This is a genomic window from Hydrogenophaga sp. (assembly GCF_041913525.1).
GTDB lineage: Bacteria > Pseudomonadota > Gammaproteobacteria > Burkholderiales > Burkholderiaceae_C > Hydrogenophaga.
Genome location: NZ_JAYSFD010000002.1, coordinates 76442 through 131172, shown reverse-complemented (window position 1 = coordinate 131172; position 54731 = coordinate 76442). Strand labels below are relative to the sequence as shown.

The window sequence follows — 54731 nt, the reverse complement described above, 5'->3', positions numbered from 1 at the left end:
TGGGCATTGGCACCGGTGCCGGTCACGCGCAGGGCGTCAATGGCGTTCTGCACCACCTTGAACAAATCGGTGGAGGCCGACACCGGGTTGATGTCCACCGTGTCGCCGGCCGCCGGGCCGTCTTTGAGGGTAAGCGAAAGGCCGTCAAAGGCGATCATCTGGCCCGACTGGTAAGGCATGCCCGTCTGGCCAGCCACTGGCAGGCCGGTGGTGGTGTTGGTGATGCTGTACTGCATCTGCCCACCCACGTCAGCGAAGGCGATCTGGTACGCGTCGCCCGTGACGGCAGACAGGTTGCTCACCTCGCCCATGTCGGTTCGCACAGAGCCGGTGTTGCCGGCCCCCAGGCTCACGGTAAAGGTGCCGTTGCCTTGCGGCACGCGCATCCAGATGGCGTCGCCATCCAGGGTGGAGGGCAGCGAGGTGTTGCCCGCCGCGGCCTGCCCGCGCTGGCCCTGGAACACCACGGTGGCGCCCGAGGCGGTGTAGGTGTCCACAAAGGGCGTGCTTGACCCGCCCAGGCCGCCGAACAAGGTGCGGCCATTGGTGTCGGTGCGGTTGGCCACGGCGACGAGGCGCTCGCGCAGGCTCTCCAGTTGGCGGGCCACGTCTTCGCGCTCGCTGTCGGTGAAGGCGCCGTTGCCCGCGGTCACGAACAGCTCGCGCACCTGCTGGATGAGGTCGCTGGACTCGCCCAGGCCGCTTTCCACCTGTTCCAGGCTGGTGCGGGAGGCCTTCAGGGCGCGCAGGTCGGCCTCGTTGCGGGCCAGCTTGTTCTTGGCGGTCTCGGCCAGCGTGGCCGCCACCGGGTCATCGCTGGGCTTGAGCACCTGCTTGCCGCTGGACAGCCGCTCTTGCTGCTTGGCCAGGTCGGCCTGGCGGCGGGTGAGTTGGGCGATGGTGTTGTCAAAGGCGTTGGCGGTGGCGATGCGCATGGCGATGTCTCCGGTCTCGATCAGCGGCCCACGGTCTGCAGCAGGCTGTCGAAGGTGCTTTGGGCGATCTGCAGGAACTTGGCCGAGGCCTGGTAGGCCTGCTGAAACTGCAGCAGGCGCGCGGCTTCCTCGTCCAGGTTCACGCCGGCTTCATTGGAGCGGGCGGTCTCGGCCGTCTGGGCCACGCTGGCGGAAAAATCGGACGCGAACTTCGCGCTCTGCACGCGGGTGCCCACGTTGGAGAACAGGCCCACGTAGCCGTCGGCCAGGGCCACGCCCTCAAAGGTGGGGCGCTCACGCAAATCCAGAATGGCCTTGGCGTTGCCCGCGTTCTGGCCGATGCCGGTGGTGCTGGACGCGCCCACGGTGAAGGTGTCGCCCGCCGTGGGCGTGCCACGCAAGGTGAGACTCCAGCCGTTGGCCTCGATCGGCACGCCGGGCTTGAAGGGCGTGCCCGGCAGCGCGCCGTTGATGGTGTAGGTGCCATCGGCCTGAAAGGCGACCGTCGCCCCGGTGGCGGGCAAAGAGATGGCGTAGAGGCTCTCCACGCTCAGACCGCCGGCGTTGCCGGTGCCCGGGGTGACTTGCACCGGGCTGGCCGCGGCCAGCCGCTCGGGCGAGCCCAGCGCCACCTGCAAGTCGCGCGCGGCGGCCTCGAAAGGCTTGAGGCGGTAGCTGTCGTTGGTGGCCAGGCTACCGCTGGCCAGGGTGAAGGTCAGGCCATCCACCACCGGCGCGGGCGTGAGGCTGGAGAAGGTCTGGGTGTTGCCGTCGCTCAGGCGCACGATGGCGTAGTTGCTGCCATCGAAGCGCACGTCGTAGTCAGAGGCCACCAGCGCCGTGGGGTCGCTGACCGTGGCGGTGATGCTGGCGGTGCCCGTGTTGGAGGCGGCGGCAATGCCCCGCGCAGAAGCGGGCGGCACGAAGAAGTCTTGCCCCGGGTTGCCCTTGAGGTCAACGCCCAGCTTGTGCTGCTCGTTGAGGGTGGTGGCAATGCCAACGGCCAGACGGCCAAGCTGGTTGCGCACATCGGTGAGGTCTTCGTTGATGAAGGTCATCAGACCCGACAACTCGCCGCCGCCCAGCAAGCCGGTCTCCACCCGGGTGGATTGACCTCCCTGCACGAACGACAGGGCGATGCGCGAGGTGTCGGCCGGGTCTCGCGTGACCTCCAGCCGGTTGGCCTGCAGGCCCAGCACCAGCGGCTGGCTGCCGGCCACGAACACGTTGACCATGCCGTTGTCGGCCTCCACCGTGCTGATCTGCACCTGCTGGCTCAACTGGGCCAGGATCTTGTCGCGCGTGTCCAGCAGGTCATTGGGGGTGTGCTTGGTGCCACCGGCTTCCTGCAATTGCTTATTCACCGTGGCCAGGTCCTGGGCCAGTTTGTTGACGTCGCCCACGATGCCTTCGGCCTGCTGCTGCGAGTTCAGCGCCATCAGGTCCAGCTGCCCCGCCGTGTTGCGCAAGCGGGCGGCAAAGTCTTCGGCCTCGGAGAGCACCACCACGCGCGCGGTGAGGTTGCCCGGGGATGACGACACGTCGCCCCAGGCATTGAGCATGTCGTTGATGGCGGTGCCCAGGCCGCTGTCGCCAGTGGGAAAGAGCGACTCCAGCTGGGTCAGGCGGTCGAGCCGGGCCGAGTCGGCCGCCGCCACGGACGAGGTGGATCGGGCTTCGCGCGTGAGGTAGGCGTTGTAGCTGCGCTCCACCGTGGCGATCTCCACGCCCTTGCCGTAGAAGCCGTTGCCAAACTGCTGGTAGCCCGAGGTGGACAGTTGCACCGACTGGCGCGAATAGCCCTCGGTGTTGACGTTGGCGATGTTGTGACCAATGACCTGCAAGGCGGCCAGGTTGGTCGTCAGGGCTCGGGCGCCGATGGTCAGGGCAGATGACATGGTGAAAGCGTGGTCAGACCTGGGCCCGCTGCAGGCTCAGGGTGGTGTTGATGGCGCGGCTGAGCTTGGCGGCGTACTGAGGGTCGGTGGCGTAGCCGGCCTTTTGCAGGCCGGTGGCAAAGCCCTGCACCGAGTCCAGGCGCGCCATGACTTTCTCGTAGCGCGGGCTGTTGCCGATGAGGCGGGCGTAGTCGCGGAAGGCGTCTTCGTAGCTGTCGTAGGCGCGGAACTTGGCCTTGACCTTGCGCGCTTCGCCGTTGATGTATTCGGTGGTGGTGACCTCGGCCACCTTGCCCTTCCAGCCACCGGTGGCCTTGATGCCAAACAGGTTGAACGAGGGCGAACCGTCGGCGTGGCGAATCTCGCTCTTGCCCCAGCCGGTCTCGTGGCCGGCCTGGCCAATCATGTAGCTGGCGGGAATGCCCGACTCCACCGCCACCGCGTTGGCGGCGGCCGTGTGCTTGGCCACGAAGCCCGCCTGACGCGAGCCGCCGCTGACCTTGTCCAGGGTGGTGGGCACGGCCGAGGCATTGGCGGCGTTCGCGCCGCCCATCTGCCGCGCCAGCTGGCGCTCGATGGCCTCGGACAAGCCGCCCGGCAGGCCCGAGAGCTGCACCGCAAACTGCTGGTCCAGCAGGTCGGTGCCCATGGCCTCGCCCTCGCTGTCGGTCAGGCCCGACTTCTGCGTGGCCTCGCGCATGCTCTTGAGCAGCTCGCGCATGAAGAGGGACTCAAACTGCTTCGCCGCCTCTTTCAGGGCGGCGCGTTCGTTGCCGGTGGCCGCCTGCTGCCGCAGCGCGCTCAGGGCGCTGGGGTCAGCGGCCAGGCCGCTGGGCATGAGCGGGTTGGTGTTCATCGTCAGATCACCTCAAGCTCGGCATTGAGCGCACCCGATGCCTTGATGGCCTGGAGAATGGCCAGCAGGTCTTGCGGGGTGGCGCCCAGCGCGTTGAGCGCCTTCACCACGTCGGCCAGTTTGGGCGCGGTGTTGAGCTGAACGAGCGCGCCCTTGTCCTGGCTGATCTGGATGCTGGCCTTCTCGGCCACCACCGTCTCGCCACGCGAAAGCGCATTGGGCTGGCTGATGACCGGCGTGGAACTGATGCTCACCGACAGGTTGCCGTGCGCCACGGCGCAGGCGCCAATGGTGACGGCCTGGTTCATCACCACCGAGCCGGTGCGCGAGTTGATGACCACCTTGGCGCTGGGCACGGCGGCCTCCAGGCGCACGTCTTCCACGCGGGCCAGGAAGGCCACGCGGGCGTTCGGGTCGGCCGGGGCGCGCAGGCGCACCACACGGCCATCCACGGCGCTGGCGGTGCCCGCGCCCAGGGTGCGGTTGATGGCGTCCGTCACGCGGCTGGCGGTCTGGAAATCGTTGCTTTGCAGACCCAGGTCAATGGTGTCGCCCAGCGCAAAGGGCGTGGCCACCGTGCGCTCCACCTGCGCCCCTGCGGGAATGCGGCCTGCGCTCAGGTGGTTGATCTGCACCTTGCTGCCACCGGCGGCAGCGCCCGCGCCACCCACCAGCAGGTTGCCTTGGGCCAGCGCGTAAATCTCGCCGTCGGCCCCACGCAGCGGCGTGGCAATGAGCGTGCCGCCGCGCAGCGACTTGGCGTTGCCCATGGACGAGACGGTCACGTCAATGGCCTGGCCGGGCTGCGCGAAGGCGGGCAACTGGGCGGTGACCAGCACCGCCGCCACGTTCTTCATTTGCGGGTTCACGCCCGCGGGCAGGGTCAGGCCGAACTGCTGCAGGTAGTTGGCCATGCTCTGCGTGGTGTAGGGCATCTGGGTGGTCTGATCGCCCGTGCCGTCCAGGCCCACCACCAGGCCGTAGCCAGTGAGCTGGTTGCTGCGCACACCCTGCACCGACGCGATCTCTTTCACGCGAATGGATTGCGCGCCGGCGGTCTGGCACAGGCCGGCCGCCAGGGCGATGAGGAGAACGGACAGGGCTTTCACGATATGCATCCTGGGTTGAGCCATGAGGCCATTGTGGGCAGGCTTCAGAACGGCAGAACGCTCAAAAAGAACCGTGCCAACCAGCCAATTGACATCGCTTCACCCTGTGCACCGCGGCTGACCGACTCGATGCGCGCGTTGGCCACCTGGGTAGAGGCCACCACGTTGCCGGGGCGAATCTGGCGCGGATCGATGGTGCCGGAGAAGCGCATCACGTCCACGTTGGCGTTCACGCCGGTCTGCTTCTCGCCCACCACCAGCAGGTGGCCGTTGGGCAAGACCTCTTGCACGGTGGCGGTGATGGTGCCGGAGAAGGTGTTGTTGGCCGCGTTCTTGCCGTCGCCCGCGAACGAGTTGCTCGACTGCGCGCCCACGTCCAGCTTGCCCAGCGTGCCGCTCTTGAGCAGGGGGAAGGCCGCGATGCCGGCCGACACGTCGGCGCTGCGGTCAATGCTGGCCGAGGTGCTCTGGCTGGCGGTCACGCGCTCGGTGATCTGAATGGTGACCAGGTCGCCCGGCAAGCGCGCGCGCGGGTCTTCAAAGCCGGGGCGGTAGGCGGCGGGGCGGAACAGGCCGCCCGTGGGCACGGCCGCCGGGGCCTCGGCCTGCACGTAGCGAACAGGCTGGGCCGGCGCGACCTCGACCTTGGGCTGCATGGTTTCGCAACCGGCCAGCAAGGCCCCCAGCGACAACAGGCAACACAGAAGCGGCAGACGGGAGAACATGGCGGTCTTTCGGCTTGAGAAGGGAAACCAGGCAACGGTCAGAGCTGGCTCAGGCGCTGCAGCATCTGGTCGGAGGTCTGGATGGCCTTGGAATTCATCTCGTAGGCGCGCTGCGTCTGGATCATGCTCACCAGCTCTTGCACCACGTTCACGTTGGACGCCTCGGTGTAACCCTGCATCACCGTGCCCATGCCCTGCGTGCCCGGCGTGCCGGTGATCGGGTTGCCCGAGGCCACGCTCTCGCGGAAGAGGTTTTGGCCCAGCGGCTCCAGGCCCGGGGCGTTGATGAAGTTGGCCAGTTCCAGCACACCCACCTGCTGCAGCTGGGTGGTGCCGGGCAGCTTGGCGCTCACCACGCCGCTGCTGGAGACGGTGATGCTGGTGGTCTCGGGCGGCAGGGTGATGCCCGCGCTCAGCGGGAAACCGCTGCTGGTGACCATGCGGCCCTGCGCGTCGAGCTGGAAACTGCCGTCGCGGGTGTAGGCGGTGGTGCCGTCGGGCATTTCCACCTGGAAGAAGCCGGCGCCGTTGACGGCCAGGTCCAGCGCGTTGCCCGACTGCTGCAGGCTGCCCTGGGTGAACTGGCGCGAGGTGGCCACGGTGCGCACGCCCAGGCCCACTTGCAGGCCGGTGGGCAACTCGGCCTGCTCGGCCGCGTTGGCGCCCACCTGGCGCAGGTTCTGGTACATCAGGTCTTCAAACACCGCGTTGGAGCGCTTGAAACCGTTGGTGGAGACGTTGGCCAGGTTGTTCGAGATGACGTCGAGCTGGGTTTGCTGCGCCGTCATGCCGGTCTTGGCGATCATCAGGGAATTCATCATGGCGTGTTCTCCGGTTAACCGTTGACGTTCAACAGCTGGCTGGCCGAGCGGTCGTTCTGCTCGCCGTTTTGCAGCATGCGCATCTGCACTTCAAATTGCCGGGCTACGGCGATCATGCTGACCATGGCCTCCACGGGATTGACGTTGGAGCCCTCCAGGGCGCCGTCTTGCAGGCGGGCCACGTCGCTGGCGGGCAGCGGGTCGCCACCGGGGCCGCGAAAGAGGCCGTCGTCGCCGCGGCGCAGCGGGTTGTCGGCGTCGGGTTCCACCATCTTCAGGCGGCCCACCACCTGCCCCGGCTCGTTGCCCACGCGCGCGCTCACGGTGCCGTCAGACGCAATGTCCACCCGCGCGTTCTGCGGCACGGTGATCGGCCCGCCGTCGCCCAGCATCGCCAGGCCCGCCGCGTTGACCAGCGTGCCCTCGGTGTTCACCTCCAGCGCACCGGCGCGGGTGTAGGCCTCGGTGCCATCCAGCGCCTGCACCGCGAAGTAGGCATTGCCCTTGGCCGCCACGTCCAGGTTGCGCCCGGTCTGCGTGACGGCGCCCGGCGCGTCGGAGTGGCCGGCGGTGGCCTCGGCGGCGAACACGCGGGTGCTGGCCCCATCGCCCCGAATGGGCACGGCGCGAAAGGTGGACAGCTCGGCGCGAAAGCCGGGCGTGGACAGGTTGGCCAGGTTGTTCGACAGCACCTGCTGGCGCTGCTGCGCCGCGTTGGCGCCGGTCATCGCGGTGTAGATCAGGCGGTCCATGGGGTGGCTCCGGTGTCAGGTGTTGGCGATCAGCGATCAGCGCATGTTCAGCAAGGTGCTGAGCACTTGGTCCTGCGTCTTGATGGTTTGTGCGTTGGCCTGGTAGGCGCGCTGCGCGGTCATCATGTCCACCAGCTCGGCGGTCAGGTCAACGTTGGAGTCTTCCAGCGCGCCCGACTGCAGGGCACCAAAGTTGCCCGAGCCAGGCTCGCCACGCAGCGGATCGCCAGAGGCGTAGGTGGCCTGCCAGGAGCCGTTTCCGGTGGGCACCAGGCCCTGACTGTTGCGAAAGTTCACCAGCGCGATCTGGCCCGCCGCGCGGGTCTGGCCGTTGGAGTACTGGCCGGTGATCACGCCGTTCTCGGCGATCTTCAGGCTGGTGAGCTCGCCAGGCGGGTAGCCGTTCTGGCTAAGCTTATTGACCGCAAAGCTGGTGCCGAACTGGGTCACGTCGTCGAAGTTCATCGAGGCCGTGAAGGTCAGCGCCGGGTTGTTCGGCGAGGTCAGCGTCAGGGTGGGGATGGTGGTGGTGGTCGTGTTCAGCGTGCCGTCGTTGTTGAAGTTCAACGTGAAGGGCGTGGAGGTGGCCGGGTCGGCACCGTTCACGCCGGTGTACACCTCCCACTGGTTGTTGGCCACCTTGCGGAAGGCCAGCGACACCGGCACTTCGATGCCCTGCGGGTCGTAGGCCACCAGCGAGGTGCCGTAGGTGGACAGCGGCGGCAAGCCGGTGGTGGCGTTGTAGATGGGCGCGCGCGCATCCAGGTTGAACTCGGCAGAGATGCTGCCCGTCTGCTGCGCCGGGATCGGGCCACCCGTGGGCAGGCTCAAGGGCTGGGTCTCGAAGCTCAGGCGGTTGCCGGCAGCGTCGGTGGGGTAGCCCATGAGGCGGCTGCCGTCATTGGTGACCACATTTCCCTCGCGGTCGAGCTTGAACATGCCCGCGCGGCTGTACACGGTGGCGCCGTTGGGCATGGTCAGCTCGTAGAAGCCGTTGCCGTTGATGGCCACGTCCATCTCGTTGCCGGTGGCGGTGATGTTGCCCTGGGTGAACTGCTGGGTGACGGCGGCCACCGTCACGCCGATGCCGCTGGCGGTGCCACCCGCGGCGTTGACCGAGCTGGCGTACAGCTCGGAGAACTCGGCGCGCGAGCTTTTCATGCCCACGGTGTTGGCGTTGGCGATGTTGTGCCCGATCACGTCGAGGTTTTTGCTCGCGGTGTTCAGGCCGGAGAGTCCTTGCTGGAATGCCATGGCAATGTCCTTGAAGTCCTGGAGGGGTGGGGTGTCAGAGGAAGGTGCTGACCTTGTCGTAGGCCAGGCTGGTGCCGTTCTGCAGTTGCAGCTTCACGGCACCGTCGGCGAAGCTGGTGCCAGTGACGGTGAGGCGGCTGAAAGTGGTGGCGCTCACCGGCGTGCCACCGTTGGCCGCGCGCACCCGGAAGCTGCCCACGGTGGCGGGGTCCACCCCGGTGCCGTCCCAGTTGAAGGCGTGCTGGCCGGCGGTGAGGGCGCCGAAGTTGATGGTGTCGATCACTGTGCCGTTCTTGTCGAGCACGTCCACGTCCACCTGCGCGGCGTCGCCCGCCAGCTGGAAGGCGGCCTTGCCGGTGCTGCCGTCAAAGCCCATGGTGGTGCCGGCCACCAGCGCCTCGCGCCCGATGAGCGCAGTGCCCTGCAATTGCTGGAACACGCCAAACTGGCTGGCGATGGTCTTGAGCGTGTCGTTGACCGTCTCGATGCCGCTGACCATGTTGATCTGGGACATCTGCGTGGTCATCTGCGCGTTGTCCATCGGGTTCAGCGGGTCCTGGTTGTTGATCTGCGCCACCAGCAGCTTGAGGAAGCGGTCTTGCGACTGCGAACTGCCGGTGGACGTGGTCGTGGTGGCCGTGGTGCTGCCCGGCTTGGTGCTGAAGGTGGAGAGATCAAGTGCGGAGGTGTACATGGTGTGGTCCTCAGTTGCCCATCTGCAGCGTCTTGAGCAGCAGGCTCTTGGCCGTGTTCATGACCTCGACGTTGTTCTGGTACGAACGCGAGGCGGAGATCATGTTGACCATCTCCTCCACCGGGTTCACGTTGGAATGGGTCACGTAGCCCTCGCCGTCGGCGCTGGGGTGGTTGGGCTGAAAGACACGTCGGCCAGGCTGGTCGCTCTCGGTGACGTTCTGCACCTTCACCCCGGCGCTGCCCGGGCCACCCATGGGCACGGTCTGGAACTGCACCTGGCGGGCCTTGTAGCTTTGGCCATCGGGGCCGGCCACGGCATCGGCGTTGGCCAGGTTGCTGGCCACCACGTTCAGGCGCTGGGCCTGCGCGCTCACGGCGCTGCCGGCGACATTGAAGATGGAAAACATGGACATGGCGTTCTCCCCGATCACTGACCCGTGATCGCGCTGAGCATGGTCTTCACATGCCCGTTGATGAATCGCAGCGTGGACTCGTAGCGCACGGTGTTGTCCACGAAGTTGGCGCGCTCACGGTCCAGATCGACCGTGTTGCGGTCTTGGCTGGGCTGGGTTTGCACGGTGTAGGCCAGGTCGGTCTTGGGTGAGCCGGGCCCGCCCTGCAGGCTCAGGTGGCGCGCATCGGTCATGGCCACGCCCTCGGTGGCACGGGCACCCGTGGCCCCGGCCGCCTTCTGCAGCGCCTGCGCGAAATCGAAATCGCGCGCCACAAAGCCCGGGGTGTCGGCGTTGGCGATGTTGCTGGCCAGCACCTGCTGACGCTGCGAGCGCAGCATGAGCGCTTTGCCGTGGAAGTCCAGCCGGGCGGTCATCTGTTCGAGCATGGGCACCTCGCGTGGTGAAGAAAGCCGCCAGGCATGAGGCCACGGCGGGAGTTCAGAGGATTGTGGGAATTCTTGAGTCGGGCAAAGCCAGGAGAAACGCAGGCGAAAGCGGGCATTTCCCGGCTTAGCCCTGCCCCGGCTCGCCCTAGAGTGATGCCTCGATCTCCATCCACTCACCCACCAAGCCATGCCTCGCCATCCCATCACCCTGAGCCTTCGGCGCCTGCTGATCGGCGGTCTGCTGATGCTGGGCGCGTGGGCCAACGCCGCCCCGCCCGCCGGGCTGGAGCAACTGGCCCGCGACTGGCTGCAACCCGCCATTGACCAGGCCATGGCCCAGGATGGCGGCATGCCCCTGCGCGCCGAGGTGGTGATGGGCAACCTGGACAGCCGCCTGCGCCTGGCCCCCTGCCAAGCCATCGAGCCTTATCTGCCACCGGGCACCAAGCTCTGGGGGCGCAGCCGCATCGGCCTGCGCTGCACCGATGGCGTGGCCCGCTGGAACGTGTACGTGCCGGTCACCATCAAGGCCTTCGGCCCGGCCTGGGTGCTCAAGGCGCCCGTGGCGGCCGGGGAAACCCTCACTCAAGACCAGGCCGAGTTGACCGAAGTCGATTGGGCGTCCCACCCCTCGCCGGTGCTGGCCACGCCCGAGCGCTGGGTGGGCCAGACCACGGCCTACGCCCTGTCGCCCGGCCAGACGCTGCGCGAGAACATGGTGCGCGCCCAAACCGCCTTCGAGGCCGGCTCGCCGGTGAAAGTGGTCAGCGGCGGCAGCGGTTTTGCTGTCTCGGTGATGGGCCAGGCAATCAGCGAGGGCCGCGTGGGCGAAAGCGCCCGGGTGCGATTGCCCAGCGGCAAAGTGGTCAACGGGGTGGTTCGCCCCGACCAGACGGTGGAGTTGGCGATGTAGCACCGGCGCGCACCCCACCAGACAGCAGGCAAGAAAGTCGAAAAGTCGGGCTAAAGTTCACCGTTCAGGGGTCGATAGTCATTCCACATCGCCCCACCTTTGGGGAATGGAGCGTGACATGAAAGTCGATTCTTCACCGGATTCCTACATCGGTTCGGTCGCCAGCGGCCCGCAGCGGGCGGCCGCCGCACCCCCTGCGCCCCCCACCGGGGCAGCGCCGACCACGCCTGCGCCTGGCGCGCCCGCCAGCGGCGTGCAGGTCACGCTGTCGTCCACCACACAGGCACTGTCGGGGTCCGGCAACGGCAACGACGTGTTCAACGCCGACAAGGTCGAGGCCATGAAACAGGCCATCGCCAACGGCACCTTCCAGGTCAACGCCGAGGCCATCGCCGACAAGATGCTGGCCAACGCGGCGGAAATGCTCAACGCCAGTCGCCAGTAACCCACCCAGGAGCGCGCCATGAAGTCCATCGCATCCACCCCCACCGACGCTCAGGCGTGGATGACCCGACTCAACGGCGAACTCGACCAGCTCGAACTGCAACTGCTGCAGGGCGATGCCCTGGCGGTGCAAACCGCCTGCGCCCGCGTGCAAACCACGCTGCAGGCCAGCCCGGGCGCCGCCCAGTGGCAGGCAGCCAGTGCCGATCTGGTGCACCAGGCCCAGCAAGCCGCCCTGCGCTTTGGCCGCCTGCGCCAAGGCGTGTTGCGCGCCGTGGCCCAGAACCAGCGTGCCCTCCAAGCCCTCATGCCCGAGGCCCTGCAAGCCCCCACCTACGAACGCCAAGGCGGCATTCGCGGACCGGGCAGGGCCTACCTCTTGGCCTGATGCCGCCGGATTGGCCCGAACGGGCCAATCGCCGGAACTGAGCCGGCAGCCCCCTTCTCTTTGGCGATTTGGCTCGCCACCCCGCTGATTAAATGGACGCCGTTGCCGACATGGGCCCCTAGGGTGCGCCATGGCCGGTTCCTCGGTTTCATCAGCGGGTACGCCATGTCCATCCAACTGTTTGCCAACCAGCTCGACGATTTGCTGGATCGCCTGCCCAAGCAGACCCAGGTGCTGTCCCTGGATTGCTTTGACACCATCTGGTGGCGCCGGGTGGTCGCCCCGCGAGACGTGTTCTATGCCCTGCCCCACCACGAGGTACTGAAGCGCGCCGGGGTCACCGCCTCGCTGCGCGGCAAGGCCGAGACCGAGGCCCGCGCCAAGCAGCGCCTGCTCAAGGGCCACACCGAGGTCACCCTGCACGAGATCTACCGCCAGCTGCTCGGCCCGCAAGTCGATGCCCAGCTGGTGGAGCAGTGCGTTCAAGCCGAGATCGACTGCGAGGCAGCGCACGGCTTTGTGTTCGAGCCGGTGCTGCGCCTCATCCGCAAGGCGCGCCGGCGTGGCCTGCGCGTGATCGTGGTGAGCGACACCTACCTCACCGCCGGCCAGTTGCGCGGTCTGTTGAAGAATCGCCTGGGCGACGATGCCCAGGCGATTGCCCAGATCTACTGCTCTTGCGACCACGGCACCTCCAAGACCGGCCAGATCTGGCAACACGTGCTGGCGCGCGAAAAGCTGCGCCCCAAGGCCCTGGTGCACCTGGGCGACAACGTGCACGCCGACCACGAAGGCCCGGCGCGCCACCAGATCACCGGGTATTGGCTGCGCCACCACGACGAGGCCACCCTGAACGAGCTGGACGGGCGCGCCACCACCGCGGTGCAGTTGCTGCCCGAGATTCACCACCAGCAAGGCAACCCCAGCCTGTTCCATGGCGTGCTGGCGGCCCACAACGACCGGCAGGCCCAGGTGACCCAGCAGATCGGCTACCGCAGCCTGGGCCCCATCGTCTTCGCCTTTGGCCAGTTCGTGGCCCGCCAGGTGGCGCGCCTGCAGGCTCAGGGGCGCCCGGTGAAGCTAGGCTTCCTGCTGCGCGACGGCTACCTGCCGGCGCGGGTGTGCGAGGCCATCCTGGGCCAGGACGCCGTGGCCGAGATCAACGTCTCGCGCCTGACCGCCATTGCCGCCTCGCTGTGCTCGCGCGAGGACGTGGTGCGGGTGCTGGCGGCCGGCGTGTCGGTCTCGGCCATGCCGGCCATCCTCAAGCAACTGCTGCTGCCCGCCGAACAGGCGCAGGCCATCCTGGCCGAAGCCAGCGCAAGCGCCACGCCCGAAGACACCTTCTCGCAGCTCCTGCTGCGCAAGGAGACCCTGGCCTTGATCATCGAGCGCTCGGCCGCCCTGCGCGCGCGCCTGTGGCGCCACCTGCAGACCCACGCCGGGGTGCAGCGCGGCGACCGCCTGGTGCTGGTGGACCTGGGCTACAGCGGCACGGTGCAAAACCGGCTGGCCGCGGTGATGAGGGCCGAGTACGACGTGGAGCTGCACGGGCTCTACCTGATCGCCAGCCGCGTCAAGGCCGACCAGGCCGATCGCCAGGGCCTGATCGACACCCGCTGGGCCGATGACCGCCTGATCCACGCGCTGACTGCCTACATCGGTGTGTTCGAGATGATGTGCACCAAGGACGACGGCACCACCCTCGACTACGAGGAGGACGGCCGCCCCGTTCGCGCCGACGTGGGCGTGGGCCCGGCCCAGGCCGCGCTGGTGGCCCAGATGCAGGCCGCCGCCCTGCGCTTCGTGCGCGACGCCCTGGCCATGCCGGCCCACTGCCGCCCCAGCGACCACGACGACCACGACGACCTGGTGCTGGCGCACCAGGCCACCATTGACCTGGGCCGCCTGATCTACTTCCCCACGGCAGACGAGATTCAGTGCCTCAGCGCCCTGCGCTTTGACTTCAACCTGGGCACCGACCTGATCCTGGCCACCGCCGACCTGGAACGTGGCCTGGCCGAGTACCGCCGCGAAGGCTTTGCGCTGATGAACCGCGACTTCACCGCGCTGCGCGTGAGCTACCCCATGGAGCTGCGCCACATCGACGTGTCGCTCTCCACCCTGCTGCTGTCGCTGCAGCGCTTTGGCTACGGCGTCACCCCCTCGCAGGCCAGCTACCGCAGCGAGACCATTCACACCCTGGCGGCCAATGCCCAACAGCACGCCGCCGGCAGCTCGCGCGCCTTTGCCACGCACGACGGCTTCTACTGCCTGCACCTGCCCATGACGGCCCGCTTTGACCTGAGCGTGCTCTGGGGCCAGACGCACGAGTGGCTGCAACTGGACTCCATCGAAAAAGTGCCGATGCACGGCGAGGGCGAACGCGCCGACCTGGTGCTGGGCGAGCAGGTGCTGCTCGATGGGGTGGAGCAGATCGAAGGCAACATGGTGAAGTTCACCGAGGCCGGCATGATGATCTTCCCCGCTTGCAGCGAGGCCGACCAGCGCCGCTGCATGATTCGCGTGGTGTACCGCCCGCTGCTGGCGCGCCAGGCGGCCACCCCTTCCACTGAGCCGGTGGCAGCGCAATTGGAGGCCGAGTCCGCATGAGCATGCCAAGCCACTCCCGCATCGTCATCACTGGCGACCTGCTGCGCCCCTTTCTCGTCGACGATGGCTGGGAAGGCGCCACCTGGAAAAACATTCGCTGGCTCAGCGCCCTGCTGCGCCCGCTGCTGCCCGACAACGCTCCCGCTCCCACCACCCTCGCATGGGATGCGCTGATGCCCGCTGGTGCCGGTGTGTTTTTCGACACACCGGCTCTATATGACGCCCTGGGGGAGTCCCTCAACCTCCGGAGTTGGGCCACGCTAGCCCAGCGCCAGACCGCCCCCGATGCCTTGGTGGAGGCCCTTCGCGAACCGCTGCAAGACGCCCTGGTCATCGGCTACGAACTGCCGCCGGTGCTGCTCGATGCAATGCGGCAACTGCAACTGCCGGTGATCGACCTCATCCTGCACCCCTTACGCTTTTTGCCCGACCTGGTGTTTGCCATGCGAACTAACGTACCGGCCTTCCACGAGGTGTTGCTGCGCCATGCGCTGGCGCCGTCAGAAGTGGCCCGCCAGGTAGGGCTCATCCAGGCGAAAGCCGCCTGGATGCCACCACCCGAGCCCATGCCGTCGGGCACCGCGCTGCTGCTCGGGCAGGTGGCCAGCGACCGCGCCATGGTGCTTGCAGACGGACGCCTCGCCCGGCTGGACGATCACCTGGGTGAGTTGCACCGCCTATGCACCGAGCACCCGCTGGTGCTCTACAAGCCACACCCCTACGCCGCCTACGATCCCGCCGCACAGACGGTATTGCAGCAGCTGCCATGCATCGTGCGCACCAGCGCCAACTTCTACCACCTGCTGGCCCAGCCCGAACTCGATACCGTGGTGGCCTTGAATTCCAGCGGCCTGATCGAAGCACGGGCATTCGGGCGACGCGCACACCAACTGGTGCCGTTCTTGTACGACTTCGACTCGCCTCGGGCGCCCGCTGGCGGCCACCCGGGCAGCCCCGTGGCCCTGTCACCGGCCTGGAATGAGCCCGGTTTCTGGCGCTCGATGCTGGCGGGCGACGCATCCACGCCAACTACCCCTGCCTGGGTGCCCAACCGCCTGCGGCGCTCCATGAACGCCGACTGGGGTTATCAATTCATGGAACAGGTGTGCGCATGAGCCTTGACCCGATGACTGCCGACGCACTGGTAAACGCTGCCTTCCAAGCCTTGTCCGAGGGCGACCTGGGCGGCGCCGAAACGCCCGTGGCCCAAGGCTTGGCCCAGTTCCCGACCGACAGCCGCCTGCACCTCCTGGCTGGCGTCATGGCCAATGCACAAGCCCAGCCCACCGCGGCCCTGGCGCACTTCTGGCACGGACTGGCCGGTGACCCGTCGTCGGCCTTGATTCGTCAGGAGATCCGCCACCTGGTGGTTCAGGACCAGCCCTCCATCGAACACATCGAGAAAGACTTTTCCCTGCAAAGCGGTGAGCGGCAGACGGCCGACCAGATCCCCCTCATTCGAGCCGATCACCGGGCGCGCTATGCCTTCGCGGCCCAGTGGGTGCGACGCTTCCTCGTGCCCTCGCACCAAACCATGGGCCTGGACGTGTTCTGCGGCAATGGCTACGGCAGCCGCATGGTGGCCAATATCGCTGGCGCTCGCATGGTGGGCCTAGACGGATCGAGTGAAGCCGTGGGGCTGGCCGAGTGCGCCTACGGCACCCACCGAGTGGTGTTCGGCCATGCGGTCTTTCCCTTCACGCTTCAAGCCGGGCTGTTCGATTTCGCGATCAGTTTCGAGTCCATTGAACACGTGGACGACGCACCAGGCCTGCTTGACCAGATGGTGCGCGCCACCGATGGCCCCCTGCTGATCTCGGTGCCCCACGAGGGCGGCCTGCCCTTTGCACGTTTTGGCCATCGCTTTGAGCACCACGTTCGCCACTTCACACTGGACGAAACCGTGGCGATGCTGGCGCGCGTGGGCCGAGCGCGCATTCGCGCCATGCATGGCCAGCAGGTCTACTGCACAGAGAACGGCGAGATCACCGGCCTGCTGCCCACCGACCAGATGGGCCTGGGGCCAATGAAGGCCGACAGCCAGTTCTGCGTTCTGGTGGCCGATCGGCCCGAGTGAGCGCCGCGACGGCGCATTTCCCCGGTCACGTCCCTGCTCTCTGGTGTGATTTTTTGTGATTTAAAGGAAAACTTAAGTAAACTTTATTGGCACAAGAGCCCGCCGACATGAGCGGCTCAGCCACAGGAGGATTCATGAGCACCGACCATGTCGAGGACGTCAGCGTCCCGGGCCAGCCCCCACTCGCCGCTCCAACGGAAGGCACTCAGTGGTCTCAGCAGTGGTCACCGGCTATGTCACGCCCGGACAACCTTCCCCGCATTACCCAGCGACTCACCATGCCGCCCGGCGTAGCCGTGCGCATCCGCCACCTCGTCGAAGACGTCATCGTGCGCTGAGCAGGCCCTCGGCATGCGTCCGGCTCACGGCTACCTGCGCGACTCGGTGGAAGTGCGCACCACCACAAAAGGCGTCGAGCTTCGCTTCTCCGTCTGGAGCGTCGACGTTCCCGCTGATACCCTTCAGGCGCAACCCCGCCTGGCGGCCTTCCTTCGCCGGGAGATCGATGCCCAGGCCCTGGCAGCCGATTCGGTAGAAGCAGCCAATCTGGTCACCGTTCTCGACCAGCAAGGCTGCCTGGTGCCGGCCAACGAGAAGCCGAACTACACGCAAGAAGAGGTTCTGCGATTTGCCATCGGATTCTGCAACGAGGCCTATGGACGCTACTACGGCCACCCCTTGTGGACCGCCATGCGACACCAGCAGATTCCCTATCCGCTCATCCGGCATTGGGCGGCACGGGCCTATTTCCGCTCTCGCTTCGCGGGCGTCACGGCCGCCGTGGCCTGCCTGCAAGCCCCCGATCGCGTGGTGCGCAACACCTTTCTCAAGAGCACGCTGGAGGAATACGCCCACTGCGAGGTGTTCTACCGCCCGCCCCCGCCTCTGTTTCCCCATCCCCTGGGCTACACAGACGGCGTGGCGCCGACCGGCTCGGACCTGGCCTTCGACCAACAGATGCAGTACCTGGCACGACACCATTGGCTGGGGCACCTGCTGGTGGCGCTGTGCCAGGAGCGCACATCGGCCTTTCAAGAAGGTGCCTGCCAACTCTATGAACGGATCGAGCAGCGACTGGCGATGCCAGATGTGCTGCAAGGCTGGCGCCAACACATTGAGTTGGACAGGCACTGTGACCACGAAGCTGACCTTTGCGCGCTGCTGCAGCGCCCGGTGCAGACCGATCATGCCCAATTGCGCAGCGCTCTGGACGAGGCCAGCTTCACGATCGACCTGCTCATCGATGGCCTGACCGACACCCTCACGCAAGGCATGTCGGGACGCAACCCGCGCGCCCGGGTCACTGGCGCACACCTGCTGGCACAGCATGTCACCGGCCTCACGGCCTTGTCATCGGTGGTCGGACACGTGATCCGTGCCGAGAGACCGTGTGGGCTGATCGCCGAGCTGATCGAACTGATCACAGGCCACCCCACCGGGGCCTCCTGGCTGGCCGACACCACGCCATTGCTGGAGTCGCTAATCGAGCACTCGCTGGTGCGCCTCAGCCTGGAGACCCTCACCCAGGCCAGTGGGCACGCAGAAATCCTGTGCTCGGGGTCAATGGTGGACGCGGCATCCCAGGACGGGCTGACCCTGCACGAGGACGCCAGCTTGGCCGAGCGGCCCCAACGCGTGCTGCACAGCCACTTGAAACACCAGGCACGCCAGCCAGGCGAATTCGCGTTTCACGCCTTGCTGTGCCTGAGCCTGGCGGAAACAGGACGGGCGTCACACCACCTGGGTGCGGCTTCCGCCAAGCGGCCAAGCCTTCGCTCTGCCTTGACACTGACGGTAGAGACACTGGGTGACCGCATGCCCCTCACGCACTGGGTCAATGGCGCGCTCGACACCCTGGCGGTGCTGGAGTACGCGCAGCAAATGCAGGTGCTGGACTACCCCGCCACCCAGTTCTCGTTGGGGCATCGCGCCGGTGTGGTGGCCTGACAGCCCATTGGCCTTCGGCGCGAGCGTTCAATGCTCGCGCAGCTTGGCCCGCAGGCGCGCAATCGACTGGCTGTGCAGCTGGCAGATTCGCGACTCGGTCACGCCCAGCACGGCCGCGATCTCCTTGAGGTTCATGTCGTGCTCGTAGTACATGCTCATGATCTGCTGTTCGCGGTCGGGCAGGCCCTTGATGGCCGCCACCAGCGCCATGCGCATGCGCTGGTCTTGCAGCACGGCAGAGGGGTCGGCCTCGTGGTCGCCCATGTGGCGATCAAGAAAGCTGTCTTCGTCTTCGCCACCGCTGATGTCTTCCAGGTACACGAGCTGGGTGCCTCGCACCTTGGCCAGCAGGTGCTGGTAGTCGGCCAGGGCCATGCCGAGTTCCTTGGCGATCTCGCTCTCCATCGGGGCGCGGTGCAGCTTCTGCTGCAGGCGGTGCACGGCCTGCTCGATGTCTTTCTGGCTCTTGCGCGAGCCGCGCGACATCCAGTCGCCGTCGCGCAACTCGTCGATCATGGCGCCGCGAATGCGCTGGCTGGCGAAGGTTTCGAACTGCACGCCCTGCGAGGGCTCGTAACGTGAGATGGCCTCGGTCAGGCCGATCATGCCCACCTGGATCAGGTCGTCCAGCTCCACGCTGGGGGGCAGCTTGGCGATCATGTGGTGGGCCAGCCGGCGCACCAGCGGGCTGTACTTGCGCAACTGCTCGTCCCGGTTGAGCGTGCCTTTGGCGGTGTACATCTTCAGCTCCAGAGGGAATGGGTGGCGCAGGCGTGGGCGCCGCGCAGCCTAGGCGTCGTGGTGTCGCCAGCCGGAATCAGGGCACTTTCCTGGGCGCGCAGAGCCCAGGTGGCCGACGGCCAGACCGACAGGGAATGGTTCAGGTAACGGGCGGCGCAATCGACCACGTTGCCCACCAGCTGGGGCGGGGCCTCGATGGCGGGCGCCAGCACCGGGTTCAGGCCGGCTTGCTGCAGCAGCTTGACGGCGCCGTAGGCGTAGATGCTGGCCTGTGCCTGCGGCAGCACGGGCACCAGCACGCGGCCACCACAGCCGCCCAGCAGGGCACTCAGGGCCTGGGGCGGTGCGAACAGCAGCACCAGGGCGCCACCCGCAAAGGGGGCCAGCAAGCGGGCCAGCGCGCGCTTCGGCCCGGCGTGGCGGGCGGTGTCAAGCAGCAGCTCCAGGCCCAGGGCGCCGGGCATCACCCGCCACTCACCCGCGTCGCCCACGGCGCCGAGCTGGGCCATGGAGGGGTCTTGCAGGGCCTGGTGCAGACCGAGCGATGCGTCGTCGGTGTCGCGCAGAGCGGCGGTTTCGTGCGCCGTGGCGTCCACCACGATCACCTCGCGGTCTTGGGCGGCCAGTTCGGCCGCCAGGTGGCACAGCCACTCAAAGGCGCGCGAGGGCTGGGCCGGGCTGGCCAGCGGCACCAGGGCCGCGTGGGCACCGGGCAGGCTGGCGCGCAGGCCGGCGGCCTGATCGAAACCGGGCTCAAACATGGGTGGCCCCAAGGTGAACGGCCTGGCTGGACTGGGCGAAGTAGAAGCCCAGGTCGTTGACCATGGGGTCGTGCACCGACTTGCCCTGGCTGCCCATGGACAGGCGCACCAGCGAGGCGGCGTCGGGGGTCTGCCAGTCTTCGGGCACGCGCTGGCCGTTGGCCACGCCGCGCAGCACCACCTGGTGGCGCACCAGCGCGTCAATGGCCGGGCCGAGCTTCACGGCCTCGTCCACCTTGGACAGCACCACGCCGTGCAACTGGGCGGCCTTGAACGAGGTGAGCACCTCGTCCAGCGTGTCGCCTTGCGAGCCGGCATTGAGCACCAGCATCTTCTTCACCGAGGGCATGGCCAGCACATCGAGCATCTCTTGAATGCGCTGGTCGCGCTGGCCCAGGCCAGCGGTGTCGATGATGACCATGCGCTTGCCTTGCAGCAGGTTGAGCAGGTCCACCAGGGCGGCGCGGTCGTGGGCCAGATGGGCCACCACGCCGAGCATGCGGCCGTAGGTGCGCAACTGCTCGTAGCCGGAGACGCGATAAGTATCGAGGGTGATCATGCCCACGCTGCCGGCACCGTGTTGCTTGACGCACTGGGCGGCCAGCTTGGCGGCGGTGGTGGTCTTGCCCACGCCGGTGGCGCCGATCAGCGAGATCACGCCGCCTTCGTCGGCCAGGCCACGGCCGGGTGCGGCCACCTTGAGGTTGCGGGTGAGCACGTCCACCAGCCAGCGCATGGCCTCGGCGGGCGAGGCGTCGGGCGACACGCGCTCCAGCACGGCGCGGGCCAGGGCGGGCGAGTAGCCGGCGCGAATGAGCTTGTGCATCAGGTTGGCCTGCAGCGGGTTCTGGCGCGAAGAGCCCAGCCAGGCCAGGGTATTGAAGCGCTCTTCGATCATCTCGCGCAGGGCCGAGAGCTCCACCGCCATGCGCTGGTTGTCGTCGGCACCGAAGCGCACCGGCGGCTGGCTGTCTTCCCACGCGGGCACCTGGGCCTGGGTGCGGATCGGCTCGGGGCGCGGCTGGCTCACCTCGGGCACGCGGTTGAAGTGCTGCACCGGCACGGCGATGGGCTCAGCCTTGGGCTGCTGGCGCGGCTCGGCTCGCACCGGGGCGGCCTGCGGCACGGGTGCGGCCATCGGCGCCTGCCCCGTTTCTTCGCGGCGCTTGCGCAGCATGCGCTCGCGCACGTAGTCCTGGAACGACAGGGTGCTCATGGCCATGGTCTCGGTGTCCTTCTCCACCGAAGCGGCCGCGGCCGGCGCGGGGCGGGCTGCGGGCTGGGGCGCGGCGGCCGAGGCGGTGGTGATGCTGGCGAGGCTTTCCTCGGCAGCGGCCATCACTTCAAAACCATCGCCGGTGGAGCGCGTGGACAGGATCACCGCGCTGTCGCCAAAGGCACGGCGGGCCTTGGCCATGGCTTCGCGCGAGGTGGGGGCGATAAAGCGTTGGATGTTCATGCGGCAAGCTCTCCAAGAATCGGGCCGATGCGGATCAGGTGGGTCTCAGGAATTTCGCTGTGGGCCAGCACCTGCAGGCGTGGCGCGGCACGGCGCAGCAGGCGGGCCATGGCGGTGCGAATGGCGTCGGGCACCAGCAGGCAGGCGGGCACGCCCTTTTCTTCCTGGCGGTTGGCGATGTCGGTGGCCGACTGGCTGAGCATCTCGGCCACGCCGGGGTCCAGCGCGCCAGCGTTCTGGCCGGTGAGGGCCTGCATCAGCAGGCGCTCCAGGCCAGGCTCGATGGCGATCACTTCCAGCTCTTTCACCGGGCCGTAGATCTGCTGCACGATGGCCGGGGCCAGCGCCATGCGCACACGGCGCGCCAGCTCGGCCGGGTCGGTGGTGTGGGGGGCGTTCTCGGCCAGCGACTCGATGATGGTGCGGATGTCGCGCACGTGCACCCCTTCCTCCAGCAGCAGCTGGAGCACTTTCTGGAAGGTGGCAACCGAAACCATCTTGGGCACGACTTCTTCAATCAGTTTGGGGGCCAGGCGGGTCACGTGTTCGACCAGGTCCTGGGTCTCCGTCCGGCTGAGCAACTTGGCCGCCTGGACTTGCATCAAGTGTGAAAGATGCGTGGCCAGCACGGTCTCGGAATCAACCACGGTGAAACCTGCCATTTGCGCGTTTTCCTTCTGGCGCTCGTCGATCCAGTGCGCGGGCAGGCCGAATGCCGGGTCGGTGGTGGGAGTGCCGATCAGCGGCGTGCCGATGCCGCCCGGGTCAATGGCCAGGAACATGCCGGGGAACACCTCGCCCTCGCCCACCACCACACCGCGCAGGGTGATGCGGTAGCCGCTGGGGCGCAGTTCCAGGTTGTCGCGCACGTGCACGGCCGGGGGCAGAAAGCCCACGTCCTGGGCGAACTTCTTGCGCACGCCCTTGATGCGGGTGAGCAGGTCGCCCTGGCGGTTCTTGTCCACCAGCGCGATCAGGCGGTAGCCCAGCTCCAGGCCGAGCAGGTCCACCGGTTGCAGGTCGTCCCAACTGGCCTCGCCATCGCTGGTGGGCCCGGCGGCGCTGGCCTCAAGCGGTGCGGGGCGCTGCTCTTCCTGGTAGCGCCACCAGGCCAGGCCACCCAACAACGCGGCGAAGGTCAGGAAGAACAGGTGCGGCATGCCCGGCACGATGCCCAGCATGAACAGCACGCCGGCCACGATGCCCAGCACCCGCGAGGACAGGAACATCTGGCTGGCCATCTGCACGCCCAGGTCCTCGTCTTTGCCCACGCGCGAGACCACCATGGCCGCGGCCACCGAGATCAGTAGCGAGGGAATCTGCGCCACCAGCGCGTCGCCCACCGCCAGCAGCACGTAGCTGTTCACGGCCTGCCCGATGGACAGGCCGTGCTGGGCCATGCCAATGGCCAGGCCGCCAATGATGTTGATGATGAGAATCAGGATGCCGGCCATGGCGTCGCCGCGCACGAACTTGGAGGCACCGTCCATGGAGCCGAAAAACTCGGCTTCTTCGCCCACCTCGGCGCGGCGGCGCTTGGCTTCTTTCTCGTCGATCAGGCCGGCACCCAGGTCGGCGTCGATGGCCATCTGCTTGCCGGGCATGGCGTCCAGGGTGAAGCGGGCCGACACCTCGGCAATGCGCTCGGAGCCCTTGGTGATCACCACGAAGTTGATCACCACCAGGATCACGAACACGATGAAGCCCACCGCGAAGTTGCCGCCAATGAGGAAGTGGCCGAAGGCCTCGATCACCGCACCGGCCGCGCCGGGGCCGGTATGGCCTTCTAGCAGCACCACGCGGGTGGAGGCCACGTTGAGCGACAGGCGCAGCAGCGTGGTGAGCAGCAGCACCGTGGGGAAAACCGAGAAGTCCAGCGGGCGGCGCATGTAGGCGGCCACCATCATCACGATCAGGGCCAGCGCGATGTTCAGGGTGAAGAAGGTGTCCAGCAGCCAAGGCGGCAGCGGCAACACCATCATCGACAGGACGGTGATCACCAACATGGGCGCGGCCAGGCCACCGGCCCAGCCGGCGTTGCGCCGCAACCATTGCTGCAGGGGCTGCAAGGCGTTCATTCAACAGACTCCCGAGAGACAGGCTTTTTCTTGAAGTGCGGGTCCAGCTCGGGCGGCACTTGCGGCTGTGGCTCGACGGGCATGGCCCCTTCGCCGCGCAGCGCGGCCTTGAGCTGATAGACGTAGGCCAGCACCTGGGCCACGGCGGTGTAGAGCGCCGACGGGATCTCTTCGTCGATCTCCGCGTTGGCGTACAAGGCCCGCGCCAGCATGGGCGACTGCAGCACCGGCACCTTCGATGCCTTGGCCACGTCGCGAATCTTCATGGCCAGCAGGTCAGTGCCCTTGGCGATCACGCGCGGCGCACTCATGCTGGCGTCGTCGTAGCGAATGGCCACGGCGTAGTGGGTGGGGTTCATGACCACCAGGTCGGCGCGCGGCACGGCCGAGATGCTCAGGCGCTGCGCCAGTTCGCGCGCCTTGGCGCGGCGCTTGCCCTTGAAGGTGGGGTCACCCTCGGCCTGCTTGAATTCTTCCTTCACTTCCTGGTGGGACATGCGCAGGCGCTGCGCGTGCAGGAACTTCTGCACAGGAAAGTCCACCGCCGCCACCACGGCCACCACCACCAACAGCAGGCCAACGCCGGTCACCATCCACTGTCCCAGCTGGCCCAGGCCGGCCTCCAGCGGCTGCATCACCAGCGAAGCGAAGTCTTGAAGGTGCGAAGCGAGGAAGCGCCAGCCCACCAGCGCCACCACGGCGGTGATGAAGACCAGCTTGATGGTCTCCACCACCTGCTGTTTGGAAAACAAACGCCCCATGCCCGAGAGCGGGTTCAGCTTGCCGAAGTTGGGCATCAGCGGCTTGGTGGTGAAGCCCCAGCTGCCCGAGGCCACGGCCACCACCAGCGCCAACGCCAGGGTGAGCACGCCCAGAGGGAGGTAAATCATGAGGCCCTGGCCAAACCCCTCGCCCAAGCGCTGCAAGGCTTGGGCGGGCTCGCGAAGCGCGGTGTGGTCAAAGCGCAGCTGGGCCCGCAGCATGGTGCGCAAGCCTTCAAAGGCAGCCGGCAGCAAGGCCAGCAGGATCAGGGCACCACCACCGAGCACCGCCAGGTGACCCAGGTCGCGCGAGTGCGCGATCTGGCCTTCGTCACGCGCCTCTCGCAGGCGCTTGGCGGTGGCTGGCAGGTTTTTGTCTTGGGCGGAGGAGTCCATGGATCAGGCTCTGGGGATGAGCCCGATTGTGGAGACCGCCTCGACAAACTAAAGGGCGATAAAGCCCAGGGAAACCGCGCTTTTCGCGCGGCCAATGCGGCCGGGGTCAGAAGCCCAGGCTGGCCAGCAGGTCGTCCACCTGCTGCTGGTTGCTGACCACGTCGGTGCGGCCCTCGGCGTTGACCACCGGGCCCGCGAGTTCAAAGGCCTGGTCTTGCCCGGGCTGACCAGTGGGGGCGCTTTGCAACAAGAGGTCGAGCAGCTGCTCTTCGATGGTGCCGGCCAACTGCACCACGCGGGCGATCACCTGGCCGGTAAGGTCGTGGAAGTCTTGCGCCATCATGATGTTGGTCAGGCGAGCATCGGTCTGCTCGCTCAGGCGCACCACGTCGTTGGACCACTCCATCAACTCGGGCATGGCCTTGGCCAGTGCCGGCACGCGGGAGATGGTGTCGGCCAGCTGGCGACCGCGCTGGGTCAGTTCGTTCTGCTCGGACTTGGCGCTCTCCACCTCACCCAGCACCTTCTCGGCCGCCTCGCCGGTGAGGCGGGCGATGTAGGACAGACGGCTTTGCGCATCGGGAAGCTGGTCCACCGAGCCCTTGAGCTTGTCGGTGTAACCCAGCTCCTTGAGCGCATCGTGCAGCTGGCGCGTGATGGTGCCGAGCTGGTGAAACATGGTCGGGCTGGCAGCGGAGTCTTCACTGTTGCTCATGGCTAGCCCCCTCAAAGGCCAAGTTTCTTGAAGATGTTGGCAAGCTTCTCTTCCAGGGTCGCCTTCGTGAAAGGCTTCACGATGTAGCCGGCTGCCCCACTCTGGGCCGCCAGCACGATGTCTTCCTTTCGCGCCTCGGCCGTCACCATCAGCACCGGCAGGTGCTTGAGGCTTTCGTCTGCCTTGATGGCCGACAACAACTGAAAGCCGTTCATGTTGGGCATGTTGATATCGGTGACCACAAAGTTGAAATTGCCGGTCTTGAGTTTGTTCAAGGCGACGGCGCCGTCTTCTGCCTCATCGGCATCGGAGTGGCCAATTTCCTTGAGCAGGTTGCGCACGATGCGGCGCATCGTGGAGAAGTCATCAACGATCAGGAATTTCATCGGTACGGACATGTGGCCTCCGGCAAAACAGGCATCAGGGGCGGGGGTCTTCACTTGGCGATGCGACCTTTTTCGTCATATCGCTGGAAATCTGTAGCGGCGCAGTCTCTTCGGCCAATCCCGCTGCCGTTTCGGCGGGCCTGGAAGCAGCCGCCTGGGTCGCCTGGGCAGAAGCGGAAGGCAACATGCGCTCTTCGGCCTCGCGGGTCATCACCACGATGCTGATGCGCCGGTTGGACGGGTCAAAGGGCTGGTCGGGGTGCAGAAGCCGGCTGGACGCCAGGCCCTCCACGCGCACGAGCTTGTCATCGGGCAGGCCACCGGCCACCAGGTCGCGACGCGAGGCATTGGCCCGGTCGGCGGACAGCTCCCAGTTGCTGTAGCCACGTTGCCCGGTGCCGTAAGGCTTGGCGTCGGTGTGACCCGCCAGGGCAATGCGGTTTTCCACTCCCATGAGGGCGCCACCGATTTCGCGCAGGATGTCGCGCATGTAAGGCTTCACCAACGCACTGCCGGTGTCGAACATCGGGCGGTTCTGCGCGTCAACAATCAGGATGTGCAACCCGTCAGGCGTCTTGATGAGCTGGATCTGACCCTTGTAGTCAGCCAGCTTGGGGCTGCTGTCGATCAGCTTGCGGATCTTTGTCTCCAGGAGGTCGATTCGCTCGCTGTCCTGGCGCGCCTGCTCCTGGCGGATCTGCTCGGCGCGCGCCATTTGCGCCCCCATGATCTTGGCTGCGCGCTGGGCCTCGCCGCTGTCCATCTGGCCGAAGGCACGCGAGAGGTCCCTTCCGCCACCCGGCAAGATGCTGTCGCTGTTGCCGGTGCCATTGCCCCCCATCAGGGAAATCTTCACTGGGTTGGCGAAGTAGTCAGCAATGCCCTGCAGTTCACCTTTGGCGGTGGAGCCCAGCAACCACATGAGCAGGAAGAAGGCCATCATGGCTGTCACGAAGTCGGCATACGCGATCTTCCAGGCACCGCCATGGGCGCCATGGCTGGTCTTCTTGACGCGCTTGACGATGATGGGTTGGAGTTTTTTTCCGTCACCAGCCATGGTTCAAATCCGCCTCACTTCTTGCCTTTGACGTGGCTCTCCAGCTCGGTGAAGCTGGGGCGCACGTCCGAGTACAACACCTTGCGGCCGAACTCGATGGCCGTGGCCGGGGCATAGCCCTGCATGCTGGCCAGCAGCGTGGTCTTCACGCACTCGTATTCCTTGGCGCCTTCGGCGGTGCGCTGCTCCATCAGGCCCCCCAGCGGCTCGAACACGCCGTAGGCCAGCAGAATGCCCAGGAAGGTGCCCACCAGGGCCGAGCCGATCATGGCGCCCAGCACAGCCGGCGGCTGACCGACCGAGCCCATGGTGTTCACCACCCCCAACACGGCCGCGACGATGCCAAAGGCTGGCAATCCACCGGCCACGCGTGCAATGGCGGCCACGGGAGCGTGGGCCTCCTGGTGGTGGGTCTCGATCTCGGCGTCCATCAAGGCCTCGATCTCGTGGGCGTTGAGGTTGCCCGAGACCATCATGCGCAGGTAATCGGTGATGAACTCCACCAAGTGGTGATCGGCCAAAATGGTGGCGTACTTCTTGAACACGGGCGACTCGTGTGGTGTCTCCACGTCTTGCTCAATGGCCATGAGGCCTTCCTTACGGGCCTTCTGCAGCAAGTCGTACTGCAGGGCCAGCAACTCCAGGTAGCGCGACTTGGTGTAGCGACTGCCCTTGAAGCACTGGGCAATGCCTTTGAACGCGGCCTTCACCACCTTCATCTGATTGTTGATGAGGAAAGCGCCCAGGGCCGCGCCCAGGATGGTGGTCATCTCGAACGGCAAGGCCTTGAGCACCACCCCGATGTTTCCTCCGTGGGCGATGAACACCCCGAAGATGCAGGCCATGGAGACCAGAAAGCCGACGATGACAAACATGCTGTGAGACCCCGAATGGCTGGTGAGCGCGCCGCCCCCTTGGCGCAGCGTCGCTCTTACTCAATGTTCTATCGGCCAACTCTAGGCGGTATTGATGGCGCCCATGAAGCCGAAAAGGGCCCCGTTGGGGGCCCTTTTCTGGATTGCGCAGATGGAAGCTGGGGGTATCGGGTGCGGCTCAGTGCAGGCGCAGACCACCAGAGGCCGCGCCCTTGCCGGCGCGAGCAGGCGGCTGGCACAGGCCGCAGACAAAGTGGCGGGCGTTTTCGTAGGGCTCGGTGACGAAATGGCCGCCGCAGCACGAGCACTTGGTGAGGGTGAGCATGCCGCTGTCCACGAACTTCACCAGACGCCAGGCGCGCGTGATGGACAGCAGGGGCTCAATGGCGCTGGCCGTCATCTGTTCGCTGTACAGGCGGAAGGCCTTGATCACCGCGTCGATCTCTTCGATTTCGCTGGACTTGGACAGGTACTCGTGGATGTTCAGGAACAGCGAGGCGTGGATGTTGGGCTGCCAGGTCAGGAACCAGTCGGTGGAATAAGGCAGTTGGCCCTTGGACGGGCTCTTGCCCGCCACTTCTTTGTACAGGCGCAAAAGGCGCTCGTACGACAGGCTGGTCTCGTACTCCAGCACCTGCAGGCGCGCACCCAGTTGGATGAGCGCAACCGCGCGCTCGATGTCACGCGACTCGTTGAGGATGCTTTTCACGGCGGCCATGGTGTGTGCTCCTGCGCGGCGAGTAAGGGCTTAGTGGGCGGCGGCCATCGAGTCGGCGAAACGGCCGGCCATCAGGATGGAAGCATGCAGGCGGGTGGTGGTGCCGTTTTCCACCTTCTTCACGTTGTGGTTGGTCAGCAGGTTCCAGACCAGGTCGTCGTCCACGCGGAAGCGGCACAGCAGCATGTTGCTGGAGGCGATCTTGAGCATCTGGGCCGGTGAGAGCATCACCAGCAGGTCAGCGGCCTCTTCGCTCAGGCCCAGGCGGAACAGGGCTTCTGCACGGTCCTTGCGGATCAGGTTCTGGGCCAGCATCAGGTAGGTGAGGTTGGCTTCGCGGATCTCGGCGAGCAGTTGTTCGTTGTCCATGTTGATACCCCTTCTGGTACTGCGCTTACATCTGGTGACTCGATGTGAGTGATTGTGTCGAAGGGCAAAGAATCTTGAATCGGCGAAGCACTGCTCGTGGCGTCAGGCGCCGCCTCACACTCTGTAAGGCAAATTCCGACAAAGACGGGCTGCGAGATCTGTCCAGCGGCAGCGGGCATGCCGCTGATCGGCCCCCATCGGCCGCTGCGCCCTAAGCAGCGAACAAGGCCCTGAGGAGACCGCTTATCGCCCGATTGATTAATGGGCGGCGCTAAAGAATCTGGCTCCACCACCGAAAACCTCCTCAACGAACTTCTAAGTGGGTTCGTCGTCCGGCCAGCGAAGGCGGCAAGCGCAAACGGTGGTGGCCTCGCAAGAGGTCGATCCGGCGCCAAACGCCGATGGCTGATGTCACCACCGAGAGGCAGTGACCGCCAGACATTCAGCCGGATTACTTTGTTCGACCATTTTTTAGGAGTGAGTGATGACCACGATCAACACCAACGTGATGTCCCTGAACGCACAGCGCAACCTGGCCTCGACCGGCGCGTCGCTGGCCACCTCGATGCAGCGCCTGTCTTCGGGCCTGCGCGTCAACAGCGCCAAGGACGACGCCGCCGGCCTGGCCATCGCCGAGCGCATGAACGCTCAGGTTCGTGGCATGAACGTTGCCATCCGCAACGCCAACGACGGCATCTCCCTGTCGCAGACCGCTGAAGGCGCGCTGGGCAAGGTGGGCGATTCGCTGCAGCGCATGCGCGAACTGGCGGTGCAGGCCCGCAACTCCACCAACAGTGATGAGGACAAGGATTCGCTGGACAAGGAATTCCAGGAACTGGCTTCCGAAATCGAGCGCGTGCTCGGCGGCACCACCTTCAACGGCAAGGCCATTCTGGGTGCCGAGGCTGGCTCCCTGACCTTCCAGGTGGGCGCCAACACCACGACCAACGACACCATCAGCATCACCTCCACCAACCTGACGACCGACGCCAGCATCACCGCGGTGACCGGCGCCACCATCGACAACACGTCCACGGAAACCACCCTGAAGGACGTGATCGACGACATCGACACCGCGCTGGACACCGTGAACTCGCAGCGCGCCACCTTCGGTGCCGCGCAGAACCGCTTCGATGCCGTGATCGCCAACCTGCGCGTCTCGGTGGAAAACCAGTCGGCCGCCCGCGGTCGCATCATGGACGCGGACTTCGCCCAGGAAACCGCCAACCTGTCGCGCACCCAGATCCTGCAACAGGCAGGCACCGCGATGATTGCGCAGGCCAACCAGTCGCCGCAGAACGTGCTGTCTCTGCTGCGCTGATCGAGCGTCCAGGCGTTCGCACCGCCACGCCTCGCGGCGTGGCGCCCGAGCGGCAGCGGCAGCCATCTGCCCTGCCGCTTCGGTCTTGCGAGCGGGATGCACAGAGCGCATGCCTTTGCGTGCGGTCCGTCCATCCTGAGGGAAGCACACCATGGCCACCATCTCCTCTGCCGGCATTGGCAGCGGGCTCAACGTCGAGTCCATCGTCTCGCAGCTTGTCTCGCTGGAGAAAAAGCCCCTGGAGACGCTGCAGACACTGGCCACGTCGATGCAGACCAAGCTGTCGTTGTACGGCACCATCAAGTCGCAAATCTCGGCCCTGGGCGATGCCGCGGCCGCACTGGGCCGCACGAGTTCCTGGTCGGCCGTCACCGGCACCTCGTCCAACGCGGCGGCAGTGGGTGTGACCACGGGCAGCGGCGCCGCTGCTGGCAACCTCACCGTGTCGGTGCAGCAGCTGGCCAAGGCCCAGGCCACCGCCTCAGCGGCCATCACCAGTGGCTCGGCAGTGGGCGAGGGCAGCCTCAGCATCGACCTGGGCCGCTGGAGCGGCGGCAGCTTCACCCCATCGGGCTCGGCCACGACGGTCACCGTCGGGGCCACCGACACGCTGGCCCAGGTGGCCGCCAAGATCAACAACGCCAAAGGGGGCGTCACCGCCACGGTGCTGAAGGACGCCTCGGGCGAGCGCCTGTTGCTGCGCTCCAGCGCCACCGGTGAGGCCCAAGGCTTTCGTGTGCAAGTGACCGACGCCGATGGCAACGACGGCGACGCCAGCGGACTGTCTCGCCTGGCCTATGACTCGGGCCTGAGCAACGGCACCACCCTGACCCAGGCGGGCCAGAACGCCAACGCCACCATCAATGGCGTGGCCGTCACCTCGGCCAGCAACGACCTCAACGACAGCCTGGCGGGCGTGCAGCTCAAGTTGCAGCAGGTCACCACCTCGCCGGTGGAGATCGCCATCAGCCAGGACACGGAGGCGCTGCGCAAGAACCTCCAGACCTTCGTGGACGCGTACAACGCGATCAACAACACATTGAGCAACGCCACCAAATACGACGACACGAGCAAAAAGGCCGGCGCGCTGCAGGGCGATGCCACCGCCGTGGGCCTGCTCAACTCGCTGCGCGGCGTGATGCGCTCCACCCTGCCCAGCGGCACCTACCAGCGCCTGAACGACATCGGCCTGGAGATGAAGGCCGGCGGCACCCTGGCGGTGAACACCACCCGCCTGAACGAAGCACTGAACAACCCAGACGCCCTCAAGGCGCTGTTCACCACCGACACGGGCGACAACACCACCAACGGTCTGGGGCTGCGCATCAGGGCCTTCACCAATGGCCTGCTGGACATCAGTGGCACAGTGGCGAACAAGCAGACCTCCATCAAGAGCATGCTCGAGCGCAACAGCGATGAGCAAGACCGCGTGAGCGACCGCATCTCGCGCACCGAGACCCGCTTGCGCAGCATGTACACCGCCCTGGACACGCAGATGGCGCAGCTCAATTCGCTCAGCGCCTACGTCTCGCAACAGGTCACGACCTGGAACAAATAGCGGCGCCACCGAGCGGCAAATGGCCGCCCCTCGGCGGCTGGCGCACTGCCTTGATCCTTGCCTGGCAAAGCCCGCAGAAGCCAGATTTACCCCCCTATTTCCTGCATCCGCTCCCTACAGTCCACACCATGGCTGCCGATACAAAGTGGCATCAGACACAAGGAACCGTTGCCATGTTCACCTCCGTCAACTCCCGCGCCGCCACTGCTTACCAGCGGGTAGCCGTCGAGACCAGCGTGCAGGGCGCAGACCCCCATCACCTGGTGACCATGCTTTACGACGGCTTGCTGCGCAGCCTGCAGCTTGCCCGCAGCGCCATGGAGCGCCAGGACGTGGCCGCCAAAGGCCAGGCCCTGGGCAAGGCCAGCCGCATCCTCGACGAAGGCCTCAAAGCTGGCCTGAACCTGACCGAAGGCGGTGAGCTGGCCCAGAACCTGCGAAACTTGTACGTGTATTGCACCCAGCGCCTCATGCAAGCCAACTTGCGCAATGACCTGGCTGCCGTGGATGAGGTGATCGGCCTGATCGACCCGCTGGCGGACTCGTGGAAAAAGATCCGGAACGCCGCCCTTCTGGGAGGCTGACATGGAGCCCACCTTGCTCGACTACTACAAAGCCATCGAGAAGACCAGCCGCGACATGCTCACGGCGGCCCAGCAAGAAGACTGGGACCAGCTGGTTCGCCTGGAAGGGGCCTGCGCGGTGCTGATCGCCCAGTTGCGCTACAAGGCGCGCACGCTGCCCCTGGCGCCCGAAGACCGCAAGGAAAAGGCCCAGATCATGCAGCGCATCCTGCGCACCGACGCCGAGATCCGAAACCTGGCCGAGCCCTGGCTGCAAGACCTGGCGCAGATCCTGGACCACGGCAGCGTGGTGCACTGAAGACAGGGGCCTCAGCCGCCCCTTGGCCCCGCGCGGGCCAAACGAAAAAGCCCTGGGGCCCGAAGGCGCCAGAGCAACACCCTTCTCACAAGGGAGTCGGAGAAACCAGCAGGCCCACGCGCAAGGCGGGGCAGCGATCAGACCGACATGTTCATGATGTCGGAATAGGCCTGCACCATGCGGTTGCGCACGTGCAAGGTGGCCTGGAAACCGATCTGCGCCTTCTGCATGGCCAGCATGGTTTCTTCCAGGCTGACGTTGGGGTTGCCCAGTTGCACCTGGGTCTGCAGCTCGGAGGCCTTGGCCTGAGAAGCGCTCACGTTCTGCAGCGCGGTCTTGAAGCTGTCGGCAAAGGCATCACCCGGCATGGCGGTGCGCTGCGTGCGCTGCGCGGTGGCCGGGTTCAGGCCGCTCAGGGCGGAGTTGGAGAGAGCGTTGAGGCGGAGGTCCATGGCAAATTCCTTCCACAGGGGGAATGGCCCCGACTCTAGGGGCGCCAGCGCCACGGCACGCCGCGAATAAAGGGCCAAAGTCGGCCCTTTTCGCCGCTATGCACCCAGGGGTAGCCGCCCATACTCGGTCGCCATAGGGGGATGTCCCCCCTGCATGAGCTTCCGTCACGCCCCATGAGCACCTCTGTTGCCGAATTGGATATCCAGCCCGTGCGCCGCAACGCGCTGGCCGAGGGCTTCTCGCGCATGACCCAGGCCCAGAAGATCAAGCTGGGTGCGGGTCTGCTGGCCCTGCTGGCCATTGCCCTGGCGGCCATCTTCATGAACCGCCAGCCCGACTGGCGTGTACTGTTCGCCAACCTGTCCGACAAGGACGGTGGCGCCATCGTCGCCCAGCTCTCGCAGATGAACGTGCCCTACAAGCACGCCGAAGGCGGTGGCGCGATCATGGTGCCGGCCGACAAGGTGCACGACATCCGCCTGCGCCTGGCCTCGCAAGGCCTGCCCAAGGGCACGGTGAACGGCTTCGAGCTGATGGAGGCCAACCGCTTTGGCATGACGCAGTTTCAAGAGCGCCTGACCTTCCAGCGCGGCCTGGAGGGCGAACTCACCCGTTCGATCCAGTCGCTCTCGTCGGTGCAGGCCGCGCGCGTGCACCTGGCCCTGCCCAACCAGAACGGTTTCTTCCGCGAGCAGCAAAAGGCCAGCGCCTCGGTGCTGCTCACCCTGCACCCTGGCCGCACGCTCGACCGCGCCCAGGTGGCCGGCATCGTGCACCTGGTGGCCAGCAGCGTGCCGGAAATGAACCCCAAAGCGGTGAGCGTGGTGGACGACGCCGGCAACCTGCTGTCGAACGCACCCGACGCCAGCCAGTCGGGCACCGACACGCAGAAGCTGCAATACGTGCAGCAGATCGAGCAGCTCTACACCCGCCGCATCATGGACATGCTGGAGCCCCTGGTGGGCGCCGGCAATGTGAAGGCACAGGTCACGGCCGATGTCGATTTTTCGCAGGTCGAGTCCACCTCTGAGCAGCACGCGCCCAACCAGGGCGGCGCCCCCAGCGCGGTGCGCAGCCAGCAACTGGTGGAAGACGGCACGGCCGCCTCGGCCCAGCCCTCGGGCGTGCCTGGCGCGGTGAGCAACCAGCCCCCGGCCCAGGGGACGGCCCCCATCAACGGCCCGGCCGCCCCTGTTGGCGTGGCCGCACAGGGCGGCACCGACAAGCCGGGCAACCAGCGCCGCGAGTCGGTGGTGAACTACGAGGTCGACAAAACCGTGAAGGTGGTGCGCGAGTCCACCGGCAACATCCGCCGCCTGAGCGCGGCCGTGGTGGTGAACCACCGCGCCTTCACCGACAAGACGGGCAAGTCCCTGGCCTCGCCGATCCCGCCTGAGCAGCTTGAGCAGATGACCGCCCTGGTGCGCGAGACCATTGGTTTCAACAGAGAGCGCGGCGACTCGGTGAACCTGGTGAATGCCCCCTTCCAGGTGGAAAAGGCGCCCGAGGCCGAAGCCGCCGCCTGGTGGCAGCAACCGGAGCAGATGGAACTGGCGCGCAGCCTGTCCGCCCCGGCCGGCCTGCTGGCCCTGGCTTTGCTGGTCTTCTTCGGCCTGATCCGCCCCTCGATGCGCCTGATCAAGAGCCCGGCCCCCGTGGCGATACGCCAGGCTCAGCCGGTGAACGCCCTGCTCAACGACACGCCCGAGCGGCCTGGGCTGCCGATGCCCGCCGACGGCGCCGAGTCTCCCGAGTTCAGACGTCTGTCCGATGCCCGTCGCCTGGCGCTGGAGAACCCGGCGGCCGTGGCCAACATCGTCAAGGGCTGGGTCAATGGTGAGGCCCCGGCCTGACCCCACCTCCATTTGCAGTGAGCCAGACCATGGAAGACCAAGGACTCCAGGACGCAGCGATCTTTCTCATGTCGCTGGGCGAAGAAGAGGCCGCCGAGGTGTTCAAGCACCTGAGCCCGAAAGAGGTGCAAAAGCTCGGCGAGACCATTGCCAAGACCCGCGCCGTCTCGCACGAGCGGGTGGACCAGGTGATGCAGCGCTTCTCCAGCGAGGCGTCGTCGCAAAGCCTGCTGGTGTCCGACACCGACAACTACGTGCGCAGCGTGCTCAAGCGCGCGCTGGGCGACGACAAGGCCGCGCTGCTGATTGACCGCATCCTGCAGGGCGGCGATGTCTCGGGCATTGAGAGCCTGAAGTGGATGGACCCGCTCTCGATCGCCGAACTGCTGCGCAACGAGCACCCGCAGATCGTGGCCGCCATCCTAGTGCACCTGGAGGCAGAGCAGACCGCGGGGGTGCTCAAGCACTTCCCCGAGCGCACCCGCAACGACGTGATGCTGCGCATCGCCACGCTGGAAGGCATTCAGCCCACCGCGCTGAAAGACCTGAACGAGGTGCTCTACAAGGTGCTGGCCGGCGGCGACAAGATCCGCAAGACCAGCATGGGCGGCGTGAAGACGGCGGCCGAGATCATCAACATGATGGGCACGCAGATCGAGCACTCGGTGATCGAGTCGATTCGCGAATTCGACGCCGATCTGGCACAAAAGATCATGGACAAGATGTTCACCTTCGACGACCTGCTGCGCCTGGACGGCAAGTCCATCCAGCTGGTGCTCAAGGAAGTGGCCACCGACCAGCTCGTCATCGCGCTCAAGGGCGCCACCAACGACCTGCGCGAGCTCATCCTCTCCAACATGTCCACCCGCGCCGCCGAGGCGCTGCGCGAAGACCTGGAATCGCGCGGCCCGGTGCGCCTGTCGGAAGTGGAGGCCCAGCAAAAGGACATCCTCAAGGTGGTGCGCCGCCTCAGCGAAGAGGGCCAGATCGCGCTGGGCGGCGGCGAAGAAGAGGCCTTTGTGTAAGCCATGAACAAGCCCGTGAGCAAACCCAGCCCCCACTCGCGCTTCATTCCACGCGAAGAGATCGACGGCGTGGCCGCCTGGCGCTTCAGCGCCATGGACGGCAGCGACGATGAAGCCCCGCAGGTCGAAAGCGAAGCCACGACCGCCGTGGACACCGCCGCGCTGGAAGAGGCGCGGCAGCAGGCTTACGCCGAAGGCTTCCAGCACGGCCACGACGCCGGCGCCAAGGAAGTGCGCGACGCCATGGAAGCAGCCATGCGCCGCACGGCCGAAGAGACCGCGGTGCGCATGGCGCAACTGCTGCGCAACACCAGCGACCACCTCAAGGCCAGCGAGGCCAAGATCGCCCGTCACATCCTTGAACTCGCCTGCGACCTGGCGCGCCAGGTGGTGCGCCGCGAACTCAAGGCCGACCACGCCTCGCTGCAGCCGGTGATCGTGGAAGCCCTGCGCGAACTGGTGGACGACGGCCTGCCCGCCACCGTGCGCATGAACCCCGCCGACCTCGCCCTGATGAAAGGCGCGCTGCAGGAAACCCTGGGCCATGCCACCCCCGAGCTGGTGGCCGACCCCAGCATCAGCCCCGGTGGCTGCCTGATCGAGTCGAGCACCACCACGGTGGACGCCACCATCCAGAAGCGCTGGGCCCGCGCCATTGGCAACCTGGGCCTGGAGGCCCCCTGGAGCACGGAGGACGCCGATGTCTGACAGCGTGTTCGGCTCAGATCAGCGTTGGGACCAGTACATGGCCGACCTGCGCACCCACGCCAGCACCCCCACCCCGCTGGAGGTACGCGGCACCCTCACCCGCCTGGCCGGGCTGGTGCTGGAGGCCGTGGGCCTGAAGGTGCCCGTGGGCTCGCAATGCCTGATCGAGAACGGCAGCAAGCCGCCCGTGCTGGCCGAGGTGGTGGGCTTCGCCAACGACCGCGCCTTCCTGATGCCGGCCGGTGACGTGCATGGCTTGTCCAGCGGCGCCAGCGTCACGCCCCTGCCGCCCTACCGCACCGTGCCCAGCGTGGGCCAGTTCAACCCGCCCCCTTCGCCCGACGACCGCGGCACCCTGCGCCTGCCCCTGGGCCGCGGCCTGCTGGGCCGCGTGGTCGATGCCCACGGCCAGCCCATGGACCACCAGGGCCCCATTTCGGACGTGGACATCGCCCCCATGGACCGCGCGCCGCTCAACGCCATGGACCGTGCCCCGGTGCGCGAGACCCTGGACACCGGCGTGCGCGCCATCAACGCCCTGCTCACCGTGGGCCGCGGCCAGCGCATTGGCCTGTTTGCCGGCTCCGGCGTGGGCAAGAGCGTGCTGCTGGGCATGATGGCCCGCTACACCCAGGCCGACGTGATCGTGGTGGGCCTGATCGGCGAGCGCGGCCGCGAGGTGAAGGAATTCATCGAAGACATCCTGGGCCAAGACGGCCGCCAGCGCTCAGTGGTGGTGGCCGCCCCGGCCGACGCACCGCCCCTGGTGCGCATGCAAGGCGCCGCTTACGCCACCGCCATCGCCGAGCGCTTTCGCGACGACGGCCTGCACGTGCTGCTGCTGATGGACTCGCTCACCCGCTACGCCATGGCGCAGCGCGAAATCGCCCTGGCCATTGGCGAGCCCCCAGCCACCAAGGGCTACCCGCCGAGCTGCTTCGCCAAGCTGCCCCAACTGGTGGAGCGTAGCGGCAACGGCCTCAATGGCGTGGGCTCGATCACGGCCTTCTACACCGTGCTCTCCGAGGGCGACGACCAGCAAGACCCCATCGCCGACTCGGCCCGCGCCATTCTGGACGGTCACATCGTGCTCTCGCGCGCCCTGGCCGAAGCGGGCCACTACCCCGCCATCGACGTGGAGGCCTCGGCCTCGCGCGTGATGCACAACGTGGCCACGCCGCAGCACCTGGAGCTGGCGCGCAAGTTCCGCGCCGCCTACTCGCGCTACCAAAAGAGCCGTGACCTGATCCAGCTCGGCGCCTACGTGCCCGGCAGCGACCCGGAGACCGACCGCGCCATCGTGCTCTTCCCGGGCCTGCAACGCTTTCTCATGCAGGGCATGCACGAGGCATCGCCCCTGCCCGAGAGCCTGCAGGCGCTGCAAAGCGCGTTGCAAGAAGACAAGCCGGCCCGCGAGGCGCCCAGCCAGCGCGCCACCCGCCCGAACCACAACCCCTATGAAGGCAGCGGCGCATGAGCCACGATTCCCTGGCCTCGCTGCAACGGGTCATTGAAATGGCCGAGAAGCGGCGCGACGAAGCGCTGGCCGAACAGGCCCGCCTGCAGCGCGAGCAACAGCACGCGCTGGCGCAGATGGACCAGATTCAAGGCTACGCACAAGAGGCCGAACAGCGCTGGGCGCAGCGCAGCGCCCAGGGCGTGACCACGGCCCTGCTCATGCACCACCGCCAGTTCATGCAGAAGATTCACCACGCCATCGACTTCCAGCGCGGCGTGCTGAGCGAGAAAGAGATTCGCCTGGAGCGCGCGCAGTCCACCGTGCTGGAGGCCGAGCGCGAAGTGGCCAGCCTACGCAAGTACACCGAGCGCCAGCAAGCCGCCCTGGCCCTGCAGGCCATGCGCATCGAGCAAAAGCAGACGGACGAAATGGCCCAGAACATTCACCGCCGCCAGCAGGCCGCCCAGGCCCAGGCCCACCCCATGCACACCGGAGCCGGTCGATGAGCACCACCGTTCACACCCAGGGCACGGGCAGCACGCCCCCCGCCCACCAGGCCAAGCCCAAGGCGCACGACAAGCCCGCGCACGACACGGCGCCGGCCGACCTGTTCGCCAGCCTGCTCGCCTTGGTCGGCCAGGCACCGGCCTTGGCCGACGCCACCCTTGACGCCGCCGCTGACGGCGCCAGCGACCTGAGCCAGGACACCACGGCCCAAAACGGCTCGGGTGGCACCGACAAGCGCGGCGCCTCCTTGCCCTTGTCCAGCAGCCCTTTGTCGCTGAACAGCAACCCTGCGCCGGGTAACACACCGGCGCTCGCGCTGGCGGCCACGTTCACCGGGCGCCCGGCGCAAGCGCGCCTCACGCTGGAAGGCTTCACCGCTGTTGAAGGCCGCGAAACCCTGCCCACCCAGGCGCTGGAAACCGGGCCGACCATCAACGCCGAGACCGGCAAGCGCACAGGCCCTGCCCCCGCCTTCGCCTGGCGCAACGCACCGGGCGCCGCCCAGGCGGCGCAGGCAACGGCCACCCAGTTCGGCAACGCGCCCGCCGCCATGAGTTGGCAGCGGGTGCAAAGCCTGGCGCCAGACTCGACCCTGTCGGCGCCGGGCGGCCTCGCGGCACCGCGCGCCACGGTGGCGCTGGACGAGCGCTTCATGCCCCAGTTGCTGCGCACGACCGACAGCACCATTGGCCCATCGCATGGTGCGGTGGCTGGCCTGGACGACGGCAATGCCGATGCCCCTTCGGCCCTGTCGCCCAGCGGCACCTCCCTGCGCCAAGGCGGCGATGGCCTGGGCACCAGTGCCCCGGGCACCGTGGTGGCCGGCGCTGGCGAGGCCGCCGGCCTGGGCGGCAGCGGCGACGGCAGCGCATCGCAAGGCCAGGCATCGCCCGATCAGCCCGATGCCCAGCACCCAGCCACCCAGGCGGATGAGCCCACCGAGATCGGCCACTGGGGCACCGGCGCCCTGCGCCACGCCAGCCTGCGCGTGGGCGAAGACGCGGCCACCGCCATCGACATCCAGCTCAAGGTTCAGGGCCAGCAGGTGGACGTGAACTTCACCACCAACCACCCCGAGGCGCGCGATGCCCTGCGCGAGCAGGCGACAGCCGCCCTGAGCGAGCTGCTGCAACAAAGCGGGCTGGGCCTGGGCGGTGTGTCAGTGGGGGGACAGGGACAGTCGCGCGACCCCTCGCGTGAGCAGGCCCCGGGGCCTTCCACGGTGCAGCTCGGCCAAGCCCGCCGTGCTGGCCAAGAGGCCGAGGGCACGGCCCCCGCCCGGCCCCGCACCGACGGCAACCGCCCGCTCGACGTGTTTGCCTGAGCCGATGCGCAGCGCCCCCCGCCATGGGGCGAATCGCCTGCGCAAGCCGGGGAATAAGCGGCTTTTCCCCGGCTTTTCCAGCCAACGGCGCCCCCCCTGGCAGCCCACAATCGATCGCAACACCCCCCCGGTATCGGGGATGGGTCCCGACCGAGGATTGCCATGTCTGCTGCTGCCGCCGCCACCGCCAACGAAGCCCCGCCCGCTCCGAAAAAGAGCAAGAAGCTGCTGTTCATCCTGATCGGCGTGCTCGTGCTCGGCCTGCTGGCTGCCGGGGGCGCGCTTTACGTCATGAAGAAGAACGCAGCCGCCGCCGAAGGCCTGGACGAGGAAGAGCCCATCGCCCACGCCAAGCCGCTGGACGCCAAATCCGCCCCCACCTTCCTGCCGCTGGACAACATGGTGGTGAACCTGGCAGACGCCGGGGGCAACCGCTTCATCCAGGTGGGCCTGACGCTGCAGCTCGAAGACACCAAGACAGCCGATGCCGTGAAGGCCTTCATGCCCAGCATCCGCAGCCGCGTGCTGTTGCTCATCTCGCAGCGCACGGCCGACGAGATGCTGACCATGGACGGCAAGGAGAAACTGGCCAACGACATCATGACCGCCATCGGCGAGATCATGGGCTATGTCACGCAGAAGGCCGCTGTTGAAGACAGTGGCAAGAAGGCGGCGCCCAAGAAGGCCGAGGCCTCGCCCGTGCAGGCGGTGCACTTCTCCAGCCTCATCGTTCAGTGACGCCACTGCCACACGGAAGCTGACCACCATGTCCGACTCATTCCTGTCACAAGAAGAAGTCGACGCCCTGCTCGAAGGGGTGACCGGCGAGAGCCAGAAGCTGGAGAAGGAAGACATTCCTTCCGACGGCATTCGCACCTACAACCTCTCCAGCCAAGAGCGCATCGTGCGTGGGCGCATGCCCACCATGGAGATCGTCAACGAACGCTTCTCCCGCAACCTGCGCCTAGGCCTGTTCAACTTCATCCGCCGCAGCCCCGAGATTTCGGTTGGCAGCGTGCAGGTGCAGAAGTACAGCGCCTTTCTGCGGGAACTGGTGGTGCCCACCAACTTCAACATCATGGCGGTGCGCCCCCTGCGCGGCAACGGCCTGGTGGTGGTGGAGCCGACCTTGCTGTTCGGTGTGATCGACAGCCTGTTTGGCGGCAACGGCAAGTTCCACACCCGCATCGAAGGCCGCGACTTCTCCGCCACCGAGCAGCGCGTAATCAACCGCCTGGTGGACGTGATCGCCGAGGAATACAAAAAGGCCTGGCGCGGCGTGTACCCGATCGAGCTGGCCTACCAGCGCTCGGAGATGCAGCCGCAGTTCGCCACCATCGCCACGCCCAGCGAGATCGTGGTCTCCACCAGCTTTTCGCTGGAAATCGGCGACCTGTCGGGCTCGCTGCACATCTGCATTCCCTACGCCACGCTGGAGCCCATTCGCGACGTGCTCTATTCCAGCGTGCAGGGCGACGCCATCGAAGTGGACCGCCGCTGGGTCAAGCTGCTGAGCCACGAGATCCAGGCCGCCGAGGTCACGGTGGTGGCCGAACTCGCCCAGACCGAGGCCACGGTGGAGCAGCTGCTGGCTATGCAGATCGGTGACTTCATCGAACTCGACCGCAGCCCCACGATCACCGCGCACGTGGACGGCGTGCCCATCTTCGACTGCCAATACGGCACACACAAAGGCAAATACGCCCTGCGCATTGAGCGACAACTGCGCGGGGGCGATCTGAACTGGCTGGGAGACTCGTATGTCAACTGAAAACACGAACGAAGAAGCCATGGCCGACGCCTGGGCTCAGGCCCTGGAAGAGCAGGCCACCACGCCACAGCCCGATGGCGCACCGGCCTTCGACGCCGACCATCCCCCCGTTACGGCCGGGGCAGCCCCGGGCGGCGCCGCTGGCGCTGGCAACCCGATGCAAGACATCCAGATGGTGCTGGACATTCCCGTCCAGCTCTCGGTGGAACTGGGCCGCACCCGGGTGCCCATCAAGTACATCCTGCAACTCGCGCAGGGCTCCATCGTGGAACTGGACGCCCTGGCCGGCGAGCCCATGGACGTGCTGGTGAATGGCTACCTCATCGCCCAGGGCGAGGTGGTGGTGGTGAACGACAAATTCGGCATTCGCCTCACCGACATCGTCACCCCCTCCGAGCGCATGAAGCGCCTGAGCCGCACCTGAGCCACCACGGCCACACGCCATGACACAAAACGCCATTCCCGCCCTCGTGCTGCTGGCCGTGCTGGTGGGCATCGCCTGGGCCTTGAAATGTGCACGCGGTCGCGTGCCCGGCCTGGGCGCCAGCGCCGGCAACGGCCCGAGCCTGCGCATCCTCTCCAGCCTGGCGCTGGGCCCGCAGCAGCGCGTGGTGACGGTGGAAGTCGGCGACGGCGAGCGCCGCATCGGCCTGGTGCTGGGTGTGGCCCCCGGCGGCGTGCAAACCCTGCACACGCTGGAGCTGCCGCCCGCCACGCCCGCGGCCACCAACCCGCCCGCGCCCGGCGGCTTCGCGGCCCGCCTCGCCCAACAACTGGTCAAGTCCACCCATGAGCCGCGCTGATTCCCACACCGCCCTGCGCACCCTGGCCGTGGCCGCGGGCCTTGGTCTGCTGGCCTCGGCCGCCTGGGCCCAAGGCGCCCCCGTGCCCACGCCCCAAGGCCCCACCCTGCCCCTGATGGTGGGCCAGGGCGCGGGCGGCACCAGCTACTCGGTGCCCATCCAGACCCTGCTGTTCTTCACGGCCCTGTCATTCCTGCCCGCGGTGCTGCTGCTCATGACGAGCTTCACGCGCATCGTGATCGTGCTCTCGCTCATGCGCCAGGCACTGGGCACGCAGTCGGCCCCGCCCAACCAGGTGATCGTGGGCCTCTCGCTCTTTCTTACCCTGTTCGTGATGGGTCCCACGCTGGACAAGGTCTACGCCGAGGCCTACGGCCCCTACTCGCGCAACGAGATCACCTTCGACCAGGCACTCGACAAAGGCCAGGGCCCGATGCGCGAGTTCATGCTCAAACAGACCCGCCAGTCCGACTTCGAACTCTTCGCCAAGCTCGCCAAGCTGCCGGCCGAGGTGAAGGCACAAGACGCCCCCTTTCGCGTGCTGGTGCCCGCCTTCGTGACCAGCGAGCTGAAAACCGCCTTCCAGATCGGCTTCATGGTTTTCATCCCCTTCCTCGTCATCGACATGGTGGTGGCCAGCGTGCTCATGTCGCTGGGGATGATGATGCTCTCGCCCGTGCTGGTGGCCCTGCCCTTCAAGCTGATGCTCTTCGTGTTGGCCGACGGCTGGAACCTGCTCATCGGCTCGCTGGCCGCCTCTTTCGCGCAATGAACCCACCATGGACCCGCAAGCCGTACTGACCCTGGGGCAAAACGCCCTGTACCTGCTGCTCATGGTGGCCGCGCCCGTGCTGGCCACCGTGCTGGGCGTGGGCCTGATCGTGAGCATCTTCCAGGCCATCACCTCCATCCACGAGGCCACCCTGTCCTTCGTGCCCAAGCTGATCGCGGCCATCGCGGTGTTCGCCATCGCCGGCCCCTGGATGATGGGCACGCTGGTGGACTTCATCCGCAGCACCATCCTGGCCATTCCCAACTACGCGATCTGATCGCGCACGCTGCCGGTCACGCGCCATGCCCACGTTCAACGAAGCCCAGATCATGGCGCTGGTCACGCCCGTGTTCTGGCCCTTCCTGCGCGTGTTGGGCGTGTTTGCCAGCGCCCCCATCTTTTCCTCGCGCTCGGTGCCCATGCGCACGCGCGTGGCCCTGGCCCTGCTGGTGGCGCTGTGCGCGCAGGCCGGCATGCCCCAGGCGCCCACGATTGGCCTGAACGACCCGCAGGCCCTGGGCGCGGTGCTGCAGCAGGTGTTGGTGGGCGTGGCCATTGGCCTGGCCGCGCGCATCGTGTTCTCGGCCGTGGAACTCGCGGGTGAACTGATCGGCTTGCAGATGGGCCTGAACTTCGCCGGCTTTTTCGACCCCTCCACCAACGCCCAGACCAGCACCGTGGGCCGCTTCTTCGGCAACATCACCATGCTGCTGTTCATCGTGATGGGCGGTCACCTCATGCTGCTGCAGGCCGTGATCGCCAGCTTCGACACCTTCCCGGTGGCGGGCAACGCACTGGAATCGGTGCGGCGCCTGCGACTGCACGAACTGGGCGCGGTGGTGTTCCGCTACGGCCTGTGGATCGCCCTGCCCATGATCGGCATGCTGCTGTTCATCAACATCGTGCTGGGCTTCATTTCGCGCATCGCGCCCCAGATGAACGCCTTTGCCATCGGCTTTCCGCTCACCCTGTCGGTCGGCCTGCTGGGCATCGCCTTCACCCTGCCCATGCTGGACGCGCCAGTGGCCGCGCTGCTGAAGGTGGCCACCGACCTGTTCATGGGTGGCTAAGGCCACCCGCCTGGGCGTCAGACCAGGCCGTTGCGGATGGCGTACACCGTGAGTTCGGCGTTGTTGGTGAGGTGCAGCTTCTCCAGCACCCGGGCGCGGTAAACGCTCACGGTCTTGGGGCTGAGCATCAGCTCTTCGGCGATGTCAGAGAGCTTCTTGCCCGAGGCGATCTTCTGCAGCGTCTGCAACTCGCGCTCGGACAGGCTGGCGTGCAGCTCTTCGGTCTCGGGGGCGTTGAGCTGGTCCACCAGCATCTCGGCCACCTCGGGCGTGACGTACTTGCGCCCTTGCACCACCGTTCGAATGGCGGCCACCATCTCGTCCGGGTCACCTGCCTTGTTGAGGTAACCACGGGCGCCTGCACGCAGGCAGCGGATGGCGTACTGGTCCTCGGGATACATGGATACCACCAGCGTCTTCACGGCAGATCCCTCTTCTTTGAGCGTGGTCAGTGCGTCCAGGCCGCTTCGCCCGGGCATGTTCAGGTCAAGCACTAGCACATCGCACTCCACCGACCGCAGCACTTCGCGCAACTCGGAATAGCTGCCGGCCTCGCCCACCACCTGAATGTCTACCGCCTCGGAAATGGTGTCACGAATGCCGCGGCGCACCACCGCATGGTCATCACACAAAATCACTCGAATCATGCTCATGGGCGAACTTCCTCTTGAGAACCGGAGGATGACAAAGGCACCGACAGGATCACCGATGTTCCTTTTGGTGAGCTGCTCACGTCCAGCCACCCGCCCACCTTAGCGGCGCGCTCACGCAAGCCCAGCAGACCAAACGATTTGTCTTTGCGCAAGGCTTCGGGATCCATGCCGCGCCCGTTGTCGGTCACCTCCAGGGTGAGCACGCCTTCGCCATCGTTCAGGTCAATTTCCACGGCGTTGGCCTGGGCGTGTTTGATGATGTTGGTGAGCGCTTCTTGTGCCGTCCGATAGGCCACCAGCTGAACATCACGCGGCACGTCCATCTGATCCGACGAGCGCCGTAGCGTCACGCGCAGAGCGTTGCGCCGCTCAAAACCGCTGGCCAGCCATTGCACCGCCGCCACCAAACCCTGGTCAAGAATGGGTGGACGCAGATTCATCATGATCCGCTGGCTCGCACCCAGCGCGTGCTGCAACATCTCCAGCGCGGTGGCCACGTGCTGCTGCATGTCGGGCTCGGCGGCGCGACGGGCCACCCAGGCCAGGTCAAGCTTGACGGCCGCCAGGGCACCACCGATGTCGTCGTGAATCTCCCGGGCGATGTCGGCCCGCTCCTGCTCGATACTGGTTTGCAGGTGCTCGGCCAACTCGGCCAGTCGACGTCGAGACTCAGCCAACTCGGCATCGGCCCGCACCTTGGCCCGGCGCGTCTCGCTGATCTCCAGAGCGCGCTCAATGACATGCGCCAGGCGGTGCATGCTGTCCTTGAGCAGGTAGTCGCTCACGCCGCGGTGCATGGCGTCGACTGCGGCTGTCTCACCGATCGCTCCCGACAAGATGATGAAGGGCAGATCGGGTTGCAACTCGTGACTCAATTCAAAAGCGTCCAGGCCATTGAAGCCCGGCAAGTGGTAGTCAGCCAGCACCACCTCGTGACGGCCGCTTTGAACCTCGGCACGGAACTCGTCCATGGTGTCCACCAACGTGAGCTCACAGGCAAAGTGATTGCGCTGCAACGCGAACTTCACCAGGGCGTGGTCGACGCGAGAGTCTTCCAGGTGAAGGATCCGCACTGGCGGCCTGGGGTGGATATCGGGAGATCCGGTCATGAATGAAGAGGAGCGAGCCGGTCAGAAAGAGCGCTGATGTCAGGTACGAAAAGGCACTGAATTTGGGCCGTAATTGGCCGATATAGGCCCTGACAGATCCCGAAAATTGTAATACCCCTGACCACATACCCAGGCCATCATGGACCCACTCACGACGATGCCCCCCACGCCATCCGTGTCGCTGCCGGTGTCACTGGTAGCGGACGTGCAGGATGCCCTGCTGATGGTCATGACCGACCTGCAACGCCTTGAAGGACTGCTCGACCACGCCACCGCCAATCTGCTGGAACGCTTCGGTAGCGCCGACCGCGCCCTGGCCGCCTTGGAAAGCCATCACGCAGTGGAGCTGGCACGCATCCGTCTGAACCTCAACCAGGCTGTCACAGAACTGCAGTTCCATGACATGGCCACCCAACTACTGGTCCACACAGGCCAGATTCTCAAGGGCTGCGCGTGGCGCCTGGCGGCCGAGGCCATCGCGCCGGACGAAGACGAGGTCCCCATAGCGCTTGACCCCATGCCCAGCCGACCAAGCCCGGTCACGCAGAACGAAATGGACGCAGGATCCATCGAGCTTTTCTGAGGCGCCCCGGCAGGCGCTGCGCTTAAGCCAAAGCGAAATCTGTCGATATTGAGCGAAACACGGAGCTTCCCATGCGATCGATTCTTGCCGTAGACGATTCGGCTTCCATGCGAAAAATGGTGGCATTCACCTTGGCGGGTGCGGGGTACCAGGTGGTCGAGGCGGTGGATGGCCGGGACGCCCTCCAAAAGGCACAAGCCAAGAGCTTCGACCTGGTGCTGACCGACCAAAACATGCCCAACCTCGACGGTCTTGGCCTGACGCGCGAGTTGCGCGCCAGCGAGCGATACCAGTCGGTTCCCATCCTGATACTGACGACCGAATCCAGCGACGCCATGAAGCAGGCGGGACGTGCGGCAGGCGCCACGGGCTGGCTCGTCAAGCCATTTGACCCGAACCGTCTGATCGAGGTGATTCAAAAGGTGATCTGCTGAGCGCAGACCAAAGGAGCACACCATGGGTGACATGACGAGCGAAGGCCAACACCTCGGCACCGACTTCGACCTGAGCCAGTTTTACGCCATCTTCTTTGAAGAGGCAGGCGAAAACCTGGACCAAATGGAGCAAATGCTGCTCGCAGTGGACGTTGAAGCTGCCGACGACGAAGAACTCAACGCCATCTTCCGTTGCGCACACTCCATCAAGGGTGGCGCCGCCACCTTCGGCTTTGCCGACGTAGCCGAACTCACGCACCAGATGGAGTCGCTGCTGGACAAGCTGCGTCGCCACGAACTCCAACCCACCACCGCGATGGTGGATGTGCTGCTGGAATCGTCCGATGCACTGAGGGGCCAGCTCGCGGTGCATCAGGGCACAGCCACTGAACCACCTGCCACACACGATCTGGTGAGCCGCATCTACGCCCTGGCCAACGGCGGCGCCGGATCCGCACCGGACACTACCGCCCAGGCCACTTCTGCTTCACCGACACCGACCATCGCGCCGGAACCCAAAGTCGAGCCAACCGCCAGCGAGTCCACTGCACAAGCCCCGGCTCCCGTCGCCAGCGCAGGTGAGCGCGAACTGGACATTCTCATCGGCCCGCTGGACAACCCCGCGGCCGCCGACGGCATCGCGGAGCTCTTTCGTGACATTCCCGGCCTAGGCTCCGTGGAACCCCAGCCCAGCGACAGCGCCAACCTTCGGGTGTTTCGAGCCCGCACCACCGCCAGCGACAGCGACTTGCTGGAACTGTTCACTTTCCATGTGGGCAAAGAGCACATCCGGATTGTCGAAAACACCCAGACGGCCACGAAACCGGAGGCCGCCACCCCTCAAGCCGTTGCAAAAGAGGGCACCGACTTCGGCTTCTTTGACAATGCCCCCGGTGCGCCGAGACCGGGCGCCGAGCCTATAGCTGCCAGCTCAGCGCCCACACCCGTGGTGGAGCACAAGCCCGCCCCAAGAACCGAGGCACGCACAGCTGCACCGGTGCCTGGCGGCCTCGAATCCACCACCCTGCGCGTCTCGGTGAGCAAGGTGGACCAGCTCATCAACCTGGTGGGCGAACTGGTCATCACCCAGGCCATGCTGGCACAGAAGAGCCGCGAACTCGACGCGCACGCCAACCACCCCCTGCTGGCCGGCCTGGCCGACCTGGACCGCAACACCCGCGACCTGCAGGAAGCGGTGATGTCGATCCGCATGATCCCCATGTCAGTGGTGTTCAACCGCTTCCCACGCATGCTGCGCGACTTGGCCACCAAACTGGGCAAGAAGGTCGAGCTGGTCACGCACGGCGAGGCCACCGAACTCGACAAGGGCTTGGTCGAGAAGATCACCGACCCCCTGACCCACCTGATCCGCAACAGCTGCGACCACGGCATCGAGATGCCAGAGGATCGCCGCGCCAAGGGCAAGAGCGAGACGGGAACCATCACCCTGTCGGCCACGCACCAGGGCGGCAGCATCCTGATCGAGGTGCGCGACGACGGTAAAGGCCTGTCTCGCGACAAGCTGCTGAAGAAGGCCCGCGAGAAAGGCATCGAGGCGCCCGACACGCTCAGCGACCCCGAGGTCTGGAACCTGATATTCGCACCCGGCTTCTCCACCGCCGACCAGGTGACCGATGTGTCCGGCCGCGGCGTGGGCATGGACGTGGTGAAAAAGAACATCACCGCCCTGGGCGGCACGGTCGAGATCGACTCGGCCGAGGGCTACGGCATGAGCGTGCGGGTTCGCCTGCCGCTGACGCTGGCCATCATGGACGGCATGTCGGTGCGGGTGAGCGATGAGGTTTACATCCTGCCGCTGGCCAGCGTGATCGAGTCTTTCCAGATCAAGCCACAAGACATCAACACCGTGGCCCAGGGAGCGCGGGTGGTGAAGGTGCGCGAGGAATACATGCCGGTCATCGAGCTGGAGCAGGTGTTCCAGGTGCCGCGATTCGAGCACCTCAGCGTGAGTCCCATCATGGTCGTGGTGGAGGCCGATGGCCAGCGCGTGGCCCTGATGGTGGACGAGCTGCTGGGCCAGCAGCAGGTGGTCATCAAGAACCTTGAGACCAACTACCGCAAGGTGCCCAATGTGTCGGGGGCGACCATCCTGGGCGACGGCAAGGTAGCGCTGATCCTGGACACCTCCGGCCTGGTGCGACGGTCTCGCCACTGACCCCCTGCCACGGTGCGGTGTGCCGCACCGCCTCTGCCCTCTCCAATCGGACATCAGCATGCTTCTTCAGACCCACACGCGCAATCGCCCCGAGCCCGCGCCCCAAAGCCTGGTCGCAGCAGAAGACGGCCCGGTGGCAGAGGGACGCGAATTCGTGTGGTCCAACGGCGACTTCACGCGCATCAAGGCACTGATCTACAAAAAGGCCGGCATCAGCCTGCACGATGGCAAGCACGCCATGGTGTACAGCCGGGTTTCACGCCGACTGCGCGAAACGGGGCATGGTAGCTTCAAGAGCTACCTCGACTGGCTGGAACGCCACGACGGCCCCGAGTGGCAAGAGTTCGTCAACGCGCTGACCACCAACCTCACCGCGTTCTTCCGTGAATCGCACCACTTCGACATCCTGGCGCAGCACCTGCACAGCAAGCCGGCACAGAACTGGCGCCTGTGGTGTTCGGCCGCATCCACCGGCGAAGAGCCCTACTCGATTGCCATGACCTGTGCAGAGTCTCTGGGCAGCAGCGGTACGTATCACATCGTCAACAGCGACATCGACACCAAAGTGCTGGCCACCGCCGCTCGCGGCGTCTACAAGACCGAATCCAAGGGCTTGAGCCAGGAACGGTTGCAGCGCTTCTTCATGCGCGGCAAAGGCTCCAACGCCGGGCTGATGAAGGTCAAGCCCGAGCTTCAGAAGCACATGGAGTTCATGACGATTAACCTGATCCATGAACTGCCGTTGCGTGAGCCCTTCGACGTGGTCTTCTGCCGCAACGTGATGATCTATTTCGACGGCCCCACGCAGCGTGCGGTGCTGGAGCGCATCCATCGGATCATGAAGCCGGGCGGGATGTTGTTCGTCGGCCATGCCGAGAACTTCAGCGACGCGCGCAATCTGTTCGTGCTGCGCGGAAAGACAGTCTATGAGCGTCTCTGAAGCCTCTTCGGTCCGCGCCAAACCTGGACCGGAACGGACCCGGATCGACCAACTCAAGGCCCAAGCGCCAAAAGCGGGCGAGGCCTCATTCTTCTATTACGACCCGCACTTCCAGCAAATCGCAGTGAAGGTGCTACCGGGCGAGTACTACGTCACCACCGAAGACTTGGTGATCATGACGGTCCTGGGCTCTTGCATCGCTGCTTGCATCTGGGACCCTCGCGTGCGAGTGGGCGGAATGAACCACTTCATGCTGCCCGAAGGAGGGGCTGACGCAGGTGGCCGTTACGGCTCCTACGCCATGGAGTTGCTCATCAACGAAATGATGAAGCTGGGTGCAAGACGCGAGTACATGCAAGCCAAAGTGTTCGGCGGCGGGCAGGTGATGCAGTCCTTCACCACGATGAACGTAGGGGAGCGCAACACGCAGTTCGTGCTGGATTACCTGCAGACCGAGCGCATCGCGGTGGTGTCCAAAGACGTTTTGGACATCCATCCGCGCAAGGTCTGTTACTTCCCTGCCACTGGCAAGGCCATGGTCAAGCGCCTGGCGCACTCGCACCCCGAGACGCTGGAAACCCAAGAGCGACGTGGCAGCGCAGCCCTTATGGCCAAGTCCACCGCGGGCGGCTCGATCGACCTGTTCTAGACGATTCAAGAGTCCGCTCCATCCGGTCGCGGGGCGGACCGATTTCAAGGAGGACTCCGATGGCCAATGCAAAGATTCGGGCGGTCGTGGTGGACGACTCAGCCCTGGTGCGCAGTCTGCTCACCGAAATCATCAATCGGCAACCAGATATGGTGTGCGTCGGCGCCGCAGCCGATCCGCTCGTGGCCAGAGAGATGATCCGTGAGCTCAATCCCGACGTGATCACGCTGGACGTGGAAATGCCACGGATGGACGGGCTGGAGTTTCTCTCTCGGCTCATGCGCTTGCGACCCATGCCAGTGGTGATGGTTTCCACCCTCACCGAGCAAGGTGCCGAGATCACGCTTCGGGCGCTGGAGATGGGCGCCGTCGATTTCGTGGCCAAGCCGCGCATCGGCGTCAGTGGAGGCCTTCAAGAATTGGCGGGAGAAATCGTCGACAAGATCCGCACCGCCGCCACCGCCCATGTGCGCCGCAGGGAGCCCGTTGCGCCGGCCAACGCGGCCAATGTGCCGAGCAACACGGTCATTCATCACGAACGGCCAACGCCGAGCTTGCTCAGACTGTCGACCGAGAAGATCATCTGCATTGGCGCATCGACTGGGGGCACCGAGGCCATTCGCGAGGTTCTGACCCCTATGCCGCCAGACGCCCCAGCCATCGTTATCACGCAACACATGCCTGCCGGATTCACCACCAGCTTCGCCAATCGCCTCGACGCTTTGTGCAAAATTCGTGTCCAGGAAGCCCGAAATGGGGAGCGAATTCTGCCGGGACACGCGTACATTGCACCTGGGGGCCATCATCTGCGACTCTCTCGAAGCGGATCTAATTACGTCGCCGTTGTGGAAGACACCGAACCGGTCAACCGCCACCGTCCGTCGGTCGAAGTGCTGTTTCGCTCGGCTGCGCAGGTGTTGGGGCCGAATGCGATTGGCATCATGCTCACGGGTATGGGCGCGGATGGTGCAGCCGCCATGCGCGAAATGAAAGACGCAGGGAGCTATAACTACGTGCAGGACGAAGCCTCTTGTGTGGTTTTTGGTATGCCTCGCATGGCCATCCAGCACGGCGCTGCCCATGAAGTGCTTACCCTGACCCAGATCACACCTGCCTTGTTGGCCCGCCTCAGCGCCACCTCGACCGGGGTGCGACACCGAATCTGACCTGACCTGACCTGACCTTTGATCAACATGCTGTTCCGACGCCTGCTCCTTGTCTCGCTGCTTTGCGGCGTGTCCTTTGTCCACGCCGCCGAGCCTGCCTCCTTATCAGAACCCAAAGGCAAGGTGGTGTTGACGATCAAGGGCAATATCGGTGCCAAGAACCGAGGCAATGAGGCGGCGCTTGATATGAACATGCTCAGCACCTTGCCGCAGCACACCTTCACCACCAACACCCCATGGAGCAAGGTGCCCGTCAAGTTCACCGGCCCGAAACTGGTCGATGTGCTCAAGCTGGTCAGAGCAAAGGGCACTTCGATCAAGGCCTCGGCCATCAACGACTATCACATCACGATCCCGGCGGAAGATGCCACGCGCTTTGACGTGGTGGTGGCCCGGCTGATCAACGACCAGCCAATCCCGGTTCGCGAAAAAGGCCCCTTGTTCGTGATCTACCCCTTCGACAGCAGCGCCGACCTGCGCACATCCACCTATTACGAGCGCTCGATCTGGCAACTCAAATCGCTCGACATTCAATGAAAAGCTCGGTGACTGGCTTGGCCCAATGGAAGACCAGACAATGGGTCTTGGCCATCACGGCGCTACTGCTCCTGACCCTGACCCCTCTGGTCTGGATTCAGTGGCAGCAGTTCCAGGTGATGCAAAACCTGTCGACGCACCAGGTCGACTCCCTGACTTGGCAGGCCTACCAACTTGAACGGGAAACAGCTCGCCTAAGTTACGCCGTGCACATCACGACACACGAACACCCCGACCTGGCTGCACCGGTGGACGCCGACGAACTGCTTCAGCGCTATGAAGTGTTCCTGAGCCGAATCAAGCTGATCGAAGACCTGCCCAGGCGCAATCTGCTGGACAACACCACGGCCTTTCGCGAAGCCATGCGTGAAATCAAGGTGTTCAATGCCTATGCAGACCCTCTTTTCGCCGACGCGACTACCCTGGTGGCCGAGCCGGCTCGGCTGCGAGACCTTAGCCGGCGCGTGGAAGCCCTGAGTCCCTACCTGGCCGAATTGACGCGCGAGGCCACCCGCGCGGCGAGCCGGTTCATGGATGAGCGCAATCGCCAACTTCACGACCAGAGCTTGCTGGTGATCGCACTGGCTGCCGTGCAAACCACGGCTTTGCTGGTGTTTGTGGTGGTGCTGGTTCGCCATGTGCGCTGGCAGCAGCGGCAATATGCCCGCCTGCAGGAACTCAGCCATGAGGTCAGCCGAGCAAAGGACGCCGCCGAAGCCGCCAACCACGGCAAGAGTGTTTTCCTGGCCAATATGAGCCACGAAATCCGTACGCCGTTCCAGGGGGTGCTGGGCATGCTCAACCTGCTGGACGACACCCCATTGTCCGGCCAACAGCGCGACTACGTGCAGACCGCGAGGGACTCCGCACAGCACCTGCTGGGTGTGCTGAACGACATCCTTGACGTGTCCACCATGGAATCAGGCACGTTGCGCCTGTCGGTGGCACCGACGCAGCTGCGAGAGGTGGCACAGGACGTGGAGGGCCTGATGCGAGCCCCGGCCAGGGAAAAAGGCCTATCGCTGAACGTCTCAGTGGACGAATCTCTGCCCAGCTGGGTGATGGCTGATGCCACACGCCTGCGCCAGATTCTGTTCAACCTGATCGGCAATGCCATCAAATTCACCAATGCCGGCTCCATCACGGCCGAGATCGGCCGCTGGAAGGGAGAGCCAGACGGCGTGACGATCGTGGTGCGCGACACTGGCATCGGAATGGACGAGGAAACCCTGTCGCAACTCTTCACGCGCTTCTACCAGGCAGACAACTCGCTGCGCCGGCGCGTGGGCGGTACGGGGCTCGGACTGGAGATCTCGCGCAACCTGGCCCGAATGATGGGAGGCGACATCGCCGTGACCAGCGCGCCGGGACATGGTTCTGCATTCACAGTGACATTGCGGCTGGCACAGACGCAGGCACCCAATGCCAAGTGCACCCACCAGGACAGCCCTAGCCGCACACGTCGCCTGAAGGTGCTGGTCGCTGAAGACCATCCGATCAACCTGAAGTACATGAACATTCTGCTGGATCAGATGGGACACGATGCTGTCTTCTGCGAGAACGGACAGGAGGCGCTGGAACTGCTCAAGCGCCAGATGTTTGACGCGGTGTTGCTGGACTATCACATGCCCGTGCTTGACGGACTGGCCACCGCACAGGCCATTCGGGCCATGCCATCTCCGGTCAATGAGATCAAGATCGTGCTGGTGACCGCCGACGTGGTCAATGACACACGCAAGCGTGCGCTGGAGGTGGGCGTGAATGCCTTCACGTCAAAGCCGCTTCAGATGGCCGACCTGAGGCGGGCTCTGGAGGAATGTGGCCTGACGGAACCCCTTGGCGATGCCGGCAGCCATCCCTCGACGCCTGACCTGCCGCGGCACTTCACATCCGGTCCCGGCGGCGCGTCTACCATGGCGCCATCCATGGACCCGATATCACCTGCCCTGCTGAACGGGAACTGGCACGAGGGGCTGGGCAGCGAGACCAGCGACCTGATCGATTCGGAATCGTACACCGAAATCCTGGCGATGATGCCGTCTGACGTGCACGCCGAGTTGCTCGGGACACTCTTTGCCAAACCCGAGGGCACGGTGCACGCGCTGATCGATGCCTTGGCAAGAAATGACCGGACAGAGGTGGAGCATCAGGCCCATCGGCTCAAGGGGTCCGCCATGCTCATGGGCTTCAGGGCGATCGTGGCGGTGGCGGCACGAGTGGAAAAGCTGGCGAGCGAAGAGGGAACTGTATTGCCGGAAGCCGAACTGACCCATGACATTCAGGTAGCGGCCGACAGCACCCAAGACGCCATCAAGGGCTTCAACCTCCACCCGACCGATTAAGTCGCTTGCAGATCGCGGCAAATAGGCCAGACAAGCGGCAGCAAGAGTGAG

General features: G+C 65.9%; 58 protein-coding genes (1 of these 58 cut by a window edge). 33 read left to right on the top strand and 25 right to left on the bottom strand.

Going from position 1 to position 54731, the window contains the following annotated elements:
- The 11 genes in view from flgL to flgB are tightly spaced (at most 38 nt apart) and all read right to left on the bottom strand, a layout consistent with a single transcriptional unit that may run on beyond the window.
- Window positions 1–935 carry the 5' portion of a flagellar hook-associated protein FlgL gene (gene flgL, locus ACE3RQ_RS03460; protein ID WP_374519953.1) on the bottom strand. Its footprint begins 280 nt before the window's first position, so only the first 935 of its 1215 coding nucleotides appear in the window; the start codon lies at window positions 933–935; its stop codon lies beyond the left edge, outside the window.
- Window positions 936–955: 20 nt separating this feature from the next.
- Window positions 956–2833, bottom strand: a complete 1878-nt coding sequence (gene flgK, locus ACE3RQ_RS03455) for a flagellar hook-associated protein FlgK (RefSeq protein ID WP_374519951.1) — start codon at window positions 2831–2833, stop codon at window positions 956–958.
- A 13-nt stretch (window positions 2834–2846) separates the two neighbouring features.
- Complete coding sequence (gene flgJ / locus ACE3RQ_RS03450) at window positions 2847–3689, bottom strand: flagellar assembly peptidoglycan hydrolase FlgJ (protein ID WP_374519949.1); 843 nt, start codon at window positions 3687–3689, stop codon at window positions 2847–2849.
- 2 nt (window positions 3690–3691) lie between these two features.
- Window positions 3692–4807: a flagellar basal body P-ring protein FlgI gene (locus ACE3RQ_RS03445; RefSeq protein WP_374520516.1), complete on the bottom strand. Its 1116-nt coding sequence runs from the start codon at window positions 4805–4807 to the stop codon at window positions 3692–3694.
- A gap of 35 nt (window positions 4808–4842) precedes the next feature.
- The gene (locus ACE3RQ_RS03440) at window positions 4843–5523 is read right to left on the bottom strand and encodes a flagellar basal body L-ring protein FlgH (RefSeq protein ID WP_374519947.1); all 681 of its coding nucleotides are present in this window, start codon (window positions 5521–5523) and stop codon (window positions 4843–4845) included.
- 38 nt (window positions 5524–5561) lie between these two features.
- Window positions 5562–6344 carry a flagellar basal-body rod protein FlgG gene (flgG, locus tag ACE3RQ_RS03435; protein WP_374519943.1) on the bottom strand — a complete coding sequence of 261 codons (783 nt, stop codon included), beginning with the start codon at window positions 6342–6344 and terminating at the stop codon, window positions 5562–5564.
- Window positions 6345–6358: 14 nt separating this feature from the next.
- Window positions 6359–7096: a flagellar basal-body rod protein FlgF gene (gene flgF / locus ACE3RQ_RS03430; RefSeq protein ID WP_374519941.1), complete on the bottom strand. Its 738-nt coding sequence runs from the start codon at window positions 7094–7096 to the stop codon at window positions 6359–6361.
- A 36-nt stretch (window positions 7097–7132) separates the two neighbouring features.
- A complete protein-coding gene (gene flgE / locus ACE3RQ_RS03425; RefSeq protein WP_374519939.1) occupies window positions 7133–8350 on the bottom strand; it encodes a flagellar hook protein FlgE in 1218 nt (405 codons plus the stop codon).
- 34 nt (window positions 8351–8384) lie between these two features.
- The gene (locus tag ACE3RQ_RS03420; RefSeq protein WP_374519937.1) at window positions 8385–9044 is read right to left on the bottom strand and encodes a flagellar hook assembly protein FlgD; all 660 of its coding nucleotides are present in this window, start codon (window positions 9042–9044) and stop codon (window positions 8385–8387) included.
- A gap of 10 nt (window positions 9045–9054) precedes the next feature.
- Window positions 9055–9459, bottom strand: a complete 405-nt coding sequence (flgC, locus tag ACE3RQ_RS03415; RefSeq protein WP_374519935.1) for a flagellar basal body rod protein FlgC — start codon at window positions 9457–9459, stop codon at window positions 9055–9057.
- 14 nt (window positions 9460–9473) lie between these two features.
- Entirely contained in the window at window positions 9474–9887 is a 414-nt protein-coding gene (flgB, locus tag ACE3RQ_RS03410; RefSeq protein WP_374519933.1) for a flagellar basal body rod protein FlgB, read from the bottom strand.
- 187 nt (window positions 9888–10074) lie between these two features.
- Here flgB and flgA point away from each other — a divergent pair, with 187 nt between their 5' ends.
- The 8 genes from flgA to ACE3RQ_RS03370 all read left to right on the top strand — a co-directional run bounded on the left by flgA (window position 10075) and on the right by ACE3RQ_RS03370 (window position 18269).
- Window positions 10075–10800, top strand: a complete 726-nt coding sequence (gene flgA / locus ACE3RQ_RS03405) for a flagellar basal body P-ring formation chaperone FlgA (RefSeq protein WP_374519931.1) — start codon at window positions 10075–10077, stop codon at window positions 10798–10800.
- A gap of 118 nt (window positions 10801–10918) precedes the next feature.
- Entirely contained in the window at window positions 10919–11245 is a 327-nt protein-coding gene (gene flgM / locus ACE3RQ_RS03400) for a flagellar biosynthesis anti-sigma factor FlgM (protein WP_374519929.1), read from the top strand.
- A gap of 18 nt (window positions 11246–11263) precedes the next feature.
- Window positions 11264–11632 carry a hypothetical protein gene (locus ACE3RQ_RS03395; protein ID WP_374519927.1) on the top strand — a complete coding sequence of 123 codons (369 nt, stop codon included), beginning with the start codon at window positions 11264–11266 and terminating at the stop codon, window positions 11630–11632.
- 165 nt (window positions 11633–11797) lie between these two features.
- Complete coding sequence (locus tag ACE3RQ_RS03390; protein ID WP_374519925.1) at window positions 11798–14245, top strand: HAD family hydrolase; 2448 nt, start codon at window positions 11798–11800, stop codon at window positions 14243–14245.
- Window positions 14242–15360, top strand: a complete 1119-nt coding sequence (locus ACE3RQ_RS03385; RefSeq protein WP_374519923.1) for a hypothetical protein — start codon at window positions 14242–14244, stop codon at window positions 15358–15360. The genes ACE3RQ_RS03390 and ACE3RQ_RS03385 overlap by 4 nt, the downstream gene beginning before the upstream one ends.
- Window positions 15357–16322 carry a methyltransferase domain-containing protein gene (locus tag ACE3RQ_RS03380; protein ID WP_374519922.1) on the top strand — a complete coding sequence of 322 codons (966 nt, stop codon included), beginning with the start codon at window positions 15357–15359 and terminating at the stop codon, window positions 16320–16322. The genes ACE3RQ_RS03385 and ACE3RQ_RS03380 overlap by 4 nt, the downstream gene beginning before the upstream one ends.
- 134 nt (window positions 16323–16456) lie before the next feature.
- Complete coding sequence (locus ACE3RQ_RS03375; protein ID WP_374519920.1) at window positions 16457–16660, top strand: hypothetical protein; 204 nt, start codon at window positions 16457–16459, stop codon at window positions 16658–16660.
- A 13-nt stretch (window positions 16661–16673) separates the two neighbouring features.
- Window positions 16674–18269 carry a hypothetical protein gene (locus ACE3RQ_RS03370; protein WP_374519918.1) on the top strand — a complete coding sequence of 532 codons (1596 nt, stop codon included), beginning with the start codon at window positions 16674–16676 and terminating at the stop codon, window positions 18267–18269.
- Between the two features lie 27 nt (window positions 18270–18296).
- Here the strand turns inward: ACE3RQ_RS03370 and ACE3RQ_RS03365 are convergent, their stop codons facing one another.
- From ACE3RQ_RS03365 to flhD, 11 genes are all read right to left on the bottom strand, one after another.
- Window positions 18297–19010: an RNA polymerase sigma factor FliA gene (locus ACE3RQ_RS03365; protein ID WP_374519916.1), complete on the bottom strand. Its 714-nt coding sequence runs from the start codon at window positions 19008–19010 to the stop codon at window positions 18297–18299.
- Window positions 19011–19012: 2 nt separating this feature from the next.
- Entirely contained in the window at window positions 19013–19771 is a 759-nt protein-coding gene (locus ACE3RQ_RS03360) for a ParA family protein (protein WP_374519914.1), read from the bottom strand.
- Window positions 19764–21230 (bottom strand): flagellar biosynthesis protein FlhF, encoded by a 1467-nt coding sequence (gene flhF / locus ACE3RQ_RS03355; protein WP_374519912.1) that lies wholly within the window; start codon window positions 21228–21230, stop codon window positions 19764–19766. The genes ACE3RQ_RS03360 and flhF overlap by 8 nt, the downstream gene beginning before the upstream one ends.
- A complete protein-coding gene (gene flhA, locus ACE3RQ_RS03350) occupies window positions 21227–23308 on the bottom strand; it encodes a flagellar biosynthesis protein FlhA (RefSeq protein WP_374519910.1) in 2082 nt (693 codons plus the stop codon). Before flhA ends, flhF begins: the two co-directional genes overlap by 4 nt.
- Entirely contained in the window at window positions 23305–24465 is a 1161-nt protein-coding gene (gene flhB / locus ACE3RQ_RS03345; protein ID WP_374519908.1) for a flagellar biosynthesis protein FlhB, read from the bottom strand. The genes flhA and flhB overlap by 4 nt, the downstream gene beginning before the upstream one ends.
- 106 nt (window positions 24466–24571) lie before the next feature.
- Entirely contained in the window at window positions 24572–25180 is a 609-nt protein-coding gene (locus ACE3RQ_RS03340; protein ID WP_374519906.1) for a protein phosphatase CheZ, read from the bottom strand.
- A gap of 11 nt (window positions 25181–25191) precedes the next feature.
- The gene (gene cheY, locus ACE3RQ_RS03335; protein ID WP_374520514.1) at window positions 25192–25578 is read right to left on the bottom strand and encodes a chemotaxis response regulator CheY; all 387 of its coding nucleotides are present in this window, start codon (window positions 25576–25578) and stop codon (window positions 25192–25194) included.
- A gap of 22 nt (window positions 25579–25600) precedes the next feature.
- A complete protein-coding gene (gene motB / locus ACE3RQ_RS03330) occupies window positions 25601–26623 on the bottom strand; it encodes a flagellar motor protein MotB (RefSeq protein WP_374519904.1) in 1023 nt (340 codons plus the stop codon).
- Window positions 26624–26637: 14 nt separating this feature from the next.
- Entirely contained in the window at window positions 26638–27498 is an 861-nt protein-coding gene (gene motA / locus ACE3RQ_RS03325) for a flagellar motor stator protein MotA (RefSeq protein WP_374519902.1), read from the bottom strand.
- 178 nt (window positions 27499–27676) lie between these two features.
- On the bottom strand, window positions 27677–28216 hold the full coding sequence (gene flhC / locus ACE3RQ_RS03320) for a flagellar transcriptional regulator FlhC (protein WP_374519900.1): 540 nt from the start codon (window positions 28214–28216) through the stop codon (window positions 27677–27679).
- A gap of 30 nt (window positions 28217–28246) precedes the next feature.
- A complete protein-coding gene (flhD, locus tag ACE3RQ_RS03315; RefSeq protein ID WP_374519898.1) occupies window positions 28247–28585 on the bottom strand; it encodes a flagellar transcriptional regulator FlhD in 339 nt (112 codons plus the stop codon).
- 481 nt (window positions 28586–29066) lie between these two features.
- Here flhD and ACE3RQ_RS03310 point away from each other — a divergent pair, with 481 nt between their 5' ends.
- From ACE3RQ_RS03310 to ACE3RQ_RS03295, 4 genes are all read left to right on the top strand, one after another.
- Window positions 29067–29906, top strand: a complete 840-nt coding sequence (locus tag ACE3RQ_RS03310) for a flagellin domain-containing protein (protein ID WP_374519896.1) — start codon at window positions 29067–29069, stop codon at window positions 29904–29906.
- Between the two features lie 151 nt (window positions 29907–30057).
- The gene (fliD, locus tag ACE3RQ_RS03305; protein ID WP_374519894.1) at window positions 30058–31464 is read left to right on the top strand and encodes a flagellar filament capping protein FliD; all 1407 of its coding nucleotides are present in this window, start codon (window positions 30058–30060) and stop codon (window positions 31462–31464) included.
- Between the two features lie 173 nt (window positions 31465–31637).
- Entirely contained in the window at window positions 31638–32048 is a 411-nt protein-coding gene (fliS, locus tag ACE3RQ_RS03300) for a flagellar export chaperone FliS (RefSeq protein WP_374519892.1), read from the top strand.
- A gap of 1 nt (window position 32049) precedes the next feature.
- On the top strand, window positions 32050–32346 hold the full coding sequence (locus ACE3RQ_RS03295) for a flagellar protein FliT (protein ID WP_374519890.1): 297 nt from the start codon (window positions 32050–32052) through the stop codon (window positions 32344–32346).
- Between the two features lie 137 nt (window positions 32347–32483).
- Here the strand turns inward: ACE3RQ_RS03295 and fliE are convergent, their stop codons facing one another.
- Entirely contained in the window at window positions 32484–32798 is a 315-nt protein-coding gene (gene fliE / locus ACE3RQ_RS03290; protein ID WP_374519889.1) for a flagellar hook-basal body complex protein FliE, read from the bottom strand.
- 174 nt (window positions 32799–32972) lie between these two features.
- Between fliE and fliF the strand changes: the two genes are divergently transcribed.
- From fliF to fliR, 13 genes are all read left to right on the top strand, one after another.
- Window positions 32973–34652 (top strand): flagellar basal-body MS-ring/collar protein FliF, encoded by a 1680-nt coding sequence (gene fliF, locus ACE3RQ_RS03285; RefSeq protein WP_374519887.1) that lies wholly within the window; start codon window positions 32973–32975, stop codon window positions 34650–34652.
- A 29-nt stretch (window positions 34653–34681) separates the two neighbouring features.
- A complete protein-coding gene (fliG, locus tag ACE3RQ_RS03280; protein ID WP_374519885.1) occupies window positions 34682–35677 on the top strand; it encodes a flagellar motor switch protein FliG in 996 nt (331 codons plus the stop codon).
- 3 nt (window positions 35678–35680) lie between these two features.
- A complete protein-coding gene (locus ACE3RQ_RS03275) occupies window positions 35681–36385 on the top strand; it encodes a FliH/SctL family protein (RefSeq protein WP_374519883.1) in 705 nt (234 codons plus the stop codon).
- Window positions 36378–37862 (top strand): flagellar protein export ATPase FliI, encoded by a 1485-nt coding sequence (gene fliI, locus ACE3RQ_RS03270; RefSeq protein WP_374519881.1) that lies wholly within the window; start codon window positions 36378–36380, stop codon window positions 37860–37862. The genes ACE3RQ_RS03275 and fliI overlap by 8 nt, the downstream gene beginning before the upstream one ends.
- Window positions 37859–38350, top strand: coding sequence for a flagellar export protein FliJ (gene fliJ, locus ACE3RQ_RS03265; RefSeq protein WP_374519879.1), 492 nt, complete (start codon window positions 37859–37861; stop codon window positions 38348–38350). Before fliI ends, fliJ begins: the two co-directional genes overlap by 4 nt.
- Window positions 38347–39675: a flagellar hook-length control protein FliK gene (locus tag ACE3RQ_RS03260; RefSeq protein WP_374519877.1), complete on the top strand. Its 1329-nt coding sequence runs from the start codon at window positions 38347–38349 to the stop codon at window positions 39673–39675. Before fliJ ends, ACE3RQ_RS03260 begins: the two co-directional genes overlap by 4 nt.
- A 162-nt stretch (window positions 39676–39837) precedes the next feature.
- Window positions 39838–40413, top strand: coding sequence for a flagellar basal body-associated FliL family protein (locus ACE3RQ_RS03255; RefSeq protein WP_374519875.1), 576 nt, complete (start codon window positions 39838–39840; stop codon window positions 40411–40413).
- Window positions 40414–40441: 28 nt separating this feature from the next.
- The gene (fliM, locus tag ACE3RQ_RS03250) at window positions 40442–41446 is read left to right on the top strand and encodes a flagellar motor switch protein FliM (protein ID WP_374519873.1); all 1005 of its coding nucleotides are present in this window, start codon (window positions 40442–40444) and stop codon (window positions 41444–41446) included.
- The gene (fliN, locus tag ACE3RQ_RS03245; protein ID WP_374519871.1) at window positions 41436–41870 is read left to right on the top strand and encodes a flagellar motor switch protein FliN; all 435 of its coding nucleotides are present in this window, start codon (window positions 41436–41438) and stop codon (window positions 41868–41870) included. Before fliM ends, fliN begins: the two co-directional genes overlap by 11 nt.
- 19 nt (window positions 41871–41889) lie before the next feature.
- Window positions 41890–42249 (top strand): FliO/MopB family protein, encoded by a 360-nt coding sequence (locus ACE3RQ_RS03240; protein ID WP_374519869.1) that lies wholly within the window; start codon window positions 41890–41892, stop codon window positions 42247–42249.
- Window positions 42236–43021 carry a flagellar type III secretion system pore protein FliP gene (gene fliP, locus ACE3RQ_RS03235; protein ID WP_374519867.1) on the top strand — a complete coding sequence of 262 codons (786 nt, stop codon included), beginning with the start codon at window positions 42236–42238 and terminating at the stop codon, window positions 43019–43021. Before ACE3RQ_RS03240 ends, fliP begins: the two co-directional genes overlap by 14 nt.
- Window positions 43022–43028: 7 nt before the next feature.
- A complete protein-coding gene (fliQ, locus tag ACE3RQ_RS03230; RefSeq protein ID WP_374519865.1) occupies window positions 43029–43298 on the top strand; it encodes a flagellar biosynthesis protein FliQ in 270 nt (89 codons plus the stop codon).
- Window positions 43299–43323: 25 nt separating this feature from the next.
- Window positions 43324–44091: a flagellar biosynthetic protein FliR gene (gene fliR, locus ACE3RQ_RS03225; RefSeq protein WP_374519863.1), complete on the top strand. Its 768-nt coding sequence runs from the start codon at window positions 43324–43326 to the stop codon at window positions 44089–44091.
- Window positions 44092–44108: 17 nt separating this feature from the next.
- Here fliR and ACE3RQ_RS03220 read toward each other — a convergent pair whose 3' ends face one another.
- Window positions 44109–44738 carry a response regulator gene (locus ACE3RQ_RS03220; RefSeq protein ID WP_374520512.1) on the bottom strand — a complete coding sequence of 210 codons (630 nt, stop codon included), beginning with the start codon at window positions 44736–44738 and terminating at the stop codon, window positions 44109–44111.
- 2 nt (window positions 44739–44740) lie between these two features.
- Window positions 44741–45853 (bottom strand): ATP-binding protein, encoded by a 1113-nt coding sequence (locus tag ACE3RQ_RS03215; RefSeq protein ID WP_374519861.1) that lies wholly within the window; start codon window positions 45851–45853, stop codon window positions 44741–44743.
- 139 nt (window positions 45854–45992) lie between these two features.
- Between ACE3RQ_RS03215 and ACE3RQ_RS03210 the strand changes: the two genes are divergently transcribed.
- The 8 genes from ACE3RQ_RS03210 (at window position 45993) to ACE3RQ_RS03175 (ending at window position 54680) form a co-directional block, all read left to right on the top strand.
- On the top strand, window positions 45993–46436 hold the full coding sequence (locus tag ACE3RQ_RS03210; RefSeq protein WP_374519859.1) for a hypothetical protein: 444 nt from the start codon (window positions 45993–45995) through the stop codon (window positions 46434–46436).
- A gap of 71 nt (window positions 46437–46507) precedes the next feature.
- The gene (locus ACE3RQ_RS03205) at window positions 46508–46870 is read left to right on the top strand and encodes a response regulator (RefSeq protein ID WP_374519857.1); all 363 of its coding nucleotides are present in this window, start codon (window positions 46508–46510) and stop codon (window positions 46868–46870) included.
- Window positions 46871–46892: 22 nt separating this feature from the next.
- Window positions 46893–49046 (top strand): chemotaxis protein CheW, encoded by a 2154-nt coding sequence (locus tag ACE3RQ_RS03200; RefSeq protein WP_374519855.1) that lies wholly within the window; start codon window positions 46893–46895, stop codon window positions 49044–49046.
- Between the two features lie 58 nt (window positions 49047–49104).
- On the top strand, window positions 49105–49986 hold the full coding sequence (locus tag ACE3RQ_RS03195; protein ID WP_374519853.1) for a CheR family methyltransferase: 882 nt from the start codon (window positions 49105–49107) through the stop codon (window positions 49984–49986).
- Window positions 49973–50635 carry a chemoreceptor glutamine deamidase CheD gene (cheD, locus tag ACE3RQ_RS03190; protein WP_374519851.1) on the top strand — a complete coding sequence of 221 codons (663 nt, stop codon included), beginning with the start codon at window positions 49973–49975 and terminating at the stop codon, window positions 50633–50635. The genes ACE3RQ_RS03195 and cheD overlap by 14 nt, the downstream gene beginning before the upstream one ends.
- 59 nt (window positions 50636–50694) lie before the next feature.
- A complete protein-coding gene (locus ACE3RQ_RS03185; protein WP_374519849.1) occupies window positions 50695–51801 on the top strand; it encodes a chemotaxis response regulator protein-glutamate methylesterase in 1107 nt (368 codons plus the stop codon).
- Between the two features lie 27 nt (window positions 51802–51828).
- Window positions 51829–52338, top strand: a complete 510-nt coding sequence (locus ACE3RQ_RS03180; protein ID WP_374520510.1) for a molybdopterin-dependent oxidoreductase — start codon at window positions 51829–51831, stop codon at window positions 52336–52338.
- On the top strand, window positions 52335–54680 hold the full coding sequence (locus ACE3RQ_RS03175) for an ATP-binding protein (protein WP_374519847.1): 2346 nt from the start codon (window positions 52335–52337) through the stop codon (window positions 54678–54680). The genes ACE3RQ_RS03180 and ACE3RQ_RS03175 overlap by 4 nt, the downstream gene beginning before the upstream one ends.
- The last annotated feature ends 51 nt before the right edge of the window (window positions 54681–54731 follow it).

Coding starts and splice junctions, on each gene's coding strand:
- ACE3RQ_RS03365 (WP_374519916.1), bottom strand. CDS start 19,010: ATGTACACCGCCAAAGGCACGCTCAACCGGGACGAGCAGTTGCGCAAG.
- ACE3RQ_RS03390 (WP_374519925.1), top strand. CDS start 11,798: ATGTCCATCCAACTGTTTGCCAACCAGCTCGACGATTTGCTGGATCGC.
- fliI (WP_374519881.1), top strand. CDS start 36,378: ATGTCTGACAGCGTGTTCGGCTCAGATCAGCGTTGGGACCAGTACATG.
- ACE3RQ_RS03220 (WP_374520512.1), bottom strand. CDS start 44,738: ATGATTCGAGTGATTTTGTGTGATGACCATGCGGTGGTGCGCCGCGGC.
- ACE3RQ_RS03240 (WP_374519869.1), top strand. CDS start 41,890: ATGACACAAAACGCCATTCCCGCCCTCGTGCTGCTGGCCGTGCTGGTG.
- ACE3RQ_RS03385 (WP_374519923.1), top strand. CDS start 14,242: ATGAGCATGCCAAGCCACTCCCGCATCGTCATCACTGGCGACCTGCTG.
- fliM (WP_374519873.1), top strand. CDS start 40,442: ATGTCCGACTCATTCCTGTCACAAGAAGAAGTCGACGCCCTGCTCGAA.
- ACE3RQ_RS03375 (WP_374519920.1), top strand. CDS start 16,457: ATGAGCACCGACCATGTCGAGGACGTCAGCGTCCCGGGCCAGCCCCCA.
- ACE3RQ_RS03440 (WP_374519947.1), bottom strand. CDS start 5,523: ATGTTCTCCCGTCTGCCGCTTCTGTGTTGCCTGTTGTCGCTGGGGGCC.
- flgC (WP_374519935.1), bottom strand. CDS start 9,459: ATGTCCATGTTTTCCATCTTCAATGTCGCCGGCAGCGCCGTGAGCGCG.
- ACE3RQ_RS03195 (WP_374519853.1), top strand. CDS start 49,105: ATGCTTCTTCAGACCCACACGCGCAATCGCCCCGAGCCCGCGCCCCAA.
- ACE3RQ_RS03395 (WP_374519927.1), top strand. CDS start 11,264: ATGAAGTCCATCGCATCCACCCCCACCGACGCTCAGGCGTGGATGACC.
- flgA (WP_374519931.1), top strand. CDS start 10,075: ATGCCTCGCCATCCCATCACCCTGAGCCTTCGGCGCCTGCTGATCGGC.
- fliN (WP_374519871.1), top strand. CDS start 41,436: ATGTCAACTGAAAACACGAACGAAGAAGCCATGGCCGACGCCTGGGCT.
- fliQ (WP_374519865.1), top strand. CDS start 43,029: ATGGACCCGCAAGCCGTACTGACCCTGGGGCAAAACGCCCTGTACCTG.
- flgG (WP_374519943.1), bottom strand. CDS start 6,344: ATGATGAATTCCCTGATGATCGCCAAGACCGGCATGACGGCGCAGCAA.
- ACE3RQ_RS03370 (WP_374519918.1), top strand. CDS start 16,674: ATGCGTCCGGCTCACGGCTACCTGCGCGACTCGGTGGAAGTGCGCACC.
- fliE (WP_374519889.1), bottom strand. CDS start 32,798: ATGGACCTCCGCCTCAACGCTCTCTCCAACTCCGCCCTGAGCGGCCTG.
- flhF (WP_374519912.1), bottom strand. CDS start 21,230: ATGAACATCCAACGCTTTATCGCCCCCACCTCGCGCGAAGCCATGGCC.
- motA (WP_374519902.1), bottom strand. CDS start 27,498: ATGTTTGTCATCGTCGGCTTTCTGGTCTCCATGGCCTGCATCTTCGGG.
- fliF (WP_374519887.1), top strand. CDS start 32,973: ATGAGCACCTCTGTTGCCGAATTGGATATCCAGCCCGTGCGCCGCAAC.
- ACE3RQ_RS03420 (WP_374519937.1), bottom strand. CDS start 9,044: ATGTACACCTCCGCACTTGATCTCTCCACCTTCAGCACCAAGCCGGGC.
- ACE3RQ_RS03445 (WP_374520516.1), bottom strand. CDS start 4,807: ATGCATATCGTGAAAGCCCTGTCCGTTCTCCTCATCGCCCTGGCGGCC.
- motB (WP_374519904.1), bottom strand. CDS start 26,623: ATGGCTGGTGACGGAAAAAAACTCCAACCCATCATCGTCAAGCGCGTC.
- ACE3RQ_RS03260 (WP_374519877.1), top strand. CDS start 38,347: ATGAGCACCACCGTTCACACCCAGGGCACGGGCAGCACGCCCCCCGCC.
- fliP (WP_374519867.1), top strand. CDS start 42,236: ATGAGCCGCGCTGATTCCCACACCGCCCTGCGCACCCTGGCCGTGGCC.
- ACE3RQ_RS03255 (WP_374519875.1), top strand. CDS start 39,838: ATGTCTGCTGCTGCCGCCGCCACCGCCAACGAAGCCCCGCCCGCTCCG.
- cheY (WP_374520514.1), bottom strand. CDS start 25,578: ATGTCCGTACCGATGAAATTCCTGATCGTTGATGACTTCTCCACGATG.
- ACE3RQ_RS03180 (WP_374520510.1), top strand. CDS start 51,829: ATGCTGTTCCGACGCCTGCTCCTTGTCTCGCTGCTTTGCGGCGTGTCC.
- ACE3RQ_RS03185 (WP_374519849.1), top strand. CDS start 50,695: ATGGCCAATGCAAAGATTCGGGCGGTCGTGGTGGACGACTCAGCCCTG.
- flgE (WP_374519939.1), bottom strand. CDS start 8,350: ATGGCATTCCAGCAAGGACTCTCCGGCCTGAACACCGCGAGCAAAAAC.
- ACE3RQ_RS03360 (WP_374519914.1), bottom strand. CDS start 19,771: ATGTTTGAGCCCGGTTTCGATCAGGCCGCCGGCCTGCGCGCCAGCCTG.
- flgJ (WP_374519949.1), bottom strand. CDS start 3,689: ATGAACACCAACCCGCTCATGCCCAGCGGCCTGGCCGCTGACCCCAGC.
- ACE3RQ_RS03380 (WP_374519922.1), top strand. CDS start 15,357: ATGAGCCTTGACCCGATGACTGCCGACGCACTGGTAAACGCTGCCTTC.
- ACE3RQ_RS03210 (WP_374519859.1), top strand. CDS start 45,993: ATGGACCCACTCACGACGATGCCCCCCACGCCATCCGTGTCGCTGCCG.
- ACE3RQ_RS03275 (WP_374519883.1), top strand. CDS start 35,681: ATGAACAAGCCCGTGAGCAAACCCAGCCCCCACTCGCGCTTCATTCCA.
- fliJ (WP_374519879.1), top strand. CDS start 37,859: ATGAGCCACGATTCCCTGGCCTCGCTGCAACGGGTCATTGAAATGGCC.
- fliS (WP_374519892.1), top strand. CDS start 31,638: ATGTTCACCTCCGTCAACTCCCGCGCCGCCACTGCTTACCAGCGGGTA.
- cheD (WP_374519851.1), top strand. CDS start 49,973: ATGAGCGTCTCTGAAGCCTCTTCGGTCCGCGCCAAACCTGGACCGGAA.
- ACE3RQ_RS03295 (WP_374519890.1), top strand. CDS start 32,050: ATGGAGCCCACCTTGCTCGACTACTACAAAGCCATCGAGAAGACCAGC.
- ACE3RQ_RS03205 (WP_374519857.1), top strand. CDS start 46,508: ATGCGATCGATTCTTGCCGTAGACGATTCGGCTTCCATGCGAAAAATG.
- ACE3RQ_RS03200 (WP_374519855.1), top strand. CDS start 46,893: ATGGGTGACATGACGAGCGAAGGCCAACACCTCGGCACCGACTTCGAC.
- flhD (WP_374519898.1), bottom strand. CDS start 28,585: ATGGACAACGAACAACTGCTCGCCGAGATCCGCGAAGCCAACCTCACC.
- flhA (WP_374519910.1), bottom strand. CDS start 23,308: ATGAACGCCTTGCAGCCCCTGCAGCAATGGTTGCGGCGCAACGCCGGC.
- ACE3RQ_RS03175 (WP_374519847.1), top strand. CDS start 52,335: ATGAAAAGCTCGGTGACTGGCTTGGCCCAATGGAAGACCAGACAATGG.
- flgK (WP_374519951.1), bottom strand. CDS start 2,833: ATGTCATCTGCCCTGACCATCGGCGCCCGAGCCCTGACGACCAACCTG.
- flhB (WP_374519908.1), bottom strand. CDS start 24,465: ATGGACTCCTCCGCCCAAGACAAAAACCTGCCAGCCACCGCCAAGCGC.
- flgF (WP_374519941.1), bottom strand. CDS start 7,096: ATGGACCGCCTGATCTACACCGCGATGACCGGCGCCAACGCGGCGCAG.
- fliD (WP_374519894.1), top strand. CDS start 30,058: ATGGCCACCATCTCCTCTGCCGGCATTGGCAGCGGGCTCAACGTCGAG.
- fliR (WP_374519863.1), top strand. CDS start 43,324: ATGCCCACGTTCAACGAAGCCCAGATCATGGCGCTGGTCACGCCCGTG.
- fliG (WP_374519885.1), top strand. CDS start 34,682: ATGGAAGACCAAGGACTCCAGGACGCAGCGATCTTTCTCATGTCGCTG.
- ACE3RQ_RS03215 (WP_374519861.1), bottom strand. CDS start 45,853: ATGACCGGATCTCCCGATATCCACCCCAGGCCGCCAGTGCGGATCCTT.
- flgM (WP_374519929.1), top strand. CDS start 10,919: ATGAAAGTCGATTCTTCACCGGATTCCTACATCGGTTCGGTCGCCAGC.
- flgB (WP_374519933.1), bottom strand. CDS start 9,887: ATGCTCGAACAGATGACCGCCCGGCTGGACTTCCACGGCAAAGCGCTC.
- ACE3RQ_RS03340 (WP_374519906.1), bottom strand. CDS start 25,180: ATGAGCAACAGTGAAGACTCCGCTGCCAGCCCGACCATGTTTCACCAG.
- flhC (WP_374519900.1), bottom strand. CDS start 28,216: ATGGCCGCCGTGAAAAGCATCCTCAACGAGTCGCGTGACATCGAGCGC.